Source organism: Streptomyces sp. NPDC005775 (assembly GCF_042871565.1).
In the GTDB taxonomy this organism is placed as follows: domain Bacteria; phylum Actinomycetota; class Actinomycetes; order Streptomycetales; family Streptomycetaceae; genus Streptomyces.
This window is the reverse complement of the sequence record NZ_JBIAIU010000004.1, coordinates 471,698-527,167: the sequence shown is the minus strand read 5'-3', so window position 1 is coordinate 527,167 and position 55,470 is coordinate 471,698. Positions and strand designations below refer to the sequence as shown.

The following is a 55,470-nucleotide window of genomic DNA, read 5'->3' as shown; positions in this document are numbered from 1 at the left end:
TACTTCGGCTCGGTCGACCCCCGCCAGGGGACCTCGCTGCTGATCTTCGCGTTCGTCGTCGTGGTCACCGGCGGCATGGGGTCGGTGACCGGCGCCGCCGTGGCGTCCGTCGTCATCGGCCTGGTCCAGCAGTTCGCCAACTACTACACCGCGGCGGGCCTCGGCGATCTGGCGGTCGTCGTCCTGCTCGCCGCGCTGCTGCTGATCCGCCCGCGCGGACTGACGGGGAGGCTCGCGTGAGTACCGCCACCGAGACACACGACCGCACCGGGGGCCCGGTGGCCCCCACGCGGACGGCCGACGCGCCCCGGCTGCTGCGCTGGTGGCCGGCCGCCGTCCTGCTGCTCCTGGCCGTCGCACCGTTCAGCGCCGTACCGGTGCCGGGCCTGCTGGACGGCCCGCTCGGGAGCGCGGGCAGTCTGCAACTCCTGGCCACCTGCCTGCTGTTCGGCGCCCTGGCCACCGGTTACGACCTGCTGCTCGGACGCACCGGACTGCTGTCGTTCGGCCACGCGCTCTACTTCGCGGCAGGCAGTTACGCCACCAACATGTTCCTGCTGGAGGCGGGGCTCCCCTTCGCCCTCGCCGCGCTCCTCGGCCTGCTCTTCGGGATCGCCCTGGCCCTGGTGCTGGGGTCGGTGAGCCTGCGCGTCACCGGGATCGGCTTCTCCATGGTGACCCTCGCCTTCGCCCAGGCGGGCTCGATCCTGGTGTCCCGCAACCCCGGCGGCGTCACCGGCGGCGAGGAGGGCCGGGCGGCCCCGGCGGACCTGCTCCCCTCCTGGCTCGTCGGCATCGACAACACCGCGAACCTCTACTGGATCGCCCTCGCCTACCTCGTCCTCACCCTGGCCGTCGTCACCTGGGCCGTCCGCTCCCCCACCGGCCGCGTCTGGGAGGGCATCAAGGAGAACGAGCGCCGGGTGGAGGTGCTGGGCCTGAAACCGTACGGATTCAAGCTGACGGCCTTCGTCGTCGCGGGCGCGCTCGCCGCGCTCGGCGGCATCGTGCACCTGCTCCTGACCGGCGGATCCACGCCCCAGACCACCACGTCCGACTTCACGCTGTCGCTGCTGGTGATGGTGGTGCTGGGCGGCTCGGGCACCCGTTGGGGCCCGATGGTCGGCGGCATCCTCTACACCTGGGCGGACCACCGGCTCGGCGACCTGGCCGGTTCGGGCACGGTCGCCGATCTGCCCGCGGTGCTCCGCGTCCCGCTCTCCCAGCCGTTGTTCCTGCTGGGCGTGCTGTTCGTGGCCGTGGTACATCTGCTGCCGGGCGGCCTGGCCCGGCTGCCGTCCAGGCTGAGGGCCGTCCCGCACCGGAAGGAGACCGGAAACCAGTGATCACGTACGAGGAGATCGAAGTACCCGTGTGCGGCGGCCGGTTGGCCGCGCTGCGCTGGCCCGCCACCGATCCGCAGGCGCCGACGGTGGTGGCGCTGCACGGCATCACGGCCAACGCGCTCTCCTGGGGCCCGGTGGCCCGGCTGCTGGCCGGGCGCGTCACGCTCGTCGCCCCGGATCTGCGGGGCAGGGCGGGGAGTTCGGGCCTCCCCGGCCCGTACGGCATCGCCGCGCACGCGGACGACGTCGCCGCCCTGACCGGGGCCCTGGGCCTGGAACGGGTGGTGCTGGCGGGCCACTCGATGGGCGCGTTCGTGGCGGCGCTGGCCGCGGTGCGGCACCCGGACCGCTTCGGACCGCTGCTGCTCGTGGACGGCGGCATCGGATTCCCCGCGCCCACGCATCTGACGCCCGACGAGCTGCTGACAGCGGTGATCGGCCCGGCGATGGACCGCCTGTCGATGACGTTCACGGACCGGGCCGCCTACCGCGCGTTCTGGCAGGCGCATCCGGCGTTCAGGACCGCGTGGTCGGACGAGGTGGACGCGTACATCCAGCGCGACCTGACGGGCGGGGAGCCCGCCCTGCACTCGACGTGCCGGATCGAGGCGGTCCGTGACGACGGGGTCGGACTGTTCGACGCGGAGGTGCTCGACGCCGTAAGGAAGCTGCCCGCCGAGGCGACGCTGCTGTGGGCGGCGCGCGGCCTGATGGACGAGGAGCAGGGGCTGTACGACGAGCGCCGGCTGGCGGCCGCGGACCTGGGCGGGACCCGGGTGGAGCCGGTGGCGGTGAGGGACGTGAACCACTACACGGTCCTCACGGGCGAGCGGGGCGGCCGCGAGATCGCCGACCGGATGGTGGCGTACGCGCGGCAGGGCGCCTGACACGTGCGCCGGGACCGGCCCCGCAGCCATGCTGCGAGCCGGTCCCGGAGACGGGTCACCTGTGTTTTCGCGCCTTGGTGGAGCGGACCGCCCGGCCGCTCGCGTACACGGCGGGACGAAGCGGAAGCCGCCCCGAGCGCCATGGCGCCGCCCGGAGCGCTCAGATCCTGCCGCGCGCCAGCCGTGTCAGCGGGCCCATCGGCGGCTTGGCGGTCGAGCGGCCGACGGCGAAGGCCGCTCCGGCGATGCCCGCGACCCCCGCGGCCGCGCCGGTGGCGATCGCCTTCCTGTGCTTGAGCACGGTCCAGGCCGTAGTGGCCACGCTCGCCGCCTTGGCGGCGTTGGCCGTCACCGCCTGCTGTCCGCTCCGGACACCGGCGGCCGCGGCGCGTCCGACGCGCCGGGTGGACTCACCGGCCGCGCTCACGCTGTGCGAAGCCGAGTCCTTGGCACTGCCGGCCGCGGACTTCGCCTCGCCTGCCGTGCTTCTGGCCTTCTCGTCGAGGGCGCCGGCGCCGGCCGTCTTTCTGGCCGCGGCGGTCGTCTTGCGGGCGGTGGTGGTCCTGCCCTTGCTCGGAGTGGAGTTCTTGGTTTCCTTGTTGTCAGCGGTCATGGCCTCCTCCTTGCCTTGGGTGGTGCGATGAAACCTGGGTCCGGCCCCCTCAGGCGCCGTTCTGCGGCAGCAGGGAACCGAGCGGTCCCAGGTCGAGATTGAGGTCGTCCATCGTCAGTCCGTAGCGGTCGCACAGCTCCGTCATGCGTTCGTTCAGAATCATCAACGTCATGCCGATGCGCTCTTCCTGCTGCTCACTCAGGTCGCCCTGGTCGACGCGGTGCAGGGCGGTGCGCTCCATGAGCTGACGGAGCAGCTCGACGATGGTGAGCACCAGTTTCATGAGGTCCCGCTCGACCGTGTCCGGGTCGGTCGCCAGCCTCTGGGCGGCGCTCGACACGCGGTGGTCGTCCGGTTGCGCGGGGCTGAGCCCGAAGGCCCGGGTGGCGGCGTGCGTCACGTCTTCGATCGCCGTGCGGGCCGTCACCGGCGCGCCCCCCGCGCTGTCGCCTTCGCTCATGGTGTCGGCCTCCTCGCCCGGGCAGGTCGGTCGGATGCGGAAACGGGCCGGATATTCACCATGGCGCCGGCTCCTCTCCGGTGATCGACCGGATCACCGCTCGAAGGTTGATGTGGACGAGATCCACGTCGGCGATGGACAGGACGAGATCGCCGGTGAGCACCGCGCCGCCGTTCAGGAGGCGGTCCAGGAGGTCGATCAGCGCGATGGGCGGGCCGTTGCGGGCCTCCGTTTCGCCGAGCACTCCCCCGATGAGGTCCGCACTCACCGGACCCCACCGCCGTCCGCGCCCTCCGCGACCACCGCGGTCGCGAACGAGTAGGGAGCCCAGGGCCCCGTCACCTCGACCGAGACGCCGGGAACGCCTTCGGCCAGGGCCTCGAGCTCCCGGCCCAGCTGTTGCGTGTGCGCCACGGGTACGAGGTAGGCCTCGTTGGCCACGTTCACGCCGGGCCGGGAGGCGAGCTGCCCCTGCTGCGGGCGGTGGACCACCCGCGAGGCGGCCGTGCTCTGCGCCAGCTGTGCGGCACGGGCCGCCACGTCGGTCGCTGCCCGGTAGGCGTCCTCGCTGTCGCGCCGGCTCGCCCGGCGCTGCCGCAGGTAGTCCCGCCCCGTCGCGGCCCCGGCGGACGGCTCGGTGGCCGGCGCCGGCGCGACGGCCGTCCGGGGGTCGGCGTACACCTTCACCCCCAGTTCGACATGGCCCTCCAGCCGGCCCAGCAGCTCGGCGAATTCGGCCCGTTGCCGCACCAGCATGTCGGCGACCCTGACGTCGTCCATGTACACCGTGGCCAGCCGCATCGGCAGGACCGATGTCTCGGCGAACACGGCGTCCACCACGGCGTGATGGGCGCGGGCGACGATTTCGAGCCGGTCCAGGTCCTCCATCTGCGCGACGAGGCCCTTCTCGCTGAACGTGTCCGCCGGTACGGGGGAGACGAGCGCGCACAGCCCCCCACCGCTGACCGGGCGCAGGGGCCGGCCGTCCACTCCAGGCAGGCGGGTGGCGAGCGCGTGCAGGGCGGGGTCGTCGCGTCCGACGGCGTACACGTACGTCATCTCGTCGGCGCCCGGGCCCGGAAGGCCACTGGACGGGTTCGGCAGGGTGCTCATCGTTCCTCCTCCCGTTCCGCCCGGGCTGCCTGCCCGTCGGTCGCCGACGCCTCGGGGAGCCCGGCCGCCGACCGCAGCCGGGCCAGTTCGGCGCGCAACTGCTCGTTCTCCTCGGCCAGGGCGTCGCCTCCGGGGCGGGCCCCGGTCTCCCGCGCGGGGCGGGCCCGCGAGGAGAGCGAGGGGTCGTGCTCCCACCAGTCGATGCCCATTTCCTTCGCCTTGTCGACGGAGGCGACGAGCAGACGGAGCTTGATGGTGAGCAGCTCGATGTCGAGCAGGTTGATCTTGATGTCACCGGCGATGACGATGCCCTTGTCCAGCACCCTCTCCAGGATGTCGGCAAGATTGGCCGACGAGCCCTGCTGCCCGTACGCCGGGGCGGCCCCCCTGGATGAAGCCGGCAGTCGGCCGGCGAGTGAATCGGTCACGATGTCTCACGCCTTTCCGTGGGGTGTCGGTACGGGTGTCGATGCGGGTGCGGTTGCCGGTGCGCGCACGGTGCCGGTCAGCGGCCGGCGGGCGCGCGGCGGCGGGATCGGCGGGCCGGCCGGGGCTCGTCGGCCTCGTCCTCGGCCTCGTCCTGCTCCGCGTCGTCGTCCTGCTCCGCCTCTTCGTCCTGCTCCTCGGCGGCGTCCTCGTAGGCGGGATCGTCCTCCTCGTCCACGGGCTCCTCCGGCTCATCGAACTCGTCCGCAGGCTCCGCTTCCTCGTCCTCGTCCTCGTCCTCGTCCTCGTCGGCGGGTTCCTCGTCCGGCGGCTCCTCCTCGTCGTACTCGGCGTCCACCTCCTCGCCGGACGGCTCGTCCTCGGCCGCGTCGTCGCGCACGCCGTCGCCGTCGGCTCCGGCGTCCTCGTCGTTGCGCGCCTCTTCCTCTTCGAGCGCCTCGTCATGGCTGACGACGACTTCCCCGTCGCGGATCTCGCCGCGCCAGCTGTCGGTCGCCTCGCCGCGCATCATGATGAACTTGCGGTAGAGCTTCAGGTCGAGCCGGGCGCGGCGGCCCTGGGCGCGCCAGATGTTGCCCGTCTTCTCGAACAGGCCCTTGGGGAAGTACTCGAGGACCAGCAGGACGCGGGTGAGGTCGTCGGTGATCGCGTGGAAGGTGACCACGCCCTTGACGGTGCCCTTGGCGCCTTCGGTGGTCCAGGTGATGCGCTCGTCCGGCACCTGCTCGGTGACGTTCGCCTTCCAGCTGCGGGTGGACTTGGCGACCTTGACCTTCCAATTGCTGGTGGTGTCGTCCGCCTTCTCCACGCTCACGACGCCCTTGGCGAACGAGCTGAACTCCTGGAACTGGGTCCACTGGTCGTACGCCTCGCGGACCGGTACGCCGACGTCGATGTCCTCGACGATGGTGACGCTCTTGGACTTCCCGCCGCCCGACTTGCGTCCCTTGCCGAACAAGCCCTTGACCTTGTCCTTGACCTTGTCCTTCAGGTGTGAGGCACCCGCGCTCATCGCGGCCTGCCCGGGGGACTTGCCCTCACTGAGGGCCTTCCCGCCCTTGGCGAGGCCCTTCAGGGCACCGCTCCCGCTGCCCGGATCGGCGAGTTTGGACACCGAGTCACCGAGACGGCTGCCCAGCTGGGTCACCGCGTGTTCGGCGCGGGCCCGCAGGTAGTTCTGCAGCTCGTCCTTGAGCCGGTCGGTGGCCGGGTTCTTCACGACCTGGTCCTTGATACCGCCGAGTGTGGAGTCAGGCATTGCCGCCTCCCCGGGCCTTGCGTGCGCCGGAGGCGGCGGTCTTGCCGGCGGCGGTGCGCTTGCGTGCGGGAGCGGAGGACTTGCCCGCGCTACCGGAGCGGCTGCCGCTCGCCGAGGAACGGCTCTTCGAAGCGGACTTGGAGCCGGATGAGGCGGCGGACTTGCGGGGGGCGCTCCTGCGCTTCCGGGCCTCGCCCGTGTCCTCGTCCTCGCCGGTGTCCTCGTCCCGGTCCGTCTCGGCCTCGTCGTCGGCCGCCGCGCTGTCCTCGGCGTCCTCGTCCAGTTCCTCGTCGTCGGCCTCGGGGGCGGCCCCCAGCGACTGGGTGCGCTGCTGCAACGAGTCGGCCAGGCTGCCCGCCCGCTGGGTGACGGCCTTGGTGGCCGCGGTCTTCGTGGCGTCCACCAACTCCTTGCGCACCTGATCGTTGAGAGATCCCAGGACCGGCGAATCGGCCAGCATCCTGCCGAGCTGCCTCGGGTCGAGGTCGATCTTCTTGCCCAGGAGGAACATCCCGAATCCCAGGGCGAGTTTGGCCTTCTTCGTACGCCCCAGCAGGTATCCCCCCACCAGAGCCGCGCCTATCTTGGCGTTCTTCGTCATCTGCGATGCACCTCGGTCTCCCCCGGTCGTGTGTGGTCTGGGTCGATGGTCACGACGTATGCCGTGCGCTGTGCCGGTACTCCTCGATCTCGTCGAGCCGGTCGAGCAGTTCGTCCTCGAACCGGTCGAACTCCTCGGCGTCGATGAGTCCGTTGTTCAGGTCCTGTTCCAGCTGGGCGAGTCGGGCCCGCACCGGCTCGGGGTCGTAGTACTCCTCCTCGGCCGCGTGGACGACCTGGTCGAGTACCCAGGCCGTTCCCCGTACGGGAGCCAGTGGCAGGGTCAGCAGGTTGGTGATGAGGCCCATGGCCGTAGGTCACCTCCGCTCCTGAGGGCCGGGCGGGCCGCGACGGTCAGACGAAGCTGTACGGCGGAAGCGGCCCGGTCAGGGTGTACGCGTACGCGTCGCCCCGCTCCTCCGCCTCGCGCCGGACCGCTTCCACGAAGGCTTCGGTCTCCGCCCGGGGCACGAGGAAGGACAGGTTGAGGAACTGTTCGGGCGCGGGATCCGTGGACGAACTGCGGGTGGCGACGTCCGACAGGCGGACGGCCACGTCCTCGGCCTCCCGTGCGTGGCGAGCGCTCACCTCGCGGGCCACCAGCTCTCCCAGGGCGAGCCGGTCGTCATGACTGCCCTGGGCGCGGGCCCGCTCGTTGAGCTGCCGGATCTCGTCGGACTCGATCATGATCTCCCGCAGGAGGTCGTCCTCGTCCCGGCCGGCCTTCAGGTTGTACTCCACCTGCCCGTCCAGTTCCGCCAACCGCTCCCGGTACCCGTCGGCCTCCTGCTCCAGGGCCGCGACGACCTCGTCGTCACCCGGCCCCACCAGGCCGAAGCGCATGGGCAGGGTCGCCCCGGCCGCCATCAGCGCTTCCAGCACCGTCTGATGAGCCATGACGTCCCGTCGCTTCGCGCGAAGCCCGGGAGGAGCGTCGCTGACCACTGCGGCCAGGCGGTCGGTGCGCACGGTCCGCAGCGCCGAGGGCGGATCGCCCACGCCGTGCAGGTCGTCCAACGGCAACGGGTGGCCGGCGTCGGTGATGGCGTATATGTAGGTGGGCACCGCTACTACTCCTCGCTTCGCTGGGTCTGACGGCTGGACGTCGCCTTGCGGGCAGGCCGCTTGCGCGGCTGCTCCTCAGGCTCCTCGCGCTTTCCCTGCAGGGATTCACTGAAGGCCTCGACGGCCCCGGTCAGCGCGCCCTTGGACTTTCCCTTGGCGCCGTTCTCCGTCATGTCGCCGACGAGGTCGGTGAGCTGACTCGGCGCCTTGCGGCCGGATTCGAGATCGAGCCGGTTGCAGGCCTCGGCGAACCGCAGATAGGTGTCGACACTGGCGACCACCACGCGGACATCGATTTTGAGGATCTCGATGCCCACCAGGGAGACGCGGACGAATGCGTCGATGACCAGACCGCGGTCGAGTATGAGCTCGAGAACGTCGTAGAGATTTCCCGAGCCGCCGCTCCCGTTGGATGTCGCATTGCTCTGCTGCACGAGTGTCATGGGAACTCCTTTCGGTGATCCTTGTCGTTCGACGACGAAGGTCGGTCGACGTTTCAGCGCCGGTCGATCTGGCCCCTGGCGTAGCGTCGTACGCGCTCGTAGGCCATGAGCCGGCCCTGGGGGTCGAGTTGCACCCGGTAGGAGGCCATCACGCTCATGGTGTCGGGCACCCGCTCCAGTTCGACCACTTCCACGTCCGCCGACCAGCCGTCCTCGGTGGCCTTCACCGCGGAGACCGAGCCGGGCTCGCACTGGAGCATTTCCGTGAGCTGCTCGGAGGCTCGCCGCATCGCGGCAGGGGCGTCGACGCGCTTTTCGTCGTGCTCTTTGTCGGTACTCATCCTCCACCTGTCTCCGGGGAGGGCCGCCTGTTGATCGGCCTCCGTCGTCTCTGGCATCCGTTCGCCTGCCCTTGCATTCCGGACGTATGCGCGAACCGGTGAGGAATGACGGCGACGTGGTTCCCCGAGGGATTCACGACCTCGCCCATGACGACCTCACTCCTGCGCCGGCGATGTGAAGAAGCCGCGCTCCGAGGGATTCCGCCGCCTCGCGCGGGCACTCGTAGGAGCAACCTCGTTCGGAAGTCCGAAGTCGGAAGGAGGTAGGAGCGAGCCATGGAAATCTCCGGACTCGTGAGTGCTCTGCTCATCGGTGTCGTGGTCGGTCTGCTGGGACACCTCGTCCTTCCCGGCCGTCAGCACATCGGCGTCCTGTGGACGCTCGTCGCCGGTATGGCCGCCGCGCTCCTCGGGACGCTGCTGGCGTCCGTCCTGGGCGTCGCGCACACGCGAGGGATCGACTGGTCCGAGTGCCTCATCCAGATCGTCCTGGCCGCCCTGGCCGTGGCCGGCCTCTCCCGCGCCCTGGCCGGAACCGAACGCCGGCCCTGAAGGCGCACGCGACCGTTCCGCGTGCGGTCGGCCCTCGCGCGGTTCGCGGCGGCACCACGGCGACGGGCCCGGCAGTCCCCTGCCGGGCCCGTCGCGCCGCACGCGTCAGCCGGTGGCGCAGCCGCTGTCCGCGATCACGAAGTACCCGGCGGGTGACTCCTTCAGGGTGTGCCTGACGAAGACGTTGTACAGGCCCATGTTCTGGTTCGAGCCGTTGGCGTACACGTACCCGCCGGACATGTGCGCCCTGCCCGCCGTCACGTGCGCGTAGTTGGTGGCGGAGTAGCACGTGGCGGGTGTGCCGCCTCCGGTGGTGGTCGCCGTCACCCGGGCCGAGGCGGCGCCGGCCGTGCCCGCCGCGTCGACCGCCGTGACGGTGTACCGGTAGGCGGTGCCCGCGGTGAGGCCGGTGTCAGTGAACGTGGTGGCGGTGGGTGAGGCGATCTCCGTACCGTCGCGGTGGACGGTGTACGAAGCCGCACCCTCGACGGCGTTCCAGGACAGGGCGGCCGTGGTGTCCGTGGTGCCGGTGACGGTCACGCCGGAGGGTGCGGGAAGTCGGCCGTCGCCGCCGCCGGGGGTACCGCCGTCCAGGCCCCAGAAGACGCCCGTGTAGTACGTCGAGCAGATCGTGTTCAGGAAGTACGCGGCCGCCGTCCCGCACTGCTGGTCGCCCGAGCCGGGGCTCACCGGCAGGCCGTGGCCCATGCCGGAGACGGAGTACGTCTCCACGGCCGGGTTGCCCGAGGCGTCGTTGTAGACGCTGCGGGTGGTGTTGCCGGGGAGGGTGTCGGTCGACGACGGCGTCTGCCCGATGCCCCAGACGTCCGTCCACTGGTCGCGCAGGGCCGTGGCGTTCGCCGGGTACACCGTGTAGTCCGACGTGCCCTGCCAGATCGCCACCCGGGGCCGGGGGCCGGAGTACCCGGGGTAGGCGGCGCGCACCTTGTCGCCCCACTGTGCGGGGCTGAGCTTCTGCGGGCCCGTCTGGCAGCCCGACGCGGCCGCCTGGCTCGTCGCGCACTGTGCGGGCAGCCCGGACGCCACGGAGCCGCCCGCGAACACGTCCGGATAGGCGGCCAGCAGGTCGGCGGTCATGCCGCCGCCCGCCGAGAGCCCGGTGACGTACACCCGGCGGCCGTCGGAGCCGTAACTCTGCTTCGCGTACTCGACCATCTGCACGATGGACGCGGCCTCGCCCTTGCCCCGGGTGTCCTCGGCCGGGTCGAACCAGCCGAAGCAGGAGAGGGAGTTGTTCGCCGACGTGGTCTGCGGGAAGACGACCGCGAAGCCCCACGCGTCGGCGAACTTCGGCCAGCCGGAGTTGGTGTAGTACGCGGAGGCCGTCTGGGTGCACCCGTGCAGGGCGACGACCAGGGGCGCGTTCGCGGGGAGGCCGGCGGGCGTGTAGGCGTACATCTGCAGATTACCCGGGTTGGAGCCGAAGCCGGTGACCTGCTGGAGGCCCGCGGCCGCGGCTGCGACCGGCTGTGCGGCGGCGGTGGTCGTGCTCAACGTCGCCGCGAGCAGGCCGAGGACGGCGGTGGACGCGACGCGGCGGAACAGGCGTCTCAGGATCGATGGGCGCACGAGTGCCTCCCTGGGAGGAGCGTGGGGGTCGGGTTGCTGCCGGAACCTACGAGCAGTGCGTCCGCACGCCCATGTGGCAGGCGGACACCGCAGGGTGCCGGGTGTGTGCGGCGGGTCTCTTGTGCGGCCCGGGGGCCGTGCTCCGGGGCGTCCCGGCGCCGTACGGCACCACGTACGCCGCCACCATGCCGGGTCGGGAGGGTGTGTGCACCGGCGCCATGTGACACGGGCCGCCGCGTACCTACGGTGACGGCCATGGAGACTTCCCGCAGACCGGATCCCGAGCCCGCCGCCCCCTCCCCCGGCGGATCACCGCAGGCACCCACCGAACCGTTGCTGACCGGGCGCACCGCGCTGGTGACCGGCGCGGCGAGCGGCATCGGGCGGGCCTGCGCGCAGGCGCTGGCGGCGGCGGGTGCGCATGTGCACGTCGTGGACAGGTCGAGGGAGGCCGCGAAGAGCCTCGCGGAGGAGATCGGCGGGACGCCCTGGGTGGTGGACCTGTCCGACCCCGCGGTCGTCGACACGCTGCCGGCCGACGTGGACGTCGTGGTGAACAACGCAGGGCTCCAGCACGTCGCCCCCGTCCACGAGTTCCCGCCGGAGCGCTTCGCCCTGATCCAGCGCGTCATGGTGGAGACCCCGTTCCGTGTCTTGCGCCGGACCCTGCCGGGGATGTACGAACGCGGCTGGGGGCGCGTGGTCAACATCTCGTCGGTGCACGGGCTGCGCGCGAGTCCGTACAAGTCGGCCTATGTGACGGCCAAGCACGCACTGGAGGGGTTGAGCAAGGTGGTCGCGCTGGAAGCGGCGGAGCACGGGGTGACGAGCAACTGCGTCAGCCCCGGCTACGTACGCACACCCCTGGTCGAGAACCAGATCGCCGACCAGGCACGGACGCACGGCATCTCGGAGGCGGACGTGGTGGGGCGGGTGATGCTGGAGCGCAGCGCGATCAAGCGGCTCATCGAGCCGGCGGACGTGGCCGAGGCGGTCCTGTGGCTGTGCGGGCCGCGCACCGGGCACATCACGGGCACCTCGCTCTCCATGGACGGCGGCTGGACCGCCAACTGACCGACCGGACCTCCTACGAACGCTGGACGCCATGCCTGAACCGCTCCCCTCCGCCGCGCCCCACCTCCGGCGCCTGTTCGACCTGCTGGCCGACGACGCGCCCGCCGAGGCGCTGGGGGCGGTGTCCTCGCAGGCGCGGGGGGACGGTGTGCCCGCCGAGGAGCTCGCCGAGGTGGAGCGGGCCACGGCGACCGCGCTGCGGATCCGGGGCGCCCTGCGTCAGCACCGGCGCCGCGAGCTCCAGCTCACCGCGCTGTTCGACACGGCGGGCGACTTGGCGGCCTCCCGCGATCTGGACGACGTGCTGAAGGCGATCGTGCGACGGGCGAGGATGCTGCTGGGCACGGACACGGCCTATCTCACGCTGCCGGACGAGGAGGCGGGCGACACCTACATGCGGGTGACCGACGGGTCGGTGTCGGTCCTCTTCCAGCGACTGCGTCTGGAACTCGGCGAGGGGCTCGGCGGTCTGGTGGCGCAGACCGCGAGCCCGTACGCGACGCCGGACTACCCCGCCGACGAGCGCTTCCACCACACCCGCAACATCAACGCCGGCGTCCTGGACGAGGGCCTGATCGCCATCCTGGGCGTTCCCCTGCTGCTCGGTTCCAGCCGGGGCGGTACGGGGAAGGTGATCGGCGTCCTGTTCGCCGCCGACCGCGCCCCCAGGGTCTTCAGCCCCGACGAGGTGGCCCTGCTCTGTTCGCTGGCCGCGCACGCCGCGATCGCCATCGACACGGCGCGCGCGCTCGCCGACACCACCGCGGCCCTCGCCGAACTCGCGGAGGCGAACGCGGAGCTGGCCGAGGCCAACGCCTCCGTACGGGCGCACTCGGCGGCCATGCGACGCGCCGAGGAGTCCCACGACCGGCTGACGGACCTGGTCCTGCGCGGCCGGGAGGTCAAGGACGTCGCGGCGGCCGTCGCCGGGCTGCTGGGCTCCCCGCTGACCATCCACGACCCGGGCGGCCGCCCGCTGGCCGCGGTGCGCCCGGACGGTACGGACTTCGCCGCCGACAGCATGGACGCGGGATGGCTGGCGGAGGCCGCCGAGGAGTCGCGCACGGGGGCGCGTGCCGTGCAGCGCGACGGGCGGGTGGTCTGCGCGGTGCTGGCCGGGCAGGAGCTGCTGGCCGGGCTGGTGCTGCACCGCGGGCGGCCGCTGGACGACTCGGACCGCCGGCTGTTCGAGCGGTCGGCGGTGGTGACGGGGCTGCTCCTGCTGCTGCGGCGCACGGTGGCCGAGACGGAGAACCGGATCCGCGGTGAGCTGATCGCCGACCTGCTGACGGACACCGGCCGCGACCCGGCGGGGCTGGCCGAGCGCGGGCGCCGCCTGGGCATCGACCTGGACCGCCCGCACCTGTTGCTGGTGGCGGAGTCCGGGGCGCGGGAGCGGCTGGCCCCGGCCGCGATGCGCTATCTGTTCGGCGGCGACATCCACGGGGTGAGCGCCGAACACGCGGGCACGGTGGTGTTGTTGATCGAGGACGACGGTACGCCCGCGGGCCGCGCGGCCCGTACGGCGGCGGCCCAGCTGGGCCAGCTGGCGCAGTCCCCCGTCACCGTGGCCGCCGCCGGGCCCGCCCGGGGTCCCCGGGAGCTGACCGGGGCGTACGGCGAGGCGGCGCGCTGCCTGCGGGCGATGCGGGTGCTGGGGCGCACCGGCGAGGGCGCGTGCGTGGAGGAACTCGGCTTCCTGGGCGTGGTCCTCGGCAACGCGCAGGACGTCGACGGCTTCGTGACCGCGACCCTGGGTCCGTTGCTGGAGTACGACGCGCAGCGCGGCACGCATCTGGTGCGGACGCTGAGCGCGTACTTCGCCGCGGGCGGCAGCCTGATCCGGGCCAAGGACGAGCTGCACGTGCACGTGAACACGGTGGTGCAGCGCCTCGACCGGATCCAGGTGCTGCTGGGCCGCGACTGGAACGAGCCGGGCCGGGCACTGGAGCTGCAACTGGCTCTGCGGCTCCACCTGTTGTCGGGCGCCCGGCCCTGAGCCGCCGGGGCGCTCCTACTCCTCCGGCGGGAACACCACCTCTCCCGAGTCGGCCAGCGCGACCGTGATGGCCTCGACCGGGCAGCCCTCGGCGGCGGCGAGGACGCGTTCGTTGGCGTCGGTCTCCGGGTCGGTGGGGTGGGACTGCCGGGCGGAGTCCAGCCGGAACCCGTCCGGCGCGTGGTTCACGCACATCCCGGACCCGATGCAGACGGACCGGTCGACCTCGACGCTCCAGCGGTCCCCCATCAGGCCTCGCCCCCGTAACCGGCCGGCAGGTGGATCATCTTGTGCTCGAAGTACTCCCCGTACCCCTCGGGTCCGAACTCGCGGCCCAGGCCGGAGTTCTTGTAGCCGCCGAACGGGCCGAGCATGTCGAGGCTGAAGGTGTTCACGCTGTACGTGCCGGTCCTGACCCGGCGGGCGATATCGATGCCGCGCTCGGTGTCGGCGGTCCAGACGCTGCCGCTGAGGCCGTACTCGGAGTCGTTGGCGATCTTCACCGCCTCGCCCTCGTCGCCGTACGGCAGCAGGCAGATGACCGGGCCGAAGATCTCCTCGCGGGCGACGCGCATGGAGTTGTCGACGTCGCCGAAGAGTGTCGGCTCGACGTACCAGCCGCGCTCCTGCGACGCCGGACGGCCGCCCCCGGTGAGGATCTTCGCGCCCTCCTCCTGCCCGATCCGGATGTAGTCGAGGGAGCGGCGCTGCTGGCGCTGGGCGACGAGCGGTCCGAGTTCGGTGGCGGGGTCGAGGGGGTCGCCCACCTTCAGTGCGCCGGCGGCGGCGGCGAAGGCCTCGGCGGTCTCCTCGTACCGGGAGCGCGGGACGAGGATGCGGGTCTGGGCCACGCAGGCCTGGCCGTTGATCATCCACGCGAAGGGCACGATGCCGGCGACGGCGGCGTCCAGGTCGGCGTCGGGGAGGATCACGGCGGCGGACTTCCCGCCGAGTTCCAGGGTGACGCGCGTGAGGTTGCGGGAGGCGACCTCCATGACGCGCCGGCCGGCGGCGACGGACCCGGTGAAGGAGACCTTGTCGATGCCGGGGTGCCCGACGAGGTATTCGCTCACCTCGCGGTCGGCGGGCAGGATCGACAGCACGCCCTCGGGCAGGCCGGCCTCGGTGACGATCTCGGCCAGGATGTAGGCGTCGAGCGGCGATTCGGGCGAGACCTTGAGGACGGCCGAGCACCCGGCGAGCAGCGCGGGCGCGAGCTTGGCCGCGGCGGTGAACTGGGGCACGTTCCACGGCACGACGGCGGCCACGACCCCGACCGGTTCCCGCCGCACGAGCAGCGGCCCGAGCGCCCCGTCCCGGCGCTCCTCGTACGGGAAGGTGCGGGCGACGGTGATCGCCGCGTCCCACACCATCATCGCGGCGAGGGCCTGCACCATGACGCTGGAGGTGTACGGCGTGCCGTTCTCCGAGCTGATGACCCGGGCGATCTCCTCGTACCGCACGGCGAACGCGTCCTTGATCCGCGTGACGACGGCGATCCGTTCGTCCAGCGACATCCGCGGCCAGGGCCCGTGGTCGAAGGCCTGCCGGGCGGTGGCGACGGCCCGGTCCACGTCCCCCTCGGCGGCATGCGGCACGCGGCCGATGACCTGCTCGGTGTGCGGGGAGATGACCTCGATGACATCCCGCCCGAGCGGATCGACCAACTCCCCGCCGATGAACAGTTTTCCGTGTTCGACAAGCTCGCTCATGGCTGCTGCCTCCCGCGACGCGGCACGTGACCCGACCGACTGACTGATTTGACATCTGACTGCGTGTCAGAACTGATACCAGTTCCAGTTCCAGGAGTCCACGGCTGGGGCAACGCCGGTCGACTCCGCGGCCCACGCGCAGGGAGCCGGGACCTGACCGCGCCCCGGACCGGGCCGAGATGGATGGTCGACCGGGGCTACCACTGAAACAAGTTCTCGTTACAGTGGACCCGGCGCGTCGTGGCCGTACCCGCACGCCGCCGAGACCGCGGATGAGATGGGGAGTTCATGACGCAGGTGATCAACCACGGTGGAGGCGTCCACAGCATCGAGGTCCCCATCCCGGACAACCCGTTGGGTCACACCCTGGTCCATCTCCTCGACACGGACCGCGGCCCCGTCCTCATCGACACCGGCTGGGACGACCCGGAGGCCTGGGACACCCTGACGGCCGGGCTCGCCACCGTGGGCGTGGACATCGCCGACATCCACGGCGTGGTCATCACCCACCACCACCCCGACCACCACGGCCTCTCCGGCCAGGTCCGCGACGCGTCGGGGGCCTGGATCGCCATGCACGCCGCCGACACCGCGATCGTCCGCCGCACCCGCGAGTCGCAACCGGGCACCTGGCTGAACTACCTCGCGAAGAAGCTGGCGACGGTCGGCGCCCCCGAGGACCACATCGCCCCGCTGCTGGCCGCGCGCGAGAAGGGCGGCCGCATGCGCACCCTGCCCGGGCTGCGGGCCGCGGTCCCGGACCGCGAGATCGTGCCGGGCGAGCTCCTCGACCTGGCCGGCCGCACCCTGCGGGCGATCTGGACACCGGGCCACACACCCGGCCACGTCTGCCTGCACCTGGAGGAGGACCACCCGGCCAACCTCCCCGGTCGCGGCCGGCTCTTCTCCGGCGACCACCTGCTCCCCGGCATCAGCCCGCACGTCGGCCTCTACGAGGACCCGGACGACGCGACGGCCACCGACCCGCTGGGCGACTACCTCGACTCCCTGGAGCGCATCGGCCGCCTCGGCGTCGCCGAGGTACTCCCCGCCCACCAGTACGCGTTCGCGGACGCGGCAGGCCGCGTACAGGAACTCCTGGACCACCACGAGGAGCGCCTGACGGGCCTCCTCGCGCTGCTCGCCCGGCCGCTCACGCCGTGGCAGCTGGCCGAGCGGATGGAGTGGAACCGGCCCTGGGAGCAGATCCCCCACGGATCACGGAACATCGCCGTCTCGGAGGCCGAATCACACCTGCGCCGACTGGTGAAGCTGGGCCGCGCCGAGGCGGTCACGGGCAGCGAGCCGGTGACGTACGTGGCGGTCTAGGCGGGCCGCGGCGGTCACACGGCGACGCCGGTGTCGCCGCGCGATCCCGCCGGAGCGCCCTCGGGCGCCCGGCCGGCCGGCGGCACGGTGGGGCGGGCGTCCCGTTCACCGCCGGCGGGGCCGGCGGCCGCCGCGCGGCGGCGCGCCACCCAGGTGGTCGCGACGAGGGCGAGTGCGACGGTCCCGGCAAGCGCGGGCCAGTACACGTAGCGGTAGTTGGACTCGGGCGCCGTGGGCAGGTAGGCGAGGATGTAGAGGAGCGAACTCGCTCCCAGGAGCCGGAGTTCCCGGGCGCAGGGGCCGGCCCGGCGGCGGCGCAGTACGAGCACCAGCGCGACGGCCAGCCAGAACCAGCCCTGGAAGAGCATCGGCAGGTCGCGGGCGAAGCCGGTCACGTAGTTCTGCAGGGCGAAGCGCAGCGTGTCGTTCAGCGGCTGCTTGCGCACCTCGGGGTGCAGCCGGGCGCCGGCATTGACGTGGGTGCCGTTCCAGAAGGTCTGATTGCTCTGGAAGAGCAGCTTCGTGAAGACCCGGGTCCGGTACTCGGCGTACCCCCTCCAGTGCTTCGGCATCTGCTGCGTCCACATCCGCACGACGACGTCGGCGCGCCGGTCCAGATACGTCACGTCGAACGGCCGGCGCTGCGGGAAGCACTGCAGGTAGGCGTCCGAGGTGATGCCCCGCGTCCGACAGGTGGTGGCGGCGGTGACCAGACGGTCCCGCAGGTCCGGGTCCGCACCGGCCTGTTCGGCGGCGGAGCGCACCTGGTCCGGGGTGAGCACGTGCACGAGGTCGTCCACCGGGATCACCGCGTACACACGAGTGGTCAACGGATCGGTGGCCGCGTTCACCGCGACGCCGCCGACCGTCAGGACCGCGAGGAACACACCGGTGGCGGCAAGCCAGCGGCGCCGGCCCGGGGCCGGCCAGGCCGCGAGGACCAGCAGGGCGAAGACCGGGATCGTGGCGGGGACGCCGTTCTTGCGCACGAGGGCGGCGTACGTGAGGAACAACAGCCCCAGCACCAGCAGGGCCCAGCGGGTCCTGACCCGGTCCGGGGGCAGTTCGCGCACGGTGAGCGCGATCGCGACGACCGCGAGGAGCGCGTACGCCAGGTGCACGTCCTTCCACACCACCCCCGTGAGGTTCATGATGTGCGGCGCGAAGCCGACGGCCAGCACCACGAGGGAGAGCCCGCGGCTGCCGGTCCACTTCCACACCAGCCGGGCGAGGACCCACAGCGTCCCCCACAGCACGGCGGCCTGGACGGCGGCCATGACCGAGAAGTCGCCCGTGATCGCGATGAGCATCCGCCACGCGAGCGCCATCACCGGCGGATGCCAGTCGTTCACCGGCTCGTCCCCCAGCGCCTGCCACAGCTGCGTGTTGCTGTCCGCGCTGAGGTATCCGGGGTGGAAGACGGTGGCCACGCCGTAGCCGCAGGCCGCCGCGACGGCCGCCAGGCACCACGGCCACAGCGTGCCGTCCTTCCAGGCCCTGTGCAGCGCGATGGTCCACCGGCGGTCAGTTGCGGACATGTGGGCGGGGCCCTCCCAGCCGATGATGACGGGTCGCGTCGACGCTCAACCGGGAGCCGGTGGCCCACAGTCAACGGACGGCACGGCGGGAATCTATAGGTACCGGACTCCCAGGACAAACCGGAATGATTAGCCACCCGCGCCCGGCATTCGCCCCGGTCCCGGGCGGCCTTCCCCACTCCCGGGATACCGGGGGAACCCCGTGCACCGCTTGAGTAGGCTCGGGAGCCTCACCTCCGGCCTCCGCAAGCTGTACGTCACCAGGAGCTCCCTGAATGCCCCGTTTCAGTGTCGTCATCCCCGTGTTCAAGGTGCAGGGGTACCTCCCCGAGTGCCTGGACTCGGTTCTGGAGCAGTCGTTCCAGGACATCGAGGTGATCGCCGTCAACGACTGCTCACCGGACAACTGCGGGACGATCATCGACGAGTACGCCGCCCGCGACCCACGCGTCCAGGCGGTGCACCTGCCCCAGAACGTGGGCCTGGGCCGGGCGCGCAACGCCGGACTCGAGCGCGCGACGGGTGACTACGTCCTCTTCCTCGACAGTGACGACAGCTACACCCCCGGCCTGCTGCAGGCGCTGGCCGCCCGGCTCGACGCCGTAGGGGAACTGGACATCCTCGCCTTCGACCACATCCGCACCTACTGGCACGGCAAGGGCGGCCCCAGCCAGTCCGCGGAGCTGTTCGAACGGGCAGGCACGGATGTCTTCCGCCTCCAGGACCGGCCCGAGTACATCCACCTGTTCCTGGTGGCCTGGAACAAGGCGTTCCGCCGCGCGTTCTTCCTGGAACAGGGCTTCCAGTACGCACCCGGCCTGTACGAGGACGCGCCGGTCACCCAGATGGCGATGGTCACGGCCGAGCGCATCGGCTGCCTCAACAGGGTCGGCATCGAATACCGCCAGCGGCGCCACGGCGCGATCACGAAGACGCCGGGCCGCAAGCACTTCGACATCTTCGAGCAGTACGAGGGACTGTTCGCCTTCCTCGACGAGCGCCCGGAGCTGGCCTGGTCGAAACCCATGCTCTTCGAGCGAGCCGTGCACCACATGCTGTTCTCGCTCAAGCGCTCCGAGCGGGTCAGGCCCACCGACCGCAAGGAGTTCTTCGGCCGCACCGCGGACTTCTACGCCGCGCACCTCCCGGACGGTTTCACGCTGCCCGGCGGAACGACCGGGGTGCACATGCGCCTCCTGGCCAAGCGGTCCTTCCGCACGTATCAGACGGCCGAGTTCGCCGCGCGGGTCAAGAGGGCCGGGCCGCGGAAGGTCCTCGGCGCCACGAGCAGGGTCGGCAAGCACGCGGCGGCGGGCCTGTACACCTTGCAGCGCCGGCGTCCCCTGGACCCGAACCTCGCCGTCTACTCCTCGTACGGGGACCTGCTGCCGTCCTGCAACCCGGCCGCCGTCTTCGACAGGGCGAAGGAACTGGCACCGCACGTGCACGGTGTCTGGGTGGTGCGTCAGGAGCTCGCCGACCAGGTACCCGCCGGCATCGACCACGTCGTCCGCGGCTCGCGCCGCTACGGGGAGGTGACGGCGCGCGCCACGTACTTCGTGAGCAACGACGGGTTCCCCGAGGACATCGCCAAGCGCCCGGGCCAGATCCACCTGCAGACGCACCACGGCACTCCGCTCAAGCGCATGGGCACGGACCAGCGGGCGTATCCCGCCGCCGCCCAGGGCATGAACTTCGACCGTCTGCTGGACGACGTGAACCGCTGGGACCTCAGCCTCTCCTCCAACCAGCACTCCACGGAGCAGTGGGAGCGCGTCTACCCCGGCAGGTTCGAGTCCCTCGACGCGGGTTATCCGCGCAATGACCGCTTCTACACCGCCGGGGCCGAGGACGTCGCCGCCGTCCGCGACCGGCTCGGCATCCCCGCCGGCAGGACGGCCCTGCTGTACGCGCCGACCCACCGCGAATACCGGAAGGACTGGACCCCCACCTTCGACCTGCGACGTGTGGCCGAGGCGCTGGGCGACGACTTCGTCCTGCTGGTCCGCGCCCACCACCTCGACCGCGAGAACCCGGTGTTGGACGCCCTCGCCGAACAGGGCAGCGTCATCGACGTGTCCGCCCACCCGTCCGTCGAGGACCTCTGCCTGGCCGCGGACGCGCTCATCACTGACTACTCGTCCCTCGTCTTCGACTACGCCAACCTGGACCGCCCCATCGTCGTCGACGCCTCCGACTGGAAGATCTACAGCGAGGTCCGCGGCGTCACCTTCGACCTCGTCTCCGGCCGCCCGGGCGACACCCCCGGAACCGTCGCCACCACGGAGGACGAGCTCATCGACGCCTTCCGCAGCGGCCGTTGGCGCGGTGCCGAGGCGACCGAGCTGCGCAGCGCCTTCCGTGAGCGCTTCTGCCAGTACGACGACGGCCATGCCGCCGAGCGCGTCGTGCGCCGCGTCTTCCTCGGCCAGGACCCCGAGCCGGCGATCGTCCCGCCGGCGCGGCGGACTCCGGCGCCGAAGCCGTGATCATGGACGGCCCTTCGCGCAGGGGCACCCAGCACGGCCCGGACCGGGAGCCCTCACTGTGACGATCACCGCGCGAGGACTCAACCGGGCCACTCTCGGTCGTCAACTGCTCCTGGAGCGTGCGCCGCTGAGCGTCCCCGACGGGGTGCGCCGGGTGGTCGCCCTCCAGGCGCAGCATCCGGCCTCACCGTACGTCGCGCTGTGGAACCGGCTCTCCGACTTCGTTCCGGCCGAGCTCGACGCCGCCTTCACCGAGCGTACGGTCGTGAAGGCCACCCTGATGCGGATCACGCTGCACGCCGTGCACGCCGAGGACTATCCGGCCTTCCGCGCGGCGATGCAGCCGACGCTGTACGCCTCCCGGCTCGGCGCCCGGTTCGCCGTCGCGGGGCTGACTCCGGCGGACGCCGAGGAGTTGGTGCCGGAGCTGCTGGCCTTCGCCCGCAGTCCCCGGACCTCGGCCCAGATGCAGGCGTGGGCCGAGGAGCGGCTCGGTGCCGGGAGGAAGGAAAGCGGGTGGTGGGGGCTGAAGGCGTATGCCCCGCTGCACCACGCCCCGACGGGCCCGCCGTGGTCCTTCGGCCACCGGCCGTCCTTCGTCGCGGCAGCCGGCAGCGGGCCCGCGCCCACGGGCCGGGTGGTCGACGCCCGGGCGCTGCGGACCCTGATCCTGCGCTTCCTGGCGGGGTTCGGGCCCGCTTCGGTCGCGGACGTGGCTCAGTTCGCGATGGTCCAGCGGGGCCCCGTCCGCGCGGCGCTCCAGGCCATGGGCGATGCCGTCGAGCAGCTCCGGGGCCCTGACGGCAGCGCGCTCTTCGACCTCCCGGACGCGCCCCGGCCCCCTGCCGGCACGCCTGCCCCTCCCCGCCTCATGGCCATGTGGGACAGCATCCTGCTGGCCTACGCCGACCGCGGCCGGGTCATACCCCCGGAGTACCGCCCCTGGGTGATCCGGCGCAACGGCGACGTCCTGCCCACGCTCCTGGTGGACGGGTACGTCGCCGGGGTGTGGCGCCCCACGGCCGACGGCGTCGAGGCCACGGCGTTCCACCCGCTGCCGGCCGCCACCTGGGACGCGCTCGCCGCGGAGGCGCGGTCGTTGACTGCCTTCCTCGGCGACCGCGAGGCGCAGGTGTACAGCCGCTACCACCACTGGTGGGCCAAGCTCCCCGGCGGCGGCGAGGTGCGGATGCTGTGACCGGCGGGCTCGGTCCTCGCGTCCTGTCGCGGCGACGGTGACGCCCGGGCCGGTCATCGTGAGCCCGCCGACCCCTCCGACGAGCGAGAGCCGCCGGGGTGACCGGGTGAACCGAGCGCACCGGGCCTGCGTCTCTCCTCGTGGCCATCCCCCCACAGGCACAGGAGAACCGACCGTGACCGGCAAGGACGTTGAGCGGACCGACGAGCGCGTGCACGCCCCCGAGCCGTGGTGGGCGGACCTCGGGACCTGGGGGGCCGTCGCGCTGATGGCCCTCGGGGGCCTCGCGGCCGTGTGGGCCTTCTTCCGGCTGCCCGGCACCCCGGAAAACATCGCGACCGGCTACTACCAGGCCGCGAAGATCGCCGCCATCGGCCTGGTGATCGCGGGAACCGCCCTGCTGGGCCGTGACCGCGACCGGGACGCGGCCGCCGGGGAGACGGATGAGGCGGCACGCGACTGACGCCGGGCGGACGGGTGCCCGCGGCGGCGCCGGCAGATCAGGGTGACTTGGGCCACACGTAGAGCGTGCCGCTGACCGACGCCTCGTCCGATCCGTCGTCGATGTGATCGATCAGTGCCATGGAAACCGCGCCCCGGTCCGTGACGGAGCAGAGCGCCGCTCCCTCGACGAAGCCACGCTTTTCGCGGTCGTAACTGTCGAAAAGCCCAAGGGCCCCGAAGCCGGTCCCCGACGCCGCCTTGCAGGACTCGAAGGACTTCGGCTTGTCGGCCGGCAGGAGCCCCACCCGGGTATTGGGCACGGCACGCAACTGATAGTTGCCACTGTCCCAGCACCTGATGGGCCAGTAGAGGAGCTCAGCCCCGCGGGGGTCCTTCGTCGCGCCGTTGTCCTCGCCCGTGCCCGCGGGCTCCACGCGGCTGCTGCCGTCGTCGAGGTTCACGAGCTGCTGTTCGTGCTGGTTGCAGGGGGACGGTGCCAGCCCCCACATCGTCTCGGTCGCCTCCGCGTACCCGGCCGGCGCTGTGAGGTCGGCATCCGAGGAGGACGAAGGGTTCGGGGACGCCGTGTCACTCGGGGTCGCCGTGGGCGACTCGCTCTCCGTCGAGGCGTGGTCCGGGCTCGGCATTGCGGTCGGCTCGGTCCGAGGGCTGCTGGAGACCGGGGCGGGGGCAGGGGTGGGTGCCGCGACGGGGTCGGGATCGTTGCTGACGATCAGCGTCGCCAGGATGCCGATCAACGGGATGGCGATCCCGCCGACCCACCATGACCAACGGGGAGGGCCCGGGTGCGGAGGATGAGGCGGCCTGGGAGGCACGGCGCCGGGCGGTCCGGAAGGAGGTGGGGGATAGCCCCCCGCGCCTGTGGTCACGCCCGCCCACCCCTTCAACCAGACTGATCTGCAAGCCGGTTGTCAGTTTAACGATCACTCCGCGAAAGAGCCATGCGCGTTTTCGAGGCCTCCGTGCGCATCCGGGCCGTCCACAGGCCCCCTGCCGGCCGGGACCGGGGCCGCCCCGTCCCGAGGCGCCCTGGTGCCCGCCCGGTAGAGTGGGCGCGTCGTCATCATGCCCGTTCAGGGGGAAGCCGGTGCGAATCCGGCACTGACCCTTCCCCTCTCTCTCGACTGCGCTCGAGCCGGGGAGGCCCCATTCCGTAACCGCCCCCCGGGCGGGAGTCGGAATGCCCTGTCCGTGTCGTGACCGGCTCGTGTCGTCGGGACCCCCGGCGGCCGGCACCGTCGAGGTATACGGAGCCGGAGCCTGGTGCCTGTGTGTGCCTGTGCCCGGTTCCTCCAGGAGAGGCCCCGCCCGCCATGACCGTACGCCGCAGCGCGGCCGCGCTCGCCGCCACCGCCACCGTGCTCTGTGTGGCCGCTGCCCCGGCCGCTGTCGCCGCGCCGTCCCCCTCCCCGTCGCCGTCCGTGGCGCTGCCCTCGGGGCTGTACGGCACGAAGGACCCCACGTACGACGGGGTGTGGCGGCAGTCGCTGGCCTTCGCCTCACAGCGGGCCGTGGGCGTCTCCCCCGCCGCCAAGGCCGTCGACTGGCTGATCGGCCAGCAGTGCGACAGCGGGGCGTTCCCCGCGTACCGGCCGGACCCCTCCGTGCCCTGCGACGCCAAGACCATGATCGACACCAACGCGACCGCCGCCGCCGTGCAGGCACTGCACGAGGTCCGTGGACACGAGGAGCTCGTGCACAACGGGGTGGCCTGGCTGAAGTCCGTACAGAACAAGGACGGCGGCTGGGGTTACACCGCCGGCAGCCCGAGCGACGCGAACTCGACCTCGATCGTGATCGGCGCCCTCGCCCGGGCCGGGGAGAAGCTCGGTGACGTGACGAACGACGGCGGCAGGACGCCGTACGACGCGCTGCTCACCTTCGCCATCCCGTGCGGCGGCAAGGACGGCGGCGCGTTCGCGTACCAGCCCGACAAGGCCGGCAAGCTCGCAGCCAACGGCGACGCCACCGCGGCCGCCGTGCTCGGCTCGCTCGGCAAGGGGCTCGTCGTCGGCAACAACGCCGCGGTGAAGGACCCCACCTGCACCGAGGGGAACGCCCTCAAGCCCGAGCAGGCCGCCCAGAACGGCGCCCACTACCTCGCCGGGGCCCTGGCGAAGACCGGCCACCTCGACTCGCCGCCGATGCCGGGCGCGGAGGACAGCAGCCCGCAGCCCGACTTCGGCAACACCGCCGACGCCGTGGTCGCCCTGTCGGCGTCCGGTCACAAGGACAAGGCCACCGCGTCCGTGGAGTGGCTGGAGGAGAACTCCGCTGCCTGGGCGAAGGAAAACGGCCCGGCCGCCTACGCGCAGCTCGTCATGGCCGCTCACGCCACCGGCACCGACGTCCACGACTTCGGCGGCGCGGACCTCGTGGCCCAGCTGAACGCGACCGGGCCCGCGCCCGCCGCGGACAAGAAGCCGACCGCGAGCGCCACCGAGGAAGAGAAGAAGGACAGCGGCGACGGGGACGGGATCGGCGGTGTCTGGTGGTTCGTCGGGATCGGACTCGCCGTCGGCGCCGGCGCCGGGTTCCTGATCAGCGGCCGCCGCAAGAACCAGCAGCTGTGAAGCCCCGCAGGCGCGCCGGACGGGCCACCGTGCTCGCGGTCCTGGGCGCCGTCCTCGCCGTGCTCGGCACGGGCACGGCCCAGGCGGCGGGCTACCGCTACTGGTCGTTCTGGGAGGGCTCCGGCAGCGGGTGGGCGTACGCCACCCAGGGGCCGTCCCTGGTCCGCCCGGACGACGGCGCGGTGCAGGGCTTCCGCTTCGCCGTGAGCGCGGACTCGCAGGACGCGGCCAAGCCGCGCCGCTCCCCCGACTTCGCGACGATCTGCGCGGACACGCCGGCCAAGGGCGGCAGCAAGCGCGTCGCGCTCGTCATCGATCCCGGTACGGCCGCCGACGCCCCGGACGGGGCGACGCCGCCCGCGCCGCGGACCGCGTGCGCGCAGGTCCCCGAGGACGCGAGCAGCGCGGAGGCGCTCGCCTCGGTGGCCAAGCCGCTGCGTTACGGCAGTGACGCGCTGCTCTGCGCGATCTCCGGCTATCCGGCCTCCGGCTGCGGCGAGCAGGTGGCCGGGAACGGGCGGACGGACAGCACACGTGAGGCCACCGCCGACGCCTCCGCGCCCACTTCGGCGGGCGTCACCACCGGTGACGGCGGTACGGACGGCGGCGGGCCGTCCGCCGGGGTCCTCGTCGGGGTCGCCGCCGTCCTGCTCCTCGGCATCGCCGCAGTCGCGCAGGCCCGCCGCCGCCGCGGATGACGGCCGTCACGCCCGGCCGTACGGACACTGCGGCGGACCGGGTCCGTGCCTGGCGCGCCCCCGCCGCCACCCGGAGCAACGCGCTGCCCGCCGGGGCCTGGTGGCTGTGGGCGCTCGGGCTCGCCACCGCCGCGTCCCGGACCACCAACCCGCTGCTGCTCGGCCTGCTGGTCGGCGTGGCGGGGTACGTCGTGGCCGCGCGCCGCACGGACGCGCCGTGGGCCCGGTCGTACGGGGCGTTCATCAAGATCGGGCTGTTCGTCATCGGTGTGCGGCTGCTCTTCTCCGTCTTCCTCGGCTCCCCGATCCCGGGGACGCATGTCGTGTTCACGCTGCCCGAGGTGCCGCTGCCGGAGTGGGCGAAGGGCGTCCGGATCGGGGGCCGGGTCACCGCCGAGCAGTTGCTGTTCGCGCTGTACGACGGGGCGAAGCTGGCCGCTCTGCTGATCTGTGTCGGCGCGGCGAACTCCCTCGCGAACCCGGCCCGGCTGCTGAAGTCGCTGCCCGGCGCGCTGTACGAGGCCGGGGTGGCCGTGGTCGTCGCGATGACGTTCGCGCCGAACATGGTCGCCGACGTGATGCGGCTGCGTACCGCCCGGCGGCTGCGCGGCCGGCCGACCGGCGGGGTGCGGGCCGTCCTCCAGATCGGGCTGCCGGTGCTGGAGGGCGCCCTGGAGCGGTCGGTCGCGGTGGCGGCCTCGATGGACGCGCGCGGATACGGCCGCACGGCGCAGGTGCCCGCCACCGTCCGGCACACCACGAACGTGCTCACGCTCGGCGGGCTGCTCGGGGTCTGCGCCGGTACGTACGGGCTGCTCGCCGCACAGGGTGCGGTGTACGGGCTGCCGCTGCTGGTCGCCGGTCTCGTCGCGGCGATGGCGGGGCTGCGGCTCGGCGGGGCGCGTTCGGTACGGACCCGCTACCGGCCCGACCGGTGGGGCGTGCGGGCCTGGCTGGTCGCGGGGTCCGGCGCGGCCGTCGCGGTGGCGATGATCTGGGCGGGCAGCGCGGATCCGGCGGCGCTGCACCCCGGTGTCGTCCCGCTGACCGCGCCCGTGCTGCCGCTGTGGCCGGCGGCCGCGGTGCTGATCGGGCTGCTGCCCGCGGTGGTCGCGCCCGTCCCGCCTCCCCCCACAGGCTCGGCCGTCCCGCCTTCCCCTCACAGGGACAAGGACACAAGGCAAGGCTTCGAGGAGCAGGTTTGACATCCTCCCCCATCTGGAGCAGGGGGATTCCTGGCTCAGGCTGCCTCCGGGAGCAGCGCTCCCGGAGGGCTTCCGCCATCGGCACCAGCCGGGTTGAGACCTGCCCGGACGAGCATCACGTGGGCGGAGTTCTTGTCCCTGGGGGACACAGCTCCGCACGCGGTGCACGCGTACGTTCGTTCAGAGAGGGGAAGTGCGTGCTTGGTTCTCGCACCGCACTGTGCGCAGTCCATCGTGGTGTGGGCCGGGTGCACCAGGTGCACGATGCGGCCGTGCTTGCGGGCCATCTCGATCAGCGCGGTCCTGGTCGCGCCGATCGCCGCGTCGGCGGCCTGGCGGGCCATCGTCGACTTCGCGAGGAATGTCGGCCTGAAGTCCTCGACGGCGAGGTGGTCGAAGCCGCGCACTACCGTCTTGGCCCACTTGCGGCCGGTGTCCTGCCGCTGACGTGCAATCTTCTTGTGGACCTTGGCCGCCGCGCGGGACGCCGTCCGGTAGCCCTTCGACGCGACCTTCCCGCGTCCGGGCTTCCGCCTCGCCATCTGCTTCTGGTGCCGGGCCAGCTTCGCGGCGGCGCTCTTGCCGTGCTGCGGATGGGGAAGGTCATGCGCGTCCGAGGTGGTGGTCGCGGTTTCCTTGACACCCCAGTCGATACCGATCGCCCGGCCCGTCTCCGGCAGCGGTTCGATGGCCGTCTCCACCACGAACGAGGCGTACCAGTGGCCGAGGCTGTCCCGGTACACCCGCACGCTGGTGGGGTCGGTGGGCAGGTCACGAGACCACACCACGGTCAGGGCGATGCCGCCCGCGAGGTACAGGCGTCCGTCCTTGAGGCGGAAGCCGCGCCGGGTGTAGTTCATCGAGGGCAGCGCATCGCGCTTGCGCTTGATGCGGGGCATACCGGCGCGCTGACGCATCGGCAGCCCCGTCTTGATGTCCTTCAGGGCTTTGGTGCGGGCCTTGCCGAAGTCGCGGATGGTCTGCTGCTGCGGCACCGAGGAGCCTTCACGCAGCCATCCCATGGTGGTGCGGGCCTCGGTCAGCATCCTGTCGAGCTGCGCGGGACCGCACGTCACCTTCTGCGCGGCGTCCTTGTTCAGGCCGTGGACCTTGCGGGAGACGGCCACGCATTCATTCCAGACCCACCGGCAGCGCGCCCACTCGGCGTCGAGTCCGACCAGCGCGGTCGACGACACGCGAAGCCGGTAGGTGTACCGGGCATGCCCGGACTCCTCCGAAGTCTTCTGTGGTGTCGTCATGGTGTCATTCTACCAGTCGGTGAACGTCGGGAAACCACTACTCTGGGGTCATGGATGAAGACAAGCGCATCACGCTCCGCCTGCCCACCGACCTGCACGAGTGGCTGGCCACTCAGGCCAAGTCCGCCCGCCGGTCCCTCAACTCCGAGATCGTCCACCGCCTGGAGGTCGAGCGCGACGCCGCCATGGCGGACGCCGAATCGCCCTCCCCGCGATTCGGCTCTTCCTGCCCTGCTCCGCAGGAGTCCGATTCCTCCCCGACCTGAAGGCCGGGGCATCCTCGGAGGAATCAGGTGATCCGGTTCGACGATGTTTCGGTGCAGTACGAGGGGGTGGATCGCCCCACCCTGTCGGGCGTCGACCTGACCGTTCCCGAGGGTGAGCTGGTGCTGCTCGTCGGGCCGTCAGGGGTCGGCAAGTCGACATTGCTGGGTGCCGTGTCCGGACTCGTGCCGCACTTCACCGGCGGCCGGCTGACCGGGCGCGTCACCGTCGACGGGCGCGACACCCGCACCCACAAGCCCCGTGAGCTGGCCGATCTGGTCGGCACCGTGGGCCAGGACCCGCTCTCCCACTTCGTGACGGACACGGTCGAGGACGAGCTGGCGTACGGCATGGAGTCGCTGGGGCTCGCCCCGGACGTCATGCGGCGGCGGGTCGAGGAGACCCTGGACCTGCTGGGTCTGGCCGAACTGCGCGACCGGCCCATCGCCACCCTGTCCGGCGGTCAGCAGCAACGGGTCGCGATCGGTTCGGTGCTCACCCCGCACCCCCGCGTCCTGGTGCTGGACGAGCCGACATCGGCGCTGGACCCCGCGGCCGCCGAGGAGGTCCTCGCGGTGCTGCAACGGCTCGTCCACGACCTGGGGACGACGGTCCTGATGGCGGAGCACCGGCTGGAGCGCGTGGTGCAGTACGCGGACCAGGTCGTCCTGCTGGCGTCACCGGGCGCCGCCCCGGTGATGGGGGCGCCCGCCGAGGTGATGGCCGTCTCGCCGGTGCATCCGCCGGTGGTGGCGCTGGGCCGGCTGGCCGGCTGGGAACCGCTGCCGCTGTCGGTCCGCGATGCCCGGCGGCGGGCGGCGGGGATGCGGGAGCGGCTGGCGGGCGTGACGCCCGGGCCGGTCGGCGGGGCCCGCACCCGGCAGCTCCTTCCGGCGCCGCCTCCCCGTCCCACGCCGCGGCGGGGCGCCCTGGCCCGGCTCTTCGTCCGGGCTCCGCAGGAGACCCCCGGGCCCGTCGCCGCTACCGACACCGCCACCCGCGTCGAGCGCCTCGCCGTGCGGCGCGGTCGCGTCGAGGCGCTGCGCCGGGTGACGCTCACCGTCACCCCGGGCGAGACCGTCGCCCTGATGGGACGCAACGGCGCGGGCAAGTCCACCCTGCTCTCCGCCCTCGTCGGCATGGTCGAACCGACCTCCGGCACCGTGCTCGTCGGCGGCCGCACCCCGCACCGCACCCCGCCGCCCGAGATGGTGCGCCGCGTCGGTCTCGTACCGCAGGAACCGCGCGATCTGCTGTACGCGGACACGGTGGCCGCCGAGTGCGCGGCGGCCGACGCGGACGCGGGCGCCGCGCCGGGCAGCTGCCGGGCGCTGGTCTCGGAGCTGCTGCCGGGTGTCGCGGACGCCACCCATCCCCGTGACCTGTCCGAGGGCCAGCGGCTCGCCCTGGCGCTCGCACTCGTGCTCACCGCCCGCCCCCCGCTGCTGCTCCTGGACGAACCGACCCGCGGTCTGGACTACGCGGCGAAGGCCCGGCTCGTCGGGGTGCTGCGCACGCTGGCGGCCGAGGGCCATGCGATCGTGCTGGCCACGCATGACGTGGAGCTGGCCGCCGAACTGGCCCACCGGGTGGTGATCCTCGCCGACGGAGAGGTCGTCGCGGACGGGCCGACTCCGCAGGTCGTGGTGTCCTCACCCGCGTTCGCCCCCCAGACCGCCAAGATCCTCGCCCCTCAGGAGTGGCTCACCGTGTCGCAGGTGCGCGAGGCACTGGAAGGGGGTGCCGCGTGACCGGCACGACGGAGCGGGGCGCCCGTCCGGTGCGGCTCGGGCCGCGGGCCGTCGCCGCGCTGGTGCTGATCAGCGCGATCGGGGTGGCCGCCTTCGGCTGGCCGCTGCTGGCCGGCCCGGACTCCGGGCTCGCGCACTCGAAGGACGCGCCGTGGCTGTTCGCCGCGCTGCTGCCGCTGCTCGTCGGGGTGGTGGTCGCGATGATCGCGGACGCCGGGCTCGACGCGAAGGCGGTCGCGATGCTGGGGGTGCTGGCCGCGGTCGGGGCCGCGCTGCGCCCGCTGGGGGCGGGCACGGCGGGCCTGGAGCCGATGTTCTTCCTGATGGTGCTGAGCGGGCGGGTGCTCGGACCGGGCTTCGGCTTCGTGCTGGGCTCGGTGACGATGTTCGCCTCCGCGCTCCTGACCGGCGGGGTGGGCCCGTGGATGCCGTTCCAGATGCTCTCGATGGGCTGGTTCGCGATGGGCGCCGGTCTGCTGCCGGGCCCGGACCGGCTGCGCGGGCGCGCCGAGCTGCTGATGCTCGCCGCGTACGGGGCGGTGGCCTCGTTCGCGTACGGAACGATCATGAATCTCTACGGGTGGACCATCGTGCCGGGGCTCGGCTCCGGCATCTCCTTCCGGCCCGGTGACGCGCTGGGCGACAACCTGGTGCGGTTCCTCGCCTACTGCACGGCCACCTCGCTCGGCTGGGACCTGGGCCGGGCCGTGCTCACCGTCGTCCTGACACTGACGGTCGGAACCGCGCTGCTGAAGGCGCTGCGCAGGGCCACGCGGCGTGCGGCCTTCGAGGCCCAGGTCACATTCGGGGCTCCCGGCGAGTGAGGGCACCCACAGGACCTAGGTCCTGTACGAAGCGGGGCCGTAGCCGCAGCGGACTGTCGTCGGCCCCTGCCGCACCCTCTCCGACCTGCTATGGAGCGGTTTGGGGCGGTTCGGGACCTTCGGCCCTGGGTGCGAGGCGGGGTCGTACCGGGGGTCGTTGCGGTGGTTGAACGGCGCGGCTAACACTGGAGACGTCGCCGAGCACCGCAGCGTCCCCCGGAACGGACAGCGGTCAACGCGCAACGGTCCACGCAGGATTCGGGCCGGAGCACGCGACTCCCCCGTACCCGACGTTAGGTTCCCTGTGTCGTTCGCCCGTAACATCCTCGCCCGTCGCAAGTCCGCCGTCGCCGGTGCAGCAGTGCTGCTGGGTGCCTCCGGTGTGGCCCTGGGCGTCTCCCCGGCCATGGCGGCCACCTCCGCCGCGCCGACGTCCGCTGCCGCGAGTGCGCAGGACACGGCGAAGCAGATGATCGGTGACGACGCGCAGTTCCAGTGCTTCAGCAACATCGTGAGCCACGAGAGCGGCTGGAACCCGAGCGCGACCAACGCCTCCTCCGGTGCCTACGGCCTGGTCCAGGCGCTGCCGGGCTCGAAGATGGCGTCCGCCGGCTCCGACTGGCAGACCAACCCCGGCACCCAGATCAAGTGGGGCATGGACTACATGAACTCCCGCTACGGCAGCCCCTGTGGCGCCTGGTCGTTCTGGCAGGCCAACAGCTGGTACTGAGTCCACCCGGACCGGAGCCGGTAACGCCGAGGGCCCTTCACCGCGTGTGTGCGGTGAAGGGCCCTCGGCGTTTCTCCCTCAGCCGCGCGCGGCCTGCGCGTCGAACCAGCGCACGATCTGCGGACCCGACTTCAGGTAGGTGCCGTTGTGGTCGACCCCGCCCTGGTCGACCACCTGCGCCCTCGTCCCGTGCCGGGCCAGATCGGCCGCACAGTCGCGGGCGTTGGCCATGGGCACATCGGTGTCGCCCGCCGCGGAGTAGAGGCGCACCGGCACGTCCGGCTTCCAGGCGCAGGTGCCGTCCTGCGCGCGGACCGCGGCCAGGAGCGCTCCGGTGGGGTGCTGGACCTTCTCGTAGTACGCGTCGGTGAGCAGGTCCTTCAGGGTGGCGGGCAGGACCGAGAAGATCTCCTCCTCGGAGTGGTTCGTGTCGAAGAGCCCCTCGACGACGTCCGCGTACGGCTCGCGGAACGCCTCGGAGGGGTCCTTGTAGAGCGGGTGGATCCGGTTCTGCGCGGTGAGGAAGTACGTCATGTAGAAGATGCCGCTGGTGTCGTTGATCCGGCCGTCGAAGAGTCCGGGCATCTCGGCGTGCTCGATGTCGTACGGGCCGGAGACCGGCGCCAGCGCCCGCAGGGTGAAGTGCCGGTCGGCCCCGTTCTCCAGTGCTCTGCCCAGCGCCATGGCGACCTGGCCGCCCTGCGAGAAGCCGCTCGCGTAGACGTCGCCGGTCAGCGGGCGGCCCAGGCGCTGTGCGGCCGTGCGGGAGGCGCGGAGCATGTCGAGGGACGCGCTGACGGAGGAGGCGGTGTCCATGTACGGGTGGAATCCGGGCCCCTGGCCCAGGCCCAGGTAGTCCGGGGCGGCGACGGCCCGTCCGGCGGAGGCGTGCAGGTACGGGGCGTAGCGGCCGAAGTCCTCGCCGACGGAGGGCGCGTAGTCCCGGTGGACCATCGTGCCGTGGGTGTCGGAGACGAGGTCCAGCCGGTGGGCGCCGCCCACCGGGAGCACGAAGAGACCGGTGGCGGTGGTGGGCGCGCCCTGCGGGGTGACGGTGCGGTAGGTGAGGCGGTAGGCCCGGACGCCGTGCCTGACGGTGCCCGTGTCCATGCCCGCCGTGGCCAGGAAGTGGGTGACATCACCCCGGCCGAGGGTGGCGACGGGCGTCACCGCGAGGAGGGCGCCGCGGCCGGCGCTCCTGCCGTCCGGCTGCCGCACCTCGGCCCGGGGCGCGGGGCCCCGCCGGGCGTCCGCCGCGGCCGGCACGGTGCTCAGTGCGGCGAGGACCACCACGGTGGCGGCAGCCAGAAGGCGTCGTGTGCGGTGCGTCGGGGCGGAGTTGCTCGCGTCGTTTTCCATGAACATGACGCTATGTGGAGCGGTACGGCCCCACCATCGGCGTGCGCCCCCGGCCGGGGGTGCACTTGAGAGCACCATCGGTCCGGGGGCCAACCCTCCTCGGTGCGGCCGGCCGCTGCGCCATCCGGTGGCCTGTCCGAAAGATGTCGGGGACCCGTTGTCGCGCCTGCGTCCCGCTATTAACGTGCGCACCGCAGAATCCGGTTCACCTCTGACGCACCATCCGTGGCGACGACCAAGGAGTGCTCGTGACGCAGCTGTCGAGACGTACACTACTGACCTCGGCCGGAGCGGTGGGCGCGTACGCCGCCCTCGGCACGCAGCTCCCCGCGGTGGCGGGGCCGACGCGCAGGACGGCGGGAACGGCGGCCGCGCGGGCGGCGCTCGGGCGCCTGCTGGGCGGGCACGCCGAGCAGTTCCGGCTCACCCTCCTCGATCCGGCGGACGGCGGCGAGCGCTTCCGGGTCGGTGGGTCGCGGGGGCGAGTCGAGGTCGCCGGGACCAGTCCGGCGGTGATCCTGACCGGTGTGCACTGGTACCTGAAGTACGTGTGCGACGCGGTGATCTCCTGGGCGGGCAGCCAACTCGACCTGCCGGCCGTGCTGCCGGCGCCCGGCCGGCCGCTGGAGCGCGGGGCGACGGTCCCCCACCGGTTCGCCGGCAACGACACGTACGACGGGTACACCGCCCCGTACGCCGACTGGGCCCGCTGGGAGCGGACGCTCGACGTGCTGGCCCTGCACGGCTGCAACGAGGTGTTCCTGACCACGGGGCAGGAGGCCGTGTACCACCGGTGGCTGCAGGAGTTCGGCTACAGCGACGCGGAGGCCAGGGCCTGGATCCCGGCTCCGACCCATCAGCCGTGGTGGCTGCTGCAGAACATGAGCGGGTACGGCGGCCCCGTCAGCCCGGAACTCATCGCCCGCCGGGCCGCGCTGGGCCGCCGGGTCGCCGACCGGCTGCGCGAGCTCGGCATGGCCCCGGTGCTGCCCGGGTACTTCGGCACGGTCCCGGAAGGGTTCAGCGACCGCAACTCCGGCGCGCTGGTCGTCCCGCAGGGCCTCTGGTCGGGATTCCGGCGCCCGGACTGGCTGGACCCGCGCACCGACACCTTCGCCCGGGTCGCCGCGTCCTTCTACCGGCATCAGCGGTCGCTGTTCGACGACGCGCCCTCGTACAAGATGGACATCCTGCACGAGGGCGGCAACGCGGGCGGGGTGGACATCTCCGATGCGGCGCGCGGCATCGAACGCGCGCTGCAGACCGCCCACCCCGGTGCCACCTGGGTGATCATGGGCTGGACCGGCAATCCGCGGCGGGAACTGCTGGACGCGCTGGACAAGACGCACGTCCTGATCGTGGACGGCCGCTCCGAGCTGGACGAGTCCACGGACCGCGAGAAGGAGTGGGGGAACACCCCGTACGCCTTCGGCGCGATCCCGAACTTCGGCGGCCGGACCACCCTCGGCGCGATGGCCCCGGCCTGGACGCGCAAGTTCCCGGCCTGGCGCGACAAGGCGGGGAGCGCGCTGACCGGCACCGCCTATCTGCCGGAGGCCACCGACCGTGATCCGGCCGCCTTCGAGCTGTTCACCGAGCTGGCCTGGCGCGAGGAGACCGTCGACCGGGCCGCCTGGTTCGCGCGCTACGCGCGGTTCCGCTACGGCGGCCGGGACTGCCGGGCCACCGCGGCCTTCGCGGCGCTGCGGGACACCGCGTACGACGTGCAGAGCAGCGACGGCCGCCCGCACGACTCGTTGTTCGCCGCCCGTCCCGACCTGTCGGCGGTCAACGCCACGTACTGGGGCACCACCCAGCTGTCGTTCGACTCGGCGGGCTTCGATCTCGCCTTCGCCGGGCTGCTCGGGGTGCGGGAGCCGCTGCGCCGCTCGGAGGCGTACCGCTTCGACCTGACCGACCTCGCCCGCCAGGCACTCGCCAACCGCTCCCGGCAGTTGCTTCCGCAGCTGCGCGACGCCTACGACCGCGGGGACCGGGACGCGTTCGCCACGCTGTCCGCGCTGTGGCTGAAGCTGATGCGGCTGAGCGAGGAAATGACCGGCGGGCACCGGGCGTTCATGCTCGGCCCATGGCTGGACGAGGCACGGCGGTTTGCGTCCTCGCCCGCCGAGTCCGCCCAACTGGAGCACAGCGCACGCACGTTGATCACCACCTGGGGGGACCGCCCGGCCGCCGACCCGGGAAGACTGGCCAACTACGCCAACCGTGACTGGCAGGGGCTGACCGGCGACTTCCATCTGCCGCAGTGGCAGGGCTATCTGGACGAGATGGCGGACGCGCTCGCCCACGACCGGGCACCGAAGGCCTTCGACTGGTACGCCGTCGAGGAGCCGTGGACCCGCGAGCGCAAGGCCTACCCGCTGCGGGAGCTGAGTGCGAGCGCCGTGCACCGCACCGCGCGCCGGGTGTACGAGACGCTCTCCGCCGCGCCGTACCAGGGCACGGTCACCGTCGGGGCGGACCGCCTCGCCGTGGGGCCGGGCGGCTCGGCCGTCGTCGAGGCCGGTTTCCGCAACGTCAACGGGCTGCGGGCGACGGGGCCCGTCCGCTTCTCCCTCACCGTGCCCGGCCTGGCCATCGAGGCGCGGGGGCCGGTCGAGCAGGACGGGGTGGCGCCGGGCGGCAGCACCGGGGCGAGCTGGCGGGTCACCGCCCCGCCCGCCGCGCCGAAGGAGCCGCTGGAGTCGCATCCGTTCGAGCTGCGGACGGAGTACGGGCCCCGGGGGGAGCGGCCGGTCACGGCGGTGACGCGGGGCCGGATCTACGTGGCGGGGCCGCTCGGCGCGGACTGGCTGACGCACGACGCGAACGACGCGTCGTTCGGCCGGCTCGCCGACCGCTTCGCCATCGACGGGGCGGGGCGCGATCTGTGGGGGTCGACGGCCGAGTTCGGCGCGGTGTACCGGGCGGCGGCCTTCCAGGACGGCGGGTGCGCGACCGTGCGCGTGGACTCCCAGGAGAACACCGGCAACTGGGCGCGGGCCGGGATCGTCGTCCGCAACGCGATGGGGACGGCCGGGTCCCGGGGCTTCCTGAACCTGGCCCTGACCCCGGCCAACGGAGTCGTGGTGTCGTACGACGCCAACGGTGACGGCACCCTGGAGAAGCGGGACTCGGTGCCGGGCGTCACGGGGCCGGTGCTGCTGCGGCTGACGCGGGCCGGCACCGCGTACACGGGCTCCTGCTCGACGGACGGCGGCGTCACCTGGCGGACGCTCGGCGCGGCGACGGTGCCGGGCGCGGCGGCCGTCCAGGACGTGGGGTTCTTCATGACGGCGGCGAACGGCGGGTCCGGACGGCGCGGGAGGGCGGACTTCAGCGGCTGGTCGCTGACGGAGTGACCGGGGGGGTGGGGGCTGCCGCCTGAGCCCCGGTTGGCGGGAGCTGCCACCGCAGCCCTGGTGGGGCGGGGGTTGCCGTCGCAGCCCCCGCCCCACGGGCGGGCCTCTACAGGCGCTGGATGATCGTGCCGGTCGCCAGCGCGCCACCCGCACACATGGTGATCAGTGCGAACTCCTTGTCGCTGCGCTCCAGTTCGTGCAGGGCCGTGGTGATCAGCCGGGCCCCGGTGGCGCCGACCGGGTGGCCGAGGGCGATCGCCCCGCCGTTGACGTTGACCTTCGACAGGTCCTGGTCGAAGACCTGGGCCCAGCTCAGCACGACGGACGCGAAGGCCTCGTTGATCTCCACGATGTCGATGTCCTTGAGCGACATCCCGGCCTTGCCGAGCACCGCGCGGGTCGCGTCGACGGGGCCGTCGAGGTGGAAGTGCGGGTCGGAGCCGACGAGCGCCTGGGCGACGATCCGGGCCCGCGGCTTCAGCTTGAGGGCACGCGCCATCCGCTTGGACGCCCACATGATCGCGCAGGCGCCGTCGGATATCTGGGAGGCGTTGCCCGCGGTGTGGACGGCGGTGGGCATCACGGGTTTGAGCCGGGCGAGCCCCTCCATCGTGGTGTCGCGCAGCCCCTCGTCACGGTCGACGAGCCGCCACATGCCCTGGCCTGCGGCCTGTTCGGCCTCGGTGGTGGGCACCTGGACCGCGTACGTCTCCCGTTTGTAGCGCTCCTCGGCCCAGGCGACCGCCGCCCGCTCCTGCGAGAGGAGGCCGAGCGAGTCGACGTTCTCCCGGGTGAGGCCGCGCCTGCGGGCGATGCGTTCGGCGGCCTCGAACTGGTTGGGCAGGTCGACGTTCCACTCGTCGGGCCACGGCTTGCCCGGCCCGTGCTTGGAGCCGCTGCCCAGCGGCACGCGCGACATCGCCTCGACGCCGCAGCTGATGCCGACGTCGATCACCCCGGCCGCGACCATGTTGGCGACCATGTGGGAGGCCTGCTGCGAGGAGCCGCACTGGCAGTCCACGGTCGTCGCGGCGGTCTCGTACGGAAGTCCCACGGTGAGCCAGGCGTTGCGCGCGGGGTTCATGGACTGCTCGCCGGCGTGGGTGACGGTGCCGCCGACGATCTGTTCGACGCAGTCGGCGTGGATGCCGGTCCGGCCGAGAAGTTCACGGTAGGTCTCACCCAGCAGGTAGGCCGGGTGCAGATTGGCGAGCGCGCCTCCACGCTTGCCGATGGGGGTGCGTACGGCTTCGACGATGACGGGTTCCGCGGCCATGAGCTCGTCCTCTCCTCGCACTTCCGCAGAGGCGTCCCGGCGCCCACGGAAGGAACTAGTACGCGTTCTAGTTCTGCTAGCAGTCTTATGAGGCTTACCCCCGGTACGCAAGGGCCGTGCACGCACCTTGGCCGACCTTCGCCGCCAACGCCCGCCGCAGACTGTCCGGTTCTCCGCCCCTTCACGCAACAGATCCGGCCATGCCCCTTGTCAGTTGTAGAACTCGTTACTACCTTGCGGGCAACTTCTGATGGGTCGTCAGACGCGTTCCGGCGGCTCTCGGACCGACCTGGAGTTCTTGACCTGGAGCTGCCGATGCCCTGCCCCCATCTGCCCGAAGGGTTCGACTTCACCGATCCCGACCTGCTCCACGCCCGGGTGCCGCACCCGGAGTTCACCCTCATGCGGGAGACGGCTCCGGTCTGGTGGTGCACCCAGCCCACCGGAATCTCCGGCTTCGACGACGCGGGCTACTGGGTCGTCACCCGGCACGCGGACGTCAAGTACGTCTCGACCCATCCCGAACTGTTCTCGTCGAACACGAACACCGCCGTGATCCGCTTCAACGAGTCGATCAGCCGGGACCAGATCGACGTCCAGAAGCTGATCATGCTGAACATGGACCCGCCCGAACACACCCGGGTCCGCCAGATCGTCCAGCGCGGCTTCACCCCCCGCGCCATCAGGTCCCTGGAGCAGACGCTGCGCGACCGGGCGCGCTCCATCGTCGAGACGGCCCTCGCCGGGGCCGACGACGAGGGCTCGTTCGACTTCGTCACCAACATCGCCGTGGAACTGCCGCTCCAGGCCATCGCCGAGCTCATCGGCGTACCGCAGGAGGACCGGGCGCGGATCTTCGACTGGTCCAACAAGATGGCCGCGTACGACGATCCGGAGTACGCGATCACCGAGGAGATCGGCGCCGAGGCGGCGATGGAGATCGTCTCCTACTCGATGAACCTGGCGGCGGCGCGCAAGGAGTGCCCGGCCAAGGACATCGTCTCGACGCTGGTCGCCGCCGAGGGCGAGGGCAACCTCTCCTCCGACGAGTTCGGCTTCTTCGTGATCCTGCTCGCCGTGGCCGGCAACGAGACCACCCGCAACGCCATCAGCCACGGCATGCACGCCTTCCTGACCCACCCCGAGCAGTGGGAGCTCTACAAGCGCGAGCGGCCGGAGACCACCGCCGAGGAGATCGTCCGCTGGGCAACCCCCGTGGTCTCCTTCCAGCGGACCGCCACCCAGGACCTCGAACTGGGCGGGCAGCAGATCAAGAAGGGCGACCGGGTCGGGCTGTTCTACTCCTCGGCCAACAACGACCCCGAGGTCTTCGAGAACCCGGAACGGTTCGACATCTCCCGCGACCCGAACCCGCACCTCGGCTTCGGGGGCGGCGGCCCGCACTTCTGCCTGGGCAAGTCCCTGGCCGTGATGGAGATCAACCTGATCTTCAACGCGATCGCGGACGTCCTGCCGGACCTGCGCCTGGTCAGCGACCCGCGACGGCTGCGGTCGGCGTGGCTCAACGGCATCAAACAGCTCCAGGTGAGCACGGCGAAGGCCTGAGGCTCCCCGTACCCCCGTCCGCATGTCGGACAGGGGTACGGGGATCATGGCGGCCATGCATGCGCTCCTCTCCGGCTTCGCCCCCATCTGGATCTTGACCGCCATCGGTTACGCGGCGGCCCGCGGCGGACTCCTCGGGGAGCAGGCGGAGTCGGTGCTCGGCCGGTTCGTCTTCCATGTGGCCATGCCCGCCGCGCTGTTCACCATGGTGTCCTCGTCGCGACCGGGCGCCTTCGCCCATCCGTCGATGGTGGCGTTCGCCGCGGGCACGCTGCTGGTGTCGGCGCTGGGCTACGCGGTGGGCCGGCGCTTCTTCGGCCACGAGAGGGCCGGGGCGGCGGTCAGCGGCATGGCGTCCGGCTACGTCAACTCCGCCAATCTGGGCATCCCGGTCGCGGTGCACGTGCTCGGCGACGCCTCGTTCGTCGCGCAGGTCATCCTGTTCCAGGTGCTGGTGGTCTCGCCCGTGGTCCTGACCCTGCTCGACTCGGGTATGCGGCGCGGCGGGTCGGCCCCCGGTGGGCTGCGCCGGATGCTGACCATGCCCGTACGCAATCCCGTCATCATGGCCTCGATCCTCGGGCTGGCCGTCTCCGCGACGGGGCTGCGGCTGCCGGAAGCCGTCACCCACTCCTGCGACGTGCTCGGCGCCGCGGCCGTGCCGACGGCGCTGATCACGCTGGGCCTGTCCCTGCACGGCGGCCGGGCCGGCGGGACCGGCCGGGTGACGGGGCGGTCGGAAGGCGATGTGGCGGGGCCGGTCACGGGGCGGGCGGAGGTCGGCGTGGCGGGGCCGGTCACGGGCCGGGCGGAGGTCGGCGTGGCGGGGCCGGTCACGGGCCGGGCGGAGGTCGGCGTGGCGGTCGCGCTCAAGACGCTGGTCCAGCCCCTGGTCGGTTTCGTCGTCGCCGGCCCGCTGCTGCACCTCCCGGACCACCAGGTGCTGGCCGTGGTGCTCTGCTCCGCGCTGCCCACGGCACAGAACGCCTACCTCTACGCCCGTGAGTACGGCCTGGACACCGGCCTCGCCCGCAACAGCGTGGTGGCTTCCACCGTCATGTCGATGGTCACGCTGTCGTTCGCCGCCTGGGCGCTCGGGCCGTCCCGCTGACCCGTTGGAGTGGCGGGGGCCGCCGGACGGGCGGATGCTGGGTGGGCGACGATCCACATGCCGAAGGGGTGCCGGGCGACTTCTGCCGCCCGGCACCCCTTCGGCCGTTTCGTGGTCCGCCCCGTCGTCAGGCGCTCTCGGTGACGCGCCCGACGGGTTTCGACAGCGTCGTCGGGGGTGGGTCCAGCGGCTCCCCGTCCCCCGGCTCCCGCAGCCGGCGCGGGCCGGAGAGCGCGTACGTGAGGCCGAAGCCGAGGGCCACCACCGCGGCCCCGCCCACCGCGTCGAGCACCCAGTGGTTTCCCGTCGCGACGATCGCCGAGACCGTGAACAGCGGATGCAGCAGCCCCAGCGCCTTCATCCAGATCTTCGGGGCGAGCATCACGATCACCACCCCGCACCACAGGGACCAGCCGAAGTGCAGCGAGGGCATCGCCGCGTACTGGTTGGTCACCCCGGTCAGCGTGCCGTAGTCGGGCTTCGCGAAGTCCTGGACCCCGTGCACCGTGTCGATGAACCCGAGCCCCGGCATCAGCCGCGGCGGGGCGAGCGGGTAGAGCCAGAAACCGACCAGGGCGAGCAGCGTGGCGAAGCCGATGGAGCTGCGGACCCAGCGGTAGTCCGCGGGGCGGCGTACGTACAGCACGGCCAGGATGGCCAGGGGCACGATGAAGTGGAACGTCGAGTAGTAGTAGTCGAAGAAGTCCCGGAGCCAGCCGATCCTGACGACCGAGTGGTTGACCCAGTGCTCGATGTCGATGTGCAGCCACTGTTCGATCGAGTGGATCTGCCGGCCGTGGTGCTCGGCGGTGGCGCGGCCGGCCGTCGCGGCCAGCCTGACCTGCTGGTAGGCGGAGTAGACGACCCTGATCAGCAGGAGTTCCAGCAGCAGGTTGGGCCGGCTCAGCACCCGCCGCCAGAACGGCAGCAGCGGCACCCGGCTCCAGCGGGCGGCGACCGGGGTCGCGTGGCCGGTGGGGATCGGCTGCTGCCAGTACGGCGAGGTGCGCGGCAGGAACGGGGTGACGCACGCGGCCGCGAGCGCGGCGAGCAGCAGCACGTTGTCGCGGACCGGGAACATCGCCTCGATGTTCGGCAGCAGCATCTTGCCCGGCAGCGTCACGACCAGGATCACGACGGTCGGCCACACCAGCCGGTCCGAGGCCCGTTTGCCGACCCGGCCGACCACGGCGAGAAGCACCCACAGCAGCTGGTGCTGCCAGGCGGTGGGCGCCACGGCGACGGACACGCAGCCGGTCACGGCCGCGGCGAGCAGCAGCTGGCCGTCGCGGGCGTACCGGGCGGCGCGGCGCAGTCCGAGGATGCAGACGGCCGCCGCCAGCACCAGGAAGAGGGCGATCTCCAGGGGGCCCTCCAGACCCAGGCGGAGCAGCGCACCGTGCAGCGACTGGTTGGCGAGGCTGTCGGCCTGGTCGCCGAGCCCGGCGCCCGCGACGTGGTGCACCCAGTACGTCCACGAGTCGTGCGGCATCGCGGCCCAGGCCAGCGCGGTGCAGCCGGCGAAGGCCGCGCCACCGGTGAGTGCGGCGGTGCGTCTCCCGGTCAGCCAGAGCAGGACGGCGAAGAGCAGCACGGTCGGCTGGAGCGCGGCCGCGATCCCGATCAGCACGCCCGAGGCCCGTTCACCGCGGACCGCGAAGAGGCCGACGAGGACCAGGAGGACCGGCAGGATGCTGGTCTGCCCCAGGTGGAGGGCGTTGCGCACCGGCAGCGAGAGCATCAGCAGACTGATGGCGACGGGGGCGGCGAGCAGGGCCGTACGGCGGCTGACGGGGGCGGGCAGGGCGCGGGCCGCGATGATGCCCAGCGCGGCGACGAGCAGCAGCGAGCCGAAGGTCCAGGCGACACCGAGGCTCTGTTCGGCCATGCGGGTCAGTGGCTTGAGCACCAGGCCGGCGAAGGGGGTACCGGTGAAGCTGTCGGTGTCGTACAGCGAACCCGTCACATGGAGCACACCGTTCTCACCGGTCCAGGTCTCCAGGTCGGTGAGGCGTTCGCCGGGCGGCTGCCGCAGCACCACCGCCATCTGTCGCACGGCCAAGGCGGCGACAACCAGCCAGAGCACGGCACGGGCAGCCCCGGTCCTCGCTCCTGTCACCGCGTCTGTGCGCACACTGTGCTCCGCGTTCGCCACGTTGCGCCGACCCTCCCAACGTTTGGTGCCGATTTTCTGTCCGGCATGCTGTGAAACCTTCGCATTGCCCTATGAGGTAGACACAATCAACCCCCTCTTCGCCTGACTGTCACCCCGCTTCTGTCCGAAAGAATGCCCGTCCGGGTGGTGCCGACAGGCCGGAACGGCCGGAACCGGCAGGGGTCTCCGCGCGTCTGAGCCCCTGATCGGTGACCACGGGGAGGACACGGCACATGCGGGGCACGGGGAGAGATCAAGGGGTACGGCAACGGCGGCGCGGGTGGGCGCTGCGCGCGCTGTCCCTGCTCATGCTGGTGTTCTCGGCGCAGCTGGGGTCGCTGATCGCGCCGGCGTACGCGTGCGGCTGCGGGGCCATGGTCGTGGACCGTGACAGCCGGGTGCTGGTCGACCGCGAGACGTCCGTCGTCGGGTGGGACGGCGGCACCGAGCAGATCGTGATGCGGTTCACCGTGCGCGGGAACGCCCCGGAGGCCGCCTGGATCATGCCCGTGCCGCACCGGGCCACGGTCGAGCTCGGTGACGCCTCGCTCTTCTCCGAGCTCCACACCCTGACGGCCCCGGTGACCGCCACGCGGCACTACTTCTGGCCACGTGCGAAGGACTGGCCGTTCGGCGGTTCGGGCAACAGGTCCGGGGACGGCGCCGCCTCTCCCTCGGCCGCCGCCCCGGTCGAGGTGGTGGGCCGGGAGCGGCTCGGGCCGTTCGACGTGGCGCGGCTGACCGCGACCGACCCCGCCGCGCTGGAGGGCTGGCTGACGGAGAACGGCTTCGAACTGCCGGACCGGCTCGCGACGGCACTGCGCCCCTATGTGGAACAGAAGTGGGAGTACGTGGCCGTGCGCCTGGCCCCCCGGGAGTCCGGCGTGCCGTTGCGCGGCACGCTCGACCCGCTGCGGCTGCGTTTCGCCAGCGACCGGCTGGTCTACCCGATGCGCCTGTCCCGGCTCGCCGCGACGCCGCAGTCCCTGGGTCTGTACGTGCTCGCGGCGCACCGCATGGAGCCGCGCGGCACGATCGGCGGAAGCCCGCCCGAGGTGACGTACGCGGACCGGTTCGATGCCGGGCAGGAGAAGGGCGCGTACCCGGCGCTGAGCGCGCTGACGGGCGGGAAGCCGGTGTTCGTCACGGCGATCGACCAGTCGTTCCCGCGGCCGGAGCTGATCGACGGCGACCATGAGCTGCGTGCGGCCGCGGCGGACACCCCGTACCGGACGACGCACTACCGGGACGAGCTGCTGACCGTGGGCGGCGCGCCGGCCTGGGTGCTGTCGCTGCTCGGTGCGGCGCTGGTGGTGGCCGTGGCGCTGCTCCTGGCGCTGCGGGCCCGTCGGCGGCGCCCGGTGGCAGCTCCGCCGCCGGTCACCGTGCCACCGCCGCTGAGGTGAGCGCCGGGTCGGGGCGCGGGAGGCGTGGACGTGCGTACGCCGGGTGAATCGCGGGATGGCGGTCCCGACGTCTGCGCGCGCCAAATCGTTTCTCCTTGATGCCGGGCGCCCGCCAGAATGACCCGATGACGTGGACCGTGACCCCCGAACGCTTCGACTCCCCCGACGCCGCCCAGCTGCGCCGGGACTACTACGACGAGGTGGCCAGCCGCTATTGGGGGCGGCCCGCGACGGCTGAGGAGATCGACGAGGGGCTCACCGACGACGGCGCCGCATTGCTCGTACCGCCGACCGGCGCGTTCGTCGTCGGCCGCTTCGGGGGCGGCGCGGCGGCCTGCGCGGGGCTGATCGTGGTGGAGGCGGGCGTCGCGGAGCTGACCCGGGTCTACGTACGCCCCGGGTCGCGCGGCACGGGCGGCGGCGGGCTGTTGCTCGCGGCCGTCGAGAGCCTGGCACGGGCCGCCGGCGTGCGGCAGATCCGGCTCGACACCCGCAACGACCTGGTCGAGGCGCGCGGTCTGTACGCCAAGCACGGCTACCGCGAGGTCCCGGCCTTCCACCACCGCATGTACGCGGAGCACTGGTTCGCCAAGGAGCTGTAGGGCACCGGGTCTCCTCAGACCGGCGGGTGCTGCGGGTGCCCGGCCGAGTGGTCCCTCTTGGGCGCCGGGGTGTGGGGGCGCTCCTTGCTCGACCCGCTGGTCTCCTTGGTCAGTTCGGACACGAGCGCGACCAGGTCGGTCGGCCGGTCCGGGCCCCACCAGTCGCCCAGCAGCTCGGCCAGGGACTCCTCACGGGCCTGCGAGAGCTTCACCACGGCCTCGGCGCCCGGTTCGGTGAGGACCATCTGCACCCCCACCCGGCGGGCCAGGCCGCGCTCCTCCAACTGCCGGGCGGCGTCGCTGACGACCCGCAGCGGTACGGGGGCGACCTCGGCGAGCCGGGCGGGTTCGATGGTGCCGTGCCGTTTGATGCGCAGCAGCATCCAGCTGGCGGCAGGCAGCAGGTCGTAGCCGGCCCTCTCGGTGATCTTCACGTAGACCTCGCGGCGGCCCTCCCGGGTGGCGAGGACGGAGAGTGCGCGTGCGCACTCGTCGTACGAGGAGCGCTGGACCGGGTTCGACGCCAGGGTCTCGGTGGTGTCGGGGGCGGTCACCGAACCGCGCAGCGGGTCCTCCTTGAGCAGCCAGGCGAAGAGGAAGGCGATCAGGACGACGGGGGCGGCGTACAGGAACACATCGGTGATCGACGTCGAATACGCGTTGAGGACGGGCTGCTGGAGCGCCGGCGGCAGCTGGCCGATGGCGCGCGGGTCGGCGGCCAGCCCCTTGGCGCTGACTCCGGGCGGCAGCGGCCGGTCGGCGAGCGCGGAGCCGAGCTTGTCGGTGAGCCGGCTGGTGAAGATGGTGCCGAAGATCGCGACACCGAACGAGGCGCCGATGGAGCGGAAGAACGTCGCGCCCGAGGTGGCCACGCCGAGGTCCTGGTACGAGACCGCGTTCTGCACGACCAGCACCAGGACCTGCATCACCAGGCCGAGCCCCGCCCCGAAGACGAAGAAGTAGATGCTCATCTCCCAGGTGGGGCTGGTCTCCGTCAGCCGGTGCAGGAGCAGCAGGCCGACCGCGGTGATGCCGGTGCCGAGGATCGGGAAGACCTTCCAGCGGCCCGTACGGCTGACGAGCTGGCCGGACAGCGTCGAGGTGATGAGCAGGCCGAACACCATGGGGAGCATGTGGACGCCGGACATGGTCGGCGTGATGCCGTGCACCACCTGGAGGAACGTCGGCAGATAGGTCATCGCGCCGAACATCGCGAAGCCGATGACGAAGCTGATCACCGCGACGAGGCTGAAGGTCCGGATCCGGAACAGTTTCAGCGGCAGGACGGGTTCGGCCGCGCGCCGCTCCACGAACACGAACGCGATCAGCAGCACCACGCTGAGTACCGCGAGACCGATGATCTTCGCCGAACCCCAGGCCCAGGTGGTGCCGCCGAGTGAGGCGACGAGGACCAGGCAGGTGGCGACGGAGGCGATGAGGAAGGTGCCGAGGTAGTCGATGGTGTGCTTCGTCCGGCGGACCGGGATGTGCAGCACGGCGGCGATCACGGCGAGCGCGACGACCCCGATGGGCAGGTTGATGTAGAAGACCCAGCGCCAGCTGAGGTGCTCGGTGAAGAAGCCGCCGAGGAGCGGTCCGAGGACGCTCGTCGCGCCGAACACGGCGCCGAACAGACCCTGGTACTTGCCGCGTTCACGCGGGGGGACGAGGTCGCCGACGATCGCCATCGACAACACCATCAGACCGCCGCCGCCGAGCCCCTGGAGGGCGCGGAAGCCGATCAGCTGCGGCATGTTCTGGGCGATGCCGCAGAGGGCCGAGCCGATCAGGAAGATGATGATGGCGGTCTGGAAGAGCTTCTTGCGCCCGTACTGGTCGCCGAGCTTGCCCCAGAGCGGGGTCGCGGCGGTCGACGCCAGCAGATAGGCCGTGACCACCCACGACAGGTGCTCCAGGCCGCCGAGGTCGCTGACGATCGTCGGCAGCGCGGTGGAGACGATCGTCTGGTCGAGTGCGGCGAGGAGCATGCCGAGAAGCAGTGCGCCGATCGCCACCAGAACCGACCGCGTGGAGCGCTCGGCGCCGGGGCCCAGGGCCGGGGGGCTCAACTGCTGGGCCATAGAACATCTCCTCGGATCCGATACACCCCCATCCTGTCCGTTCCGCACCGTTATGGCCTGCCGAAGAACTCCATGATTGGGCTTCCCGGCGGCGGGCTGCATAATCGCAAACAGTTCAAGGGGAGGGGACCCACCATGACCGGACATATATGCCCGGAGTGCGGTACGGACAACAGACCGGGCACCGGCCCGGGCTGCGCCTGCGCGGCACGCCCGGCCCACGGCGGTGCCGCCTTCACGCAGCAGCCCGCCGGACCGCACCACCTCGGCGACGAGGAACGGGCCGCCGAGCAGCAGCGCATCGCGGAGCAGCACCACGCCGACCGCTCGGCGGAGATGGCGGCGGCGGAGGACTTCGATCCGCTGCGCATCCGGCCGTACGTGACCCTGGGCGGCGAGGACGCGGCTGCGGCCACCGGCCCGTCGCGGGAGCGGGGGCACGCGGCGGACGGGCAGCCCGGCGACGCCGCCACGACGATGCCGCTGTTCCTTGATCCGGCGGGCCCGGAAACGACCGCTTCGGGCCACACGGCGGCGGGTCTCTCCGGGACCGCACTCCTCATGACCGGCCCGGACCCCGTGCAGCCACGACGTCGGCGGCCCTTCGCGGCGCTGGTCGCGGGGGCGGCCGTCGTCACGGTGGTCGGCACGGCGGCGTTCGTGGGCGGGCTGTTCAACGGGGACAGGGACCAGGAGGCCGACCTGGACCAGGCGCTGCCCTCCACGGTGGCCAGCCTCCCCGAGGAGGGCATCGAGCCGTCGGCGTCCGCGTCGGCGTCCGCTTCCGCGTCGGCCTCGCGGTCGGCCTCCCGCTCGCCGTCCGCGTCGGCTTCGGGGTCCGCGTCCGGCTCCGCGTCGCCGTCGGCGTCGATCTCCGCCTCCCGTTCCGCGTCGCCGTCCACGTCGGCGTCACGGCCGGGCGCCGCGTCGTCCCCGTCGGCCACTGCGGGGAGCAGCGACCCCGCGGCGGTGGCGCCGCCCGCCCAGACACAGGGCGACCCGACGCTGAAGCTCGGAGACTCGGGCCCGGAGGTGGCCGAGCTGCAGCGCAGGCTCCAGGAAGCCTGGGTGCTCGGCCAGGGCCCCACCGACGACACCTACTCGGAGCGGGTCCAGAAGGCCGTGCACGACTTCCAGATCTGGTGGAACGTCCAGGGCGACCCCGAGGGCGTCTACGGCCCGAACACCCGGGCCAAGCTGGAAGGCAACACATCGGGCCGGGGGCGCCACTGACCGCACGGGGCCACCCCTGGCGGCGCAGCGATTCGCTTTCGCGGCCCTGTTTTTGTATCGTGGAGAAACAAAGTGGCCTCCGCGCGCACACCCTGACCGGCGAGCGGGGGCCACTTGTTTCTTTCCCGCGCCGCACATCCCCCCGCGGCGTTCGCTTCCCCCGCTCTGGAGCCCGCCCATGCCGGCCACCGTCCTCACCGCCCGCGCACTCCTCCTCGACATGGACGGCACGCTGGTGAACTCCGACGCCGTCGTGGAGCGCTGCTGGCGGCGCTGGGCGCTGCGCCAGGGCCTGGACCCGGAGGCGGCGCTCAAGGTGGTGCACGGCCGGCAGGGTTACGCCACCATGGCGGTGCTCCTCCCGGACCGCCCCATGGAGGAGAACTACGCGGACAACCGGCTGATGCTCGCCGAGGAGACCGCCGACACCGACGGCGTCGTCCCGATCGGCGGCGCTCCCGCGTTCATGGACGCGATCACCGCGCTCCCGCACGCCCTGGTCACCTCCGCCGACCTGGCTCTGGCCCGGGCCCGGATGACCGCGGCGGGGCTGCGGATGCCGGAGCTCCGCGTCACCGCCGAGAGCGTCGGCGCCAGCAAGCCGGACCCCGAGGGCTTCCTCAAGGGCGCGGCCGGTCTCGGCTTCGCACCGGCGGACTGCATCGTCTTCGAGGACTCCGAGGCGGGCATCGCGGCCGGCCGGGCGGCGGGCATGCGCGTCGTGGGCGTGGGCCCGCGCGCGGCGGCGCTCTCCCCCGACGCCCACGTCGACGACCTGACGCGCATCCGGGTGGAAGCGGCGGCGGACGGCTCGGTCGTGCTGCACGTCAACGAGCGCTAGCCGCATCGGGCCGCAGGGCGTCAGCGCCCCGCGTCCGCTCCCCTCACCTCGCGGTGCAGCCGCCCCCGCGCCACCAGTTCCAGCACGGTCGCGACGGCCGCGGCCTGTACGGCCATCAGGGCCACCAGCACGAACAGCTGTACGGCGCCCGCCTGTACGGGTGAGGCGCCGCCCAGCAGCATGCCCACGAACGCCCCGGGCAGCGTGACGAGCCCCACCGTGCGCGTCTGGTCGAGCCCCGGCAGCAGCGCGTCCGACGCCGCGGGCCGCGCGATCTCCAGCCGTGCGTCACGGTCCAGGAATCCGAGGGCCATCGCCGCTTCCACCTCGCCCCGCCGCACGGTCAGTTCATCGAGTGCCCGGCGGCCGCCGAGCACGGTCGCGGTCAGCGCTCCCCCGATGAGGATGCCCGTCACCGGGATCAGCGCGATGCCCCGCACCGGGACGAGACCGGTGAGCAGCAGCGCGAGGACCACCGGTGCGACCCCCACCCCGATCGGCACGGCCACCCATCGCCACGTGCGGTTTCCCGTGACGCGGCGGCCCGCGGTCCACACGGCCACCGCGTACATCAGCGCGATGAACGCGAACGTCGGCGCGAGGGCGTGGACCACCCAGCCGATGAGCGAGGAGACCGCGGCGAGCTGAACCGCGGCCCGTAGCCCGGCCACGACGATCTCCCGCGAGCGACCGAGGGACGCGACCCGGGCGACGGCGGCGGCCGCCGCGAGCAGCAGCGCCAGGACGACGCCGAGCGTGATGTTGACCGGAAGCAGCACGCCGCCACCATAGGACCGCGCACACCCGGTCTCCCGCCACGAACCGGAATCCCCGGTGCGGGTCGGACCCGCCCCGGCCCACGCCCCACTCGACGGAACCGCCGCCCCCTCGGCTCCCTACGCCCGCGCACGCACTCCGGTACGCCCCCGCACCCCGAACCTCTTCGTCGAACCCCTTGATGTGACGTGCCCATGTCGCCACTCTGTTACCTGGCGCCCACCCCACGGAAACCTGGCGCCGCCACGATGACCGGGCCGCTCTCCGCACGGGCCGTTCAATCACCCCCCACATCATGGGAGTTCACATGTCACGTGTCTACGCGCGTCGCATAGCCGTACTCGCCGCATCCGCCGCCCTCACCGCAACCACCGGACTCCTCACGGCTCCAAGCGCCCAGGCGGCCATGCCCACCCCCGTCTCGGCCTCCACCGCCCGTACGTATCTCGGCGAGCTGACCGTGAAGGCGGAGGGCTCGTCCAGCGGATACAGCAGGGACAAGTTCCCGCACTGGATCACCCAGTCGGGTGCGTGCAACACCCGCGAGGTCGTCCTGAAGCGGGACGGTACGAACGTCTCGCAGGACTCCAGCTGCGCCGCTGTCAGCGGCAGTTGGTACTCGCAGTACGACGGCGCCACCTGGACCGCCGCATCCGACCTGGACATCGACCACATGGTCCCGCTCGCCGAGGCATGGCGCTCCGGCGCCTCCAGCTGGACCAACGCCGAACGCCAGGCGTACGCCAACGACCTGACGCGCCCCCAGCTCATCGCCGTCACGGACAACGTCAACCAGTCCAAGAGCGACCAGGACCCCGCGACGTGGCTGCCCTCGCGCACCGCGTACAAGTGCACGTACGTGCGCGCGTGGGTGCACGTGAAGCACTACTACGACCTGACCGTCGACTCGGCCGAGAAGAGCGCCCTCCAGACCGTGCTCAACGGCTGCTGAACATCCGGCGGCCGGGTCCTTCCCGACCCGGCCGCCCCGACTCGTCGACCGGTACGCGCACTCGGCCGCGGCGGCGGGGACATCACCCACCTCAAGGCATGACCGCCGCACCAGGCCGACCGGGCCCGGTGCGGCGCTCCCGTTCTCCACCCGCGGTTTCCCTGGCCGTCGGGGTTCCTCGGCGCCCGCGCGGCAGCCCGCGAGGCCGAGCAGTGGAAGCCCGCCGCCGACCGGGGAGACATCACCCACCCCCGGAACCGCCCCGCACTCCTCCGTCGTTCCGTACGGTACGAACCGGCCGTACGCATGCGCCGTACGGCACCGCCCATCGGGACCGTCCGGACCGTCCCGTACGGAACGACGCGAGGAGCTTCACATGGCCGGGCTGCGCCTGGGACCACTACTGCGGTACGTCGACTGGGAGACCGCCTCCACAGCGACCGTCTGGGTCGAGGCGGACCGGCCGTGTACGGCCGAAGTCCGGTGCGCGGACGGGGCGTCGGGCTCGTCCCGCACCTTCGCGGTCTCCGGACACCACTACGCCCTGGTGGTGGTGACCGGCCTGACGCCCGGCTCCACCACCCCGTACGAAGTGCTGCTGGACGACCACACGGTGTGGCCGCCCGAGGACTACCCCTTTCCGCCGAGCACGATCACCACGCCGCCCATACCCGGGGCCGCGGACGGCGGGGATGGGTCCGGCCCCGGCACGGTCCGGGTCGCGTTCGGCTCCTGCCGATGGGCGGCGCCGCCCGCCGGCGGCCACCTGTCGGGCCGCAGCGACCCCGTCGGCCCCGACGCCCTGGACGCCCTCGCGACCCGTCTCGCCGCCGACCCCGAGGCCGCACGCCCCGACGTGCTGCTCCTCCTGGGCGACCAGGTGTACGCGGACGAGACCTCGGAGGCGACGCGCCGCAGGCTGGCGGCCCGGCGCGATCTGAACGAAGCGCCGGGGGCCGAGGTGGCGGACTACGACGAATACACCTGCCTGTACGACGAGTCGTGGCGCGACCCCGAGGTGCGGTGGCTGCTCTCGACCGTACCGAGCTGCATGATCTTCGACGATCACGACGTCATCGACGACTGGAACACCAGCGCCGCCTGGCTGGCCGACATCAGCGCCACGTCCTGGTGGAACGAGCGGATCGTCAGCGGGCTGATGTCGTACTGGGTGTACCAGCACCTGGGCAACCTCTCCCCCTCCGAACTCGCCGCGGACCCGCTCCACGCGGCCGTGCACGCCATCCCGGACGGCACGCAGGAGGTGCGCCGTTTCGCGGCCGAGGCAGCCACCGACCCGACCCGCACCCGGTGGAGCTACCGACGTGTTTTCGGCCGAGTACGGCTGCTCATGGTGGACAGCCGCGCGGCCCGGGTCCTCGACGAGCAGCACCGGGCGATGCTCCACCCGCAGGAGGCCCAGTGGCTCCGGGAGGAGGCCCTGTCCGCTCCGGGTTCCTACGACCACCTCCTGATCGGCACCTCGCTGCCGTGGCTGCTGCCGCCCCTGATCCATGACGCGGAGCAGTGGAGCGCGGCACTGTGCCGGGGCGAGCGGGGCGGCGTGGACGGCCGCTGGGCGCGGGTCGGTGAGTTCCTGCGACAACGCTCCGACCTGGAGCATTGGGCGGCCTTCCCCGCATCCTTCCGGCAGTTGACGGAGCTGATCCGGGAGGTGGCCGAGGGGCCGGAGGCTCCGGCGACGGTATGCGTGCTGTCGGGCGATGTGCACCACGCCTACATCGCGGAGCCCGCACCTTCCGCTCCGCCCCCCTCCGGCGCACCAGCGGCTCGCGTTCTCCAGCTGACCTGCTCTCCCGTACACAACTCCATCCCCGCCCCGCTCAGGGGCAGCTTCCGTTTCGCCTGGAGCCGGACGGGACGGCTGCTCGGCCGACTGCTGGCGCGGCACGGCCGCACCGGAACCCCTTCGGTGAGGTGGCAGAGGACGGGTGGGCCGTGGTTCGGCAATCAGCTGATGACGCTCACGATGAGTGGCCGGAAAGCCGCTCTGTCATTGGTTCAGGCCAAGTCGAGGAAGACGGGCACCGCACTGGAGCTGGCCTTCGACCGCCCACTGACCGATGACAGCCCGCCATCTTTCGGCCACTCGACAAAACGTTGAACTTGCAAGTATTGGTGAGGTCTACCTAATCTTTGGCGCTCAGTCGGTTCACGTCCCCACCAGACCGAAGGAGCTCTCCCCACGTGTTTCCCCACATGTACACACGCCTGAATCAGGCCCAGCCCTATGCCCTCGCCCTCTTCCGCATCGTCGTGGGCCTGCTCTTCGCCTGCCACGGTGCCGCCTCGCTCTTCGGCGTCCTCGGCGGCGCCATGGGCGGCGGGTCCATACCCGCAGGCACCTGGCCCGGCTGGTACGCCGCGGTCATCCAGCTCGTCGGCGGCAGCCTCGTCGTGCTGGGCCTGGGCACCCGTATCGCCGCCCTCGTCTCGTCCGGCTCCATGGCGTACGCGTACTTCAAGGTCCACCAGCCCGAGGCGCTCTTCCCCCTGGAGAACGGCGGCGAGCCCTCGGCCGTCTACGCCTGGGCCTTCCTGCTGCTCGTCTTCACCGGTCCCGGGGCCCTGGCCCTGGACCGGCTGTTCAGCTCCCGCACCACCGCTGAGGGCGGCCAGGACCGGGCACCCGAGCCCAGCACACCGGTCGCCGCCTGACCCGACCCCACGCGCCCACCGCACGGGCCCGCGCCGACCGGGCCCCGGGCAGCACCTCGTGCACGACGGGAACCGCTCCCCGCCGTGCACGAGGTACGGGCGCGGAGGCGAGGCAGGTATCGCCGGTACGGGAGCACCGGTGCGCACGTCGTGTCCGTGACGCACGTGAGATGCCCAACATCGCGCATATATATGGATCTCCAGGTGAACGGCAGGCGTACGCTGTACAGCTGAACCTGCCGCTCCTGCCGCTCCCCTGCGACGTCGCGGCGTTGTCATCGATCGGGGAGTAGAAGGTGCTCGAGAGTGTGGGTGCGCTGACCGGCAGCCCATGGATCTACGCCGTGGTCGCCCTCTCCGTGCTGCTCGACGTCTTCCTTCCCGTACTGCCGAGCGGGGTCCTCGTGATCACGGCCGCCACGGCCGCCGCCGCAGGCACCACCACCGTGGCCGCGGACGCTGCCCGTCACGTGACCGAGGTGCCCTCGGTCTTCGCCCTGATCCTCTGCGCGGCCACCGCCTCCGTCCTCGGTGACCTCGCCGCGTACCGGCTGGCCTGGCGCGGCGGCGAGCGCCTGGACCGCGCCATAGCCCGCTCCCGCAGGCTCACCTCGGCGCACGAACGCCTCGGCGCCGCCCTGAGCCGCGGCGGCGGCGTCCTCGTCGTCATCGCGCGCTTCGCCCCGGCCGGCCGCTCGGTCGTCTCGCTGGGCGCGGGCGCCTCGCACCGCAACGTGAAGGAATTCCTGCCGTGGTCCGCCGTGGCAGGCGTGGCCTGGGCGGGTTACAGCGTGGGCCTCGGCTACTTCGGCGCCCACTGGCTCGGGGCGAGCTGGCTGGGCACGGCCCTCTCGGTCCTGGCCCTGTTCGTCGCCGGCGCGTTCGCCGCACTCCTGATGAAGCGCCCCGCGGCAGCCGCGGCCGCGGCTGCCTCCGCCCCCGGACCGGTCTCCGCCTCCGTCCCTACGGCGTCCTGACACCACCCCGTACTTCCAGGCCGTCCAGCAACCGGGCCGTCGCTTCGGCGATCTCGTCGACGGCCCGGTCGAAGACTTCCCTGTTGTGCGCCGCCGGGGCGCGGAAGCCGGACACCTTGCGGACGAACTGCAGGGCGGCGGCACGGACGTCGTCCTCGGTGGCCTCCTCGGGGAGGGCCGGCGGGCGGAGGGTCTTGATGCTTCGGCACATACATCCAGTGTGGACCGCGCCACTGACAACGTCCCGGTGTCCGCCGGCCGGGCCGCGTCCCCCTCGGCGGGCTTCCCCTCCGGCGCCGGGCGGCCGGCCGCGGCGCGGGTCCGGCCCGTTGCCGCCGGTGGCCGTCAGACGACCGCCTTGGATCGGTCCGTGCACAGCGCCCAGATCACGAAGGTGTCGATGGCGAGGGAGACGACGGCCCAGATGGGCTGGTAGGGCAGCCACATGAAGTTGGCGATCATGTTGAGCGCCGCGAGCCCCACACCGATCCCGCGCGCCCAGACCGAGCCCTTGAGGATGCCCCAGCCGACGACGGCGATGATGACCCCGAGGATGAGGTGGATCCACCCCCAGGTCGTCACGTTGAACTCGAAGACGTAGTTGTTGATCCGCGCGTAGACGTCGTCGGACGCTATGCCGGCGATGCCCTTGATCGCCCCCAGCACCCCGTCGACCATCAGCAGGACGCCGGCGAACATGATCCCGCCGGCCGCCCAGGGGTTGACGCCCCCGGGGTGGGCCGAAGGCGGGGAGGAATTGCCCGGTGTGGGCGCGGTCTGTGCCATGAGGACTCCTGGGCCGGTGGAACTGCACGTCAGACCGACCCTGCTCGGCACGATCGGAGGCGGCTACTCGACGGGGCCGAACGGGTGAAGGGAGCGGGGCGTGAACCGGTGCGTACGCACCGGCGCCCCCGGCTCCCGCGCCACGCCACCGGGCCGGCTCCCCGCACTCCCGCGACTAACGCTTCAGCGCCCTGTACCGCTTCATGAGGGCGGTGATCGCGTCCAGGTTCCCGTCGCCGTTCAGCTCGCGCAGCAGATCGTCCGGGCAGAGCTCGTAGTGGTCGCCCCACCACTTGCGCCCGCGGTTGTCCCAGATTCGGTAGCCGCCCGGGACGCCCCTGGCCACGTAACGCCGTTTACTCATCCTGCCGCCCCTTTGCCCTCACGCCACCGCCCGCCCCGGCCGGTGATATCCCGCTGTCCGCAGTCGCCGGCCGCGGGGCCCACCCGCGAACGATGTGCGGGACGGGACGGAAATTCGCTC

Annotated in this window: 53 protein-coding genes and 1 pseudogene (1 of these 54 running past the window's edge); 28 read left to right on the top strand and 26 right to left on the bottom strand. The window is 72.2% G+C overall.

All coding sequences use genetic code 11. From position 1 onward, the window contains the following. The 3 genes in view from ACFYPA_RS12785 to ACFYPA_RS12775 are tightly spaced (each overlapping or abutting the next) and all read left to right on the top strand, a layout consistent with a single transcriptional unit that may run on beyond the window. Window positions 1-240: the final stretch of a branched-chain amino acid ABC transporter permease gene (locus ACFYPA_RS12785; protein WP_359081337.1), read on the top strand. It extends 648 nt beyond the left edge of the window; the window shows 240 of its 888 coding nt (coding positions 649-888); the start codon falls outside the window, past its left edge; it ends in the stop codon at window positions 238-240. Beyond that, window positions 237-1,346: a branched-chain amino acid ABC transporter permease gene (locus ACFYPA_RS12780; protein WP_389131507.1), complete on the top strand. Its 1,110-nt coding sequence runs from the start codon at window positions 237-239 to the stop codon at window positions 1,344-1,346. The genes ACFYPA_RS12785 and ACFYPA_RS12780 overlap by 4 nt, the downstream gene beginning before the upstream one ends. Continuing rightward, window positions 1,343-2,233 carry an alpha/beta fold hydrolase gene (locus ACFYPA_RS12775; RefSeq protein WP_389131504.1) on the top strand — a complete coding sequence of 297 codons (891 nt, stop codon included), beginning with the start codon at window positions 1,343-1,345 and terminating at the stop codon, window positions 2,231-2,233. The genes ACFYPA_RS12780 and ACFYPA_RS12775 overlap by 4 nt, the downstream gene beginning before the upstream one ends. Window positions 2,234-2,393: 160 nt before the next feature. On the opposite strand, the gene ACFYPA_RS12770 is transcribed toward ACFYPA_RS12775, so the two are convergent. From ACFYPA_RS12770 to ACFYPA_RS12720, 11 genes are all read right to left on the bottom strand, one after another. Continuing rightward, window positions 2,394-2,846, bottom strand: a complete 453-nt coding sequence (locus ACFYPA_RS12770; RefSeq protein ID WP_359081342.1) for a hypothetical protein — start codon at window positions 2,844-2,846, stop codon at window positions 2,394-2,396. 49 nt (window positions 2,847-2,895) lie between these two features. Beyond that, window positions 2,896-3,306: a gas vesicle protein K gene (locus ACFYPA_RS12765; protein WP_359081344.1), complete on the bottom strand. Its 411-nt coding sequence runs from the start codon at window positions 3,304-3,306 to the stop codon at window positions 2,896-2,898. 55 nt (window positions 3,307-3,361) lie between these two features. Then, window positions 3,362-3,574 (bottom strand): gas vesicle protein, encoded by a 213-nt coding sequence (locus tag ACFYPA_RS12760; RefSeq protein WP_359081346.1) that lies wholly within the window; start codon window positions 3,572-3,574, stop codon window positions 3,362-3,364. Further along, the gene (locus ACFYPA_RS12755; RefSeq protein WP_389131500.1) at window positions 3,571-4,419 is read right to left on the bottom strand and encodes a GvpL/GvpF family gas vesicle protein; all 849 of its coding nucleotides are present in this window, start codon (window positions 4,417-4,419) and stop codon (window positions 3,571-3,573) included. The genes ACFYPA_RS12760 and ACFYPA_RS12755 overlap by 4 nt, the downstream gene beginning before the upstream one ends. After that, window positions 4,416-4,847: a gas vesicle protein gene (locus tag ACFYPA_RS12750; RefSeq protein ID WP_359081350.1), complete on the bottom strand. Its 432-nt coding sequence runs from the start codon at window positions 4,845-4,847 to the stop codon at window positions 4,416-4,418. The genes ACFYPA_RS12755 and ACFYPA_RS12750 overlap by 4 nt, the downstream gene beginning before the upstream one ends. Before the next feature lie 77 nt (window positions 4,848-4,924). After that, entirely contained in the window at window positions 4,925-6,124 is a 1,200-nt protein-coding gene (locus ACFYPA_RS12745) for an SRPBCC family protein (protein ID WP_389131497.1), read from the bottom strand. Beyond that, complete coding sequence (locus tag ACFYPA_RS12740; protein ID WP_359081353.1) at window positions 6,117-6,725, bottom strand: hypothetical protein; 609 nt, start codon at window positions 6,723-6,725, stop codon at window positions 6,117-6,119. The genes ACFYPA_RS12745 and ACFYPA_RS12740 overlap by 8 nt, the downstream gene beginning before the upstream one ends. Before the next feature lie 49 nt (window positions 6,726-6,774). Beyond that, window positions 6,775-7,032, bottom strand: a complete 258-nt coding sequence (locus ACFYPA_RS12735; RefSeq protein ID WP_359081355.1) for a gas vesicle protein GvpG — start codon at window positions 7,030-7,032, stop codon at window positions 6,775-6,777. Window positions 7,033-7,078: 46 nt separating this feature from the next. Beyond that, window positions 7,079-7,789 carry a GvpL/GvpF family gas vesicle protein gene (locus ACFYPA_RS12730; RefSeq protein WP_389131493.1) on the bottom strand — a complete coding sequence of 237 codons (711 nt, stop codon included), beginning with the start codon at window positions 7,787-7,789 and terminating at the stop codon, window positions 7,079-7,081. A gap of 5 nt (window positions 7,790-7,794) precedes the next feature. Continuing rightward, entirely contained in the window at window positions 7,795-8,232 is a 438-nt protein-coding gene (locus ACFYPA_RS12725; protein ID WP_359081358.1) for a gas vesicle structural protein GvpA, read from the bottom strand. 53 nt (window positions 8,233-8,285) lie between these two features. Further along, window positions 8,286-8,573: a gas vesicle protein gene (locus ACFYPA_RS12720; RefSeq protein ID WP_359081359.1), complete on the bottom strand. Its 288-nt coding sequence runs from the start codon at window positions 8,571-8,573 to the stop codon at window positions 8,286-8,288. Window positions 8,574-8,849: 276 nt separating this feature from the next. Here ACFYPA_RS12720 and ACFYPA_RS12715 point away from each other — a divergent pair, with 276 nt between their 5' ends. Beyond that, window positions 8,850-9,125, top strand: coding sequence for a GlsB/YeaQ/YmgE family stress response membrane protein (locus ACFYPA_RS12715; RefSeq protein ID WP_359081361.1), 276 nt, complete (start codon window positions 8,850-8,852; stop codon window positions 9,123-9,125). A 105-nt stretch (window positions 9,126-9,230) separates the two neighbouring features. Here the strand turns inward: ACFYPA_RS12715 and ACFYPA_RS12710 are convergent, their stop codons facing one another. Continuing rightward, window positions 9,231-10,715, bottom strand: coding sequence for a PHB depolymerase family esterase (locus ACFYPA_RS12710; protein WP_389131488.1), 1,485 nt, complete (start codon window positions 10,713-10,715; stop codon window positions 9,231-9,233). A gap of 255 nt (window positions 10,716-10,970) precedes the next feature. Between ACFYPA_RS12710 and ACFYPA_RS12705 the strand changes: the two genes are divergently transcribed. Beyond that, window positions 10,971-11,789, top strand: coding sequence for a 3-hydroxybutyrate dehydrogenase (locus ACFYPA_RS12705; RefSeq protein WP_389131485.1), 819 nt, complete (start codon window positions 10,971-10,973; stop codon window positions 11,787-11,789). 31 nt (window positions 11,790-11,820) lie between these two features. Next, complete coding sequence (locus ACFYPA_RS12700; RefSeq protein ID WP_359081366.1) at window positions 11,821-13,788, top strand: GAF domain-containing protein; 1,968 nt, start codon at window positions 11,821-11,823, stop codon at window positions 13,786-13,788. A gap of 15 nt (window positions 13,789-13,803) precedes the next feature. On the opposite strand, the gene ACFYPA_RS12695 is transcribed toward ACFYPA_RS12700, so the two are convergent. Together ACFYPA_RS12695 and ACFYPA_RS12690 are read right to left on the bottom strand one after the other, a co-directional pair. Then, window positions 13,804-14,037, bottom strand: a complete 234-nt coding sequence (locus tag ACFYPA_RS12695) for a ferredoxin (RefSeq protein ID WP_389131482.1) — start codon at window positions 14,035-14,037, stop codon at window positions 13,804-13,806. Next, on the bottom strand, window positions 14,037-15,500 hold the full coding sequence (locus tag ACFYPA_RS12690; protein WP_389131479.1) for an aldehyde dehydrogenase: 1,464 nt from the start codon (window positions 15,498-15,500) through the stop codon (window positions 14,037-14,039). Before ACFYPA_RS12690 ends, ACFYPA_RS12695 begins: the two co-directional genes overlap by 1 nt. A gap of 288 nt (window positions 15,501-15,788) precedes the next feature. Here ACFYPA_RS12690 and ACFYPA_RS12685 point away from each other — a divergent pair, with 288 nt between their 5' ends. After that, the gene (locus ACFYPA_RS12685) at window positions 15,789-16,829 is read left to right on the top strand and encodes an MBL fold metallo-hydrolase (RefSeq protein ID WP_359318431.1); all 1,041 of its coding nucleotides are present in this window, start codon (window positions 15,789-15,791) and stop codon (window positions 16,827-16,829) included. A gap of 14 nt (window positions 16,830-16,843) precedes the next feature. Here the strand turns inward: ACFYPA_RS12685 and ACFYPA_RS12680 are convergent, their stop codons facing one another. Next, window positions 16,844-18,367: a hypothetical protein gene (locus ACFYPA_RS12680; protein ID WP_389131476.1), complete on the bottom strand. Its 1,524-nt coding sequence runs from the start codon at window positions 18,365-18,367 to the stop codon at window positions 16,844-16,846. A 275-nt stretch (window positions 18,368-18,642) separates the two neighbouring features. Here ACFYPA_RS12680 and ACFYPA_RS12675 point away from each other — a divergent pair, with 275 nt between their 5' ends. Both ACFYPA_RS12675 and ACFYPA_RS12670 read left to right on the top strand, forming a co-directional pair. Then, entirely contained in the window at window positions 18,643-20,856 is a 2,214-nt protein-coding gene (locus ACFYPA_RS12675; protein WP_389131473.1) for a CDP-glycerol glycerophosphotransferase family protein, read from the top strand. Between the two features lie 58 nt (window positions 20,857-20,914). Further along, entirely contained in the window at window positions 20,915-22,054 is a 1,140-nt protein-coding gene (locus ACFYPA_RS12670; RefSeq protein ID WP_359081377.1) for a winged helix DNA-binding domain-containing protein, read from the top strand. Window positions 22,055-22,066: 12 nt separating this feature from the next. On the opposite strand, the pseudogene ACFYPA_RS12665 reads toward ACFYPA_RS12670, so the two are convergent. Then, window positions 22,067-22,171, bottom strand: a pseudogene (locus ACFYPA_RS12665) (LysE family translocator); the annotation flags it as partial. Window positions 22,172-22,229: 58 nt separating this feature from the next. On the opposite strand from ACFYPA_RS12665, the gene ACFYPA_RS12660 reads away from it, so the two are divergent. Continuing rightward, on the top strand, window positions 22,230-22,517 hold the full coding sequence (locus ACFYPA_RS12660; protein ID WP_359081379.1) for a hypothetical protein: 288 nt from the start codon (window positions 22,230-22,232) through the stop codon (window positions 22,515-22,517). A 37-nt stretch (window positions 22,518-22,554) separates the two neighbouring features. Here the strand turns inward: ACFYPA_RS12660 and ACFYPA_RS12655 are convergent, their stop codons facing one another. After that, window positions 22,555-23,256 carry a hypothetical protein gene (locus ACFYPA_RS12655; protein WP_359318425.1) on the bottom strand — a complete coding sequence of 234 codons (702 nt, stop codon included), beginning with the start codon at window positions 23,254-23,256 and terminating at the stop codon, window positions 22,555-22,557. A gap of 576 nt (window positions 23,257-23,832) precedes the next feature. On the opposite strand from ACFYPA_RS12655, the gene ACFYPA_RS12650 reads away from it, so the two are divergent. Genes ACFYPA_RS12650 through ACFYPA_RS12640 form a run of 3 tightly spaced genes read left to right on the top strand, consistent with a single transcriptional unit; the run spans window position 23,833 to window position 26,995 of the window. Beyond that, entirely contained in the window at window positions 23,833-25,092 is a 1,260-nt protein-coding gene (locus ACFYPA_RS12650; protein WP_359081383.1) for a prenyltransferase/squalene oxidase repeat-containing protein, read from the top strand. Then, window positions 25,089-25,790, top strand: coding sequence for an SCO2322 family protein (locus ACFYPA_RS12645; RefSeq protein WP_359081385.1), 702 nt, complete (start codon window positions 25,089-25,091; stop codon window positions 25,788-25,790). The genes ACFYPA_RS12650 and ACFYPA_RS12645 overlap by 4 nt, the downstream gene beginning before the upstream one ends. Continuing rightward, window positions 25,787-26,995, top strand: a complete 1,209-nt coding sequence (locus ACFYPA_RS12640) for an energy-coupling factor transporter transmembrane protein EcfT (RefSeq protein ID WP_359081387.1) — start codon at window positions 25,787-25,789, stop codon at window positions 26,993-26,995. Before ACFYPA_RS12645 ends, ACFYPA_RS12640 begins: the two co-directional genes overlap by 4 nt. A 35-nt stretch (window positions 26,996-27,030) precedes the next feature. On the opposite strand, the gene ACFYPA_RS12635 is transcribed toward ACFYPA_RS12640, so the two are convergent. Next, window positions 27,031-28,254 (bottom strand): RNA-guided endonuclease InsQ/TnpB family protein, encoded by a 1,224-nt coding sequence (locus ACFYPA_RS12635; protein ID WP_389131467.1) that lies wholly within the window; start codon window positions 28,252-28,254, stop codon window positions 27,031-27,033. Between the two features lie 50 nt (window positions 28,255-28,304). Between ACFYPA_RS12635 and ACFYPA_RS12630 the strand changes: the two genes are divergently transcribed. The 4 genes from ACFYPA_RS12630 (at window position 28,305) to ACFYPA_RS12615 (ending at window position 31,823) form a co-directional block, all read left to right on the top strand. Beyond that, the gene (locus ACFYPA_RS12630) at window positions 28,305-28,520 is read left to right on the top strand and encodes an Arc family DNA-binding protein (RefSeq protein WP_389131464.1); all 216 of its coding nucleotides are present in this window, start codon (window positions 28,305-28,307) and stop codon (window positions 28,518-28,520) included. Between the two features lie 27 nt (window positions 28,521-28,547). Next, window positions 28,548-30,269: an ATP-binding cassette domain-containing protein gene (locus ACFYPA_RS12625; RefSeq protein ID WP_359081391.1), complete on the top strand. Its 1,722-nt coding sequence runs from the start codon at window positions 28,548-28,550 to the stop codon at window positions 30,267-30,269. Beyond that, a complete protein-coding gene (locus ACFYPA_RS12620) occupies window positions 30,266-31,093 on the top strand; it encodes an ECF transporter S component (RefSeq protein WP_359081393.1) in 828 nt (275 codons plus the stop codon). The genes ACFYPA_RS12625 and ACFYPA_RS12620 overlap by 4 nt, the downstream gene beginning before the upstream one ends. A gap of 304 nt (window positions 31,094-31,397) precedes the next feature. Continuing rightward, window positions 31,398-31,823, top strand: coding sequence for a transglycosylase SLT domain-containing protein (locus tag ACFYPA_RS12615; RefSeq protein WP_359081395.1), 426 nt, complete (start codon window positions 31,398-31,400; stop codon window positions 31,821-31,823). A 78-nt stretch (window positions 31,824-31,901) separates the two neighbouring features. Here the strand turns inward: ACFYPA_RS12615 and ACFYPA_RS12610 are convergent, their stop codons facing one another. Further along, window positions 31,902-33,188: an alpha/beta hydrolase gene (locus tag ACFYPA_RS12610; protein ID WP_359081396.1), complete on the bottom strand. Its 1,287-nt coding sequence runs from the start codon at window positions 33,186-33,188 to the stop codon at window positions 31,902-31,904. Window positions 33,189-33,430: 242 nt separating this feature from the next. Here ACFYPA_RS12610 and ACFYPA_RS12605 point away from each other — a divergent pair, with 242 nt between their 5' ends. Continuing rightward, a complete protein-coding gene (locus ACFYPA_RS12605) occupies window positions 33,431-36,544 on the top strand; it encodes an alpha-N-acetylglucosaminidase (RefSeq protein WP_389131459.1) in 3,114 nt (1,037 codons plus the stop codon). 106 nt (window positions 36,545-36,650) lie between these two features. On the opposite strand, the gene ACFYPA_RS12600 is transcribed toward ACFYPA_RS12605, so the two are convergent. Beyond that, complete coding sequence (locus ACFYPA_RS12600) at window positions 36,651-37,820, bottom strand: steroid 3-ketoacyl-CoA thiolase (protein ID WP_359081400.1); 1,170 nt, start codon at window positions 37,818-37,820, stop codon at window positions 36,651-36,653. A gap of 315 nt (window positions 37,821-38,135) precedes the next feature. Here ACFYPA_RS12600 and ACFYPA_RS12595 point away from each other — a divergent pair, with 315 nt between their 5' ends. Then, window positions 38,136-39,386, top strand: a complete 1,251-nt coding sequence (locus ACFYPA_RS12595; protein WP_359081402.1) for a cytochrome P450 — start codon at window positions 38,136-38,138, stop codon at window positions 39,384-39,386. A 22-nt stretch (window positions 39,387-39,408) separates the two neighbouring features. Beyond that, window positions 39,409-40,497 (top strand): AEC family transporter, encoded by a 1,089-nt coding sequence (locus tag ACFYPA_RS12590; RefSeq protein ID WP_359081404.1) that lies wholly within the window; start codon window positions 39,409-39,411, stop codon window positions 40,495-40,497. Between the two features lie 127 nt (window positions 40,498-40,624). On the opposite strand, the gene ACFYPA_RS12585 is transcribed toward ACFYPA_RS12590, so the two are convergent. Then, complete coding sequence (locus ACFYPA_RS12585) at window positions 40,625-42,631, bottom strand: bifunctional glycosyltransferase 87/phosphatase PAP2 family protein (protein WP_389131455.1); 2,007 nt, start codon at window positions 42,629-42,631, stop codon at window positions 40,625-40,627. 329 nt (window positions 42,632-42,960) lie between these two features. Here ACFYPA_RS12585 and ACFYPA_RS12580 point away from each other — a divergent pair, with 329 nt between their 5' ends. Further along, on the top strand, window positions 42,961-44,058 hold the full coding sequence (locus tag ACFYPA_RS12580) for a DUF2330 domain-containing protein (RefSeq protein WP_359081663.1): 1,098 nt from the start codon (window positions 42,961-42,963) through the stop codon (window positions 44,056-44,058). Window positions 44,059-44,183: 125 nt separating this feature from the next. After that, window positions 44,184-44,660: a GNAT family N-acetyltransferase gene (locus tag ACFYPA_RS12575; protein ID WP_359081406.1), complete on the top strand. Its 477-nt coding sequence runs from the start codon at window positions 44,184-44,186 to the stop codon at window positions 44,658-44,660. 14 nt (window positions 44,661-44,674) lie between these two features. Here ACFYPA_RS12575 and ACFYPA_RS12570 read toward each other — a convergent pair whose 3' ends face one another. Continuing rightward, a complete protein-coding gene (locus ACFYPA_RS12570; protein WP_359081407.1) occupies window positions 44,675-46,741 on the bottom strand; it encodes an MDR family MFS transporter in 2,067 nt (688 codons plus the stop codon). Between the two features lie 135 nt (window positions 46,742-46,876). On the opposite strand from ACFYPA_RS12570, the gene ACFYPA_RS12565 reads away from it, so the two are divergent. Further along, window positions 46,877-47,974, top strand: coding sequence for a peptidoglycan-binding domain-containing protein (locus ACFYPA_RS12565; protein ID WP_359081409.1), 1,098 nt, complete (start codon window positions 46,877-46,879; stop codon window positions 47,972-47,974). 178 nt (window positions 47,975-48,152) lie between these two features. Then, window positions 48,153-48,815, top strand: coding sequence for an HAD-IA family hydrolase (locus ACFYPA_RS12560; protein ID WP_359081411.1), 663 nt, complete (start codon window positions 48,153-48,155; stop codon window positions 48,813-48,815). A gap of 20 nt (window positions 48,816-48,835) precedes the next feature. Here the strand turns inward: ACFYPA_RS12560 and ACFYPA_RS12555 are convergent, their stop codons facing one another. Next, complete coding sequence (locus ACFYPA_RS12555) at window positions 48,836-49,594, bottom strand: ABC transporter permease (protein ID WP_359081412.1); 759 nt, start codon at window positions 49,592-49,594, stop codon at window positions 48,836-48,838. 305 nt (window positions 49,595-49,899) lie between these two features. On the opposite strand from ACFYPA_RS12555, the gene ACFYPA_RS12550 reads away from it, so the two are divergent. From ACFYPA_RS12550 to ACFYPA_RS12535, 4 genes are all read left to right on the top strand, one after another. Further along, entirely contained in the window at window positions 49,900-50,544 is a 645-nt protein-coding gene (locus ACFYPA_RS12550; RefSeq protein ID WP_359081413.1) for an HNH endonuclease family protein, read from the top strand. Window positions 50,545-50,920: 376 nt separating this feature from the next. Beyond that, on the top strand, window positions 50,921-52,669 hold the full coding sequence (locus tag ACFYPA_RS12545) for an alkaline phosphatase D family protein (RefSeq protein WP_359081415.1): 1,749 nt from the start codon (window positions 50,921-50,923) through the stop codon (window positions 52,667-52,669). A gap of 95 nt (window positions 52,670-52,764) precedes the next feature. Continuing rightward, complete coding sequence (locus ACFYPA_RS12540; protein ID WP_359081417.1) at window positions 52,765-53,223, top strand: DoxX family protein; 459 nt, start codon at window positions 52,765-52,767, stop codon at window positions 53,221-53,223. Between the two features lie 296 nt (window positions 53,224-53,519). Then, on the top strand, window positions 53,520-54,200 hold the full coding sequence (locus ACFYPA_RS12535) for a VTT domain-containing protein (RefSeq protein ID WP_359081419.1): 681 nt from the start codon (window positions 53,520-53,522) through the stop codon (window positions 54,198-54,200). On the opposite strand, the gene ACFYPA_RS12530 is transcribed toward ACFYPA_RS12535, so the two are convergent. The 3 genes from ACFYPA_RS12530 to ACFYPA_RS12520 form a co-directional block, all read right to left on the bottom strand. After that, window positions 54,187-54,411 carry a DUF2277 domain-containing protein gene (locus tag ACFYPA_RS12530; protein ID WP_359081421.1) on the bottom strand — a complete coding sequence of 75 codons (225 nt, stop codon included), beginning with the start codon at window positions 54,409-54,411 and terminating at the stop codon, window positions 54,187-54,189. The two genes, ACFYPA_RS12535 and ACFYPA_RS12530, sit on opposite strands and share 14 nt — an antisense overlap. 134 nt (window positions 54,412-54,545) lie before the next feature. After that, complete coding sequence (locus ACFYPA_RS12525) at window positions 54,546-54,986, bottom strand: hypothetical protein (RefSeq protein ID WP_359081423.1); 441 nt, start codon at window positions 54,984-54,986, stop codon at window positions 54,546-54,548. Between the two features lie 175 nt (window positions 54,987-55,161). After that, the gene (locus ACFYPA_RS12520) at window positions 55,162-55,350 is read right to left on the bottom strand and encodes a hypothetical protein (RefSeq protein ID WP_389131447.1); all 189 of its coding nucleotides are present in this window, start codon (window positions 55,348-55,350) and stop codon (window positions 55,162-55,164) included. Window positions 55,351-55,470 lie beyond the last annotated feature (120 nt).

Excerpts from the sequence above, each read along its gene's own strand:
- ACFYPA_RS12770 (WP_359081342.1), bottom strand. The coding sequence starts at position 2,846 with ATGACCGCTGACAACAAGGAAACCAAGAACTCCACTCCGAGCAAGGGC.
- ACFYPA_RS12765 (WP_359081344.1), bottom strand. The coding sequence starts at position 3,306 with ATGAGCGAAGGCGACAGCGCGGGGGGCGCGCCGGTGACGGCCCGCACG.
- ACFYPA_RS12755 (WP_389131500.1), bottom strand. The coding sequence starts at position 4,419 with ATGAGCACCCTGCCGAACCCGTCCAGTGGCCTTCCGGGCCCGGGCGCC.
- ACFYPA_RS12745 (WP_389131497.1), bottom strand. The coding sequence starts at position 6,124 with ATGCCTGACTCCACACTCGGCGGTATCAAGGACCAGGTCGTGAAGAAC.
- ACFYPA_RS12740 (WP_359081353.1), bottom strand. The coding sequence starts at position 6,725 with ATGACGAAGAACGCCAAGATAGGCGCGGCTCTGGTGGGGGGATACCTG.
- ACFYPA_RS12735 (WP_359081355.1), bottom strand. The coding sequence starts at position 7,032 with ATGGGCCTCATCACCAACCTGCTGACCCTGCCACTGGCTCCCGTACGG.
- ACFYPA_RS12725 (WP_359081358.1), bottom strand. The coding sequence starts at position 8,232 with ATGACACTCGTGCAGCAGAGCAATGCGACATCCAACGGGAGCGGCGGC.
- ACFYPA_RS12720 (WP_359081359.1), bottom strand. The coding sequence starts at position 8,573 with ATGAGTACCGACAAAGAGCACGACGAAAAGCGCGTCGACGCCCCTGCC.
- ACFYPA_RS12715 (WP_359081361.1), top strand. The coding sequence starts at position 8,850 with ATGGAAATCTCCGGACTCGTGAGTGCTCTGCTCATCGGTGTCGTGGTC.
- ACFYPA_RS12705 (WP_389131485.1), top strand. The coding sequence starts at position 10,971 with ATGGAGACTTCCCGCAGACCGGATCCCGAGCCCGCCGCCCCCTCCCCC.
- ACFYPA_RS12700 (WP_359081366.1), top strand. The coding sequence starts at position 11,821 with ATGCCTGAACCGCTCCCCTCCGCCGCGCCCCACCTCCGGCGCCTGTTC.
- ACFYPA_RS12695 (WP_389131482.1), bottom strand. The coding sequence starts at position 14,037 with ATGGGGGACCGCTGGAGCGTCGAGGTCGACCGGTCCGTCTGCATCGGG.
- ACFYPA_RS12690 (WP_389131479.1), bottom strand. The coding sequence starts at position 15,500 with ATGAGCGAGCTTGTCGAACACGGAAAACTGTTCATCGGCGGGGAGTTG.
- ACFYPA_RS12685 (WP_359318431.1), top strand. The coding sequence starts at position 15,789 with ATGACGCAGGTGATCAACCACGGTGGAGGCGTCCACAGCATCGAGGTC.
- ACFYPA_RS12680 (WP_389131476.1), bottom strand. The coding sequence starts at position 18,367 with ATGTCCGCAACTGACCGCCGGTGGACCATCGCGCTGCACAGGGCCTGG.
- ACFYPA_RS12675 (WP_389131473.1), top strand. The coding sequence starts at position 18,643 with ATGCCCCGTTTCAGTGTCGTCATCCCCGTGTTCAAGGTGCAGGGGTAC.
- ACFYPA_RS12650 (WP_359081383.1), top strand. The coding sequence starts at position 23,833 with ATGACCGTACGCCGCAGCGCGGCCGCGCTCGCCGCCACCGCCACCGTG.
- ACFYPA_RS12640 (WP_359081387.1), top strand. The coding sequence starts at position 25,787 with ATGACGGCCGTCACGCCCGGCCGTACGGACACTGCGGCGGACCGGGTC.
- ACFYPA_RS12635 (WP_389131467.1), bottom strand. The coding sequence starts at position 28,254 with ATGACGACACCACAGAAGACTTCGGAGGAGTCCGGGCATGCCCGGTAC.
- ACFYPA_RS12630 (WP_389131464.1), top strand. The coding sequence starts at position 28,305 with ATGGATGAAGACAAGCGCATCACGCTCCGCCTGCCCACCGACCTGCAC.
- ACFYPA_RS12610 (WP_359081396.1), bottom strand. The coding sequence starts at position 33,188 with ATGTTCATGGAAAACGACGCGAGCAACTCCGCCCCGACGCACCGCACA.
- ACFYPA_RS12600 (WP_359081400.1), bottom strand. The coding sequence starts at position 37,820 with ATGGCCGCGGAACCCGTCATCGTCGAAGCCGTACGCACCCCCATCGGC.
- ACFYPA_RS12595 (WP_359081402.1), top strand. The coding sequence starts at position 38,136 with ATGCCCTGCCCCCATCTGCCCGAAGGGTTCGACTTCACCGATCCCGAC.
- ACFYPA_RS12590 (WP_359081404.1), top strand. The coding sequence starts at position 39,409 with ATGTCGGACAGGGGTACGGGGATCATGGCGGCCATGCATGCGCTCCTC.
- ACFYPA_RS12580 (WP_359081663.1), top strand. The coding sequence starts at position 42,961 with ATGCTGGTGTTCTCGGCGCAGCTGGGGTCGCTGATCGCGCCGGCGTAC.
- ACFYPA_RS12575 (WP_359081406.1), top strand. The coding sequence starts at position 44,184 with ATGACGTGGACCGTGACCCCCGAACGCTTCGACTCCCCCGACGCCGCC.
- ACFYPA_RS12570 (WP_359081407.1), bottom strand. The coding sequence starts at position 46,741 with ATGGCCCAGCAGTTGAGCCCCCCGGCCCTGGGCCCCGGCGCCGAGCGC.
- ACFYPA_RS12565 (WP_359081409.1), top strand. The coding sequence starts at position 46,877 with ATGACCGGACATATATGCCCGGAGTGCGGTACGGACAACAGACCGGGC.
- ACFYPA_RS12560 (WP_359081411.1), top strand. The coding sequence starts at position 48,153 with ATGCCGGCCACCGTCCTCACCGCCCGCGCACTCCTCCTCGACATGGAC.
- ACFYPA_RS12550 (WP_359081413.1), top strand. The coding sequence starts at position 49,900 with ATGTCACGTGTCTACGCGCGTCGCATAGCCGTACTCGCCGCATCCGCC.
- ACFYPA_RS12545 (WP_359081415.1), top strand. The coding sequence starts at position 50,921 with ATGGCCGGGCTGCGCCTGGGACCACTACTGCGGTACGTCGACTGGGAG.
- ACFYPA_RS12540 (WP_359081417.1), top strand. The coding sequence starts at position 52,765 with ATGTACACACGCCTGAATCAGGCCCAGCCCTATGCCCTCGCCCTCTTC.
- ACFYPA_RS12530 (WP_359081421.1), bottom strand. The coding sequence starts at position 54,411 with ATGTGCCGAAGCATCAAGACCCTCCGCCCGCCGGCCCTCCCCGAGGAG.
- ACFYPA_RS12525 (WP_359081423.1), bottom strand. The coding sequence starts at position 54,986 with ATGGCACAGACCGCGCCCACACCGGGCAATTCCTCCCCGCCTTCGGCC.
- ACFYPA_RS12520 (WP_389131447.1), bottom strand. The coding sequence starts at position 55,350 with ATGAGTAAACGGCGTTACGTGGCCAGGGGCGTCCCGGGCGGCTACCGA.